Here is a 54809-nt window from a genome sequence, read left to right on the forward strand (position 1 = left end):
CGAAGCCGTAGACGGTGACCCCTTCCTCGCGGATGCGCGAGGCCAGACGCGTGAAGTCGCTGTCGCTCGAGACGATGCAGAACCCCTGGAACCGGCGCGTGTACAGCAGGTCCATCGCATCGATGATCAGCGCGCTGTCGGTCGCATTCTTGCCGGTCGTGTTGTCGAACTGCTGCATCGGCTGGATGACGTGCTCGCTCGCGGCATCCTTCCACCCGCGCAACTGCGACTTGGTCCAGTCGCCGTAGACGCGCTTGACCGAGGCGGTGCCGTAGGTCGCGATCTCGGCGAGCACACCGCCGATCCGCGATGGCGAGACGTTGTCGGCATCGACGAGGACGGCGAGGAGGTCGCTCTGCTGAGGCATACCCCCAGCATGTCATTGACGAGGCGGCGCAGCACTGTCAAGCCGCTGCCGGCGCTCTCCCGGCAGCCGTAGCGTGAGGTCTGATGACACGCGAAGCCCGGCCCCCGCTGCACCGTCCGACCGTCTCGGTCGTGATCCCGGTGAAGGACGACGCCGTGATGCTGCGGCGGTGTCTGCGCGCTCTCGCCGAGCAGTCCGACCTACCCGACGAGATCGTCGTCGTCGACAACGGCTCGCGCGATGATTCCGCCGACGTCGCCCGCGCCGCCGGTGCCCGCGTCGTCGAATGCGCCGCCGCCGGCATCCCCGCCGCCGCGGCGACGGGCTACGACCACGCGCTCGGCGATCTCGTGCTGCGCCTGGACGCCGACTCGCTGCCGTCGCCCACCTGGATCGCCGGCCTCTGCCGCGACTTCGCCCGCCGCCCCGATGTCGCCGTGCTCACGGGAGGCGCCCGTTTCATCGACGGACCGCGGATGCTGCGCCGCCCCCTCGCGGCGACCTACCTCGGTCTCTACGCGCTGCTGGGGTTCGCCGCGCTCGGCCACCTGCCGCTGTTCGGCTCCAACCTCGCCTTCCGGCGCACCGCATGGCGGAGCGTCAGTACAGAGGTGCACCGCGGCGACGCCGAGGTGCACGACGACTTCGACCTGGCGTTCCACCTGGGCGGACGGCACCGCATCGCGTACTCGCGACGCGCCGACATGGGGATCTCGATGCGGCCCTTCGACGACGGGCGCGCCTTCCGTACCCGGGTCGCCCGCGGCTTCCACACCGTCGTCGCGCACTGGCCCGACGAGCTGCCGCACCGCCGCGTCGCCCGCCGACTGCGGCGCACCAGACGCCGCCGCATGACCCGCGCCGCGGAGGCTCGACGATGACGCGCGCATCGCGCGGGAGCGCCGTCGCCCGCCTCTTCGACCCCGGCGAGATGCATCCGCACGACCTTCACGTCGCGACCTGGAACATCCGCCGACGCATCGACGGTCCGACGTGGCCGCCGAATGACCGCTGGACGGTGCGCGGTCGGCGACTGGCCACCGTGCTGCACGCCGACCCGCCCGCGATCCTCGGCACGCAGGAGGCGATGCCCGACCAGGCCGACCTCGTGCGCGCCTCGCTCGGCACGTCCTACCGCTTCGTCGGTCATGGCCGGAACGCCGACGGCCGCGGCGAGGGATGCCCGATCTTCTTCGACACCGAGCGTCTCGAACTGACCGGCCACGCTCAGCTCGCACTGTCGGAGACGCCCGCCGTCGCCGGATCGGCATCATGGGGCAATCCGGTGCCCCGGGTCGTCGTCCGGGCTTCGTTCCTCGATCGCGTCACGGGCAGCGTGCTGACCGTGTTCAACACGCACCTCGACGTCTTCTCGGCGCGATCGCGCCTGCGCTCGGCCTGGCTGCTGCACGACCTCGCCGCAAAGACGCCGGGTCCGGTCGTCGTCATGGGCGATCTGAACGCCGGGCCCGGCTCGGCGCCGGTGGCGGCGCTCCTCAGCGGAGACCTGGTCGACGCGTGGCACGCCGCCGAGATGCGCACGACTGCGCTCTGGGACACCTACGGCGGCTACCACCCGCCGCGCGTCCGCAAGGGGCCGATCGACTGGATCGCCGTCGACCGGGGCACCCGCGTCACCCGCGCCGCGATCGACACCCGGATGATCGACGGCGCGGCGCCGTCCGACCACCTCGGCGCGCATGTGCTCCTCCGGCTGGGAGAGGACGCCTCATGAGCCGCCCCGTCATGATCGAGAACTTCCTCCGCCCGCCTCGAACGATGAGCGCCGTGGTCGCGGACGCGGTGCGGCTCTGCGGGCTGCTCAGCATCGTCGTCGCCGCACTGTGGTTCGAGCTCACGGATGCCGGCATCCTCGCCTTCGCGCTTCCCGCGCTCGTCGCACCGCGTTTCGTCGGGGTCCGCCCCTCGTTCGACATCGCGTGCGGCGTCACGGTGCTCATCGCTGCGTGGAGCAACGTCGTCGATCTGTACCGCAGCGTCCCGTCGTGGGACATCCCGGTGCACCTCGTGTGCACGGGCGTGCTCGCGGCCCTCGCCTACATCGCGGCGGCTCGCGTCGGGATCGTGCCGCTCCCCGGCGCTGCGGGCTTCCGGCGGCGTACCGGCCTCATCGTCACGACGGCGTTCGGTCTCGCCTTCGCGGCGCTCTGGGAGATCGTGGAGTGGGTCGGGAAGGCCTTCGTCGACTCCATCCTCGTGACCTACGACGACACGATCGGCGACATGGCCGTGGGCGGGGTCGGTGCGCTGATCGCCGGCATCCTCGTGGCGCGCGTGCGGCTGACGGCCGAGCGTCCGCGCGGCACGGGCGGCGACGTCGACCGCGAGGATGCCGCCGGCGTCACACCCTCCCGGTGAGGATGAGGTTCCAGTACACCCACGGCAGCACGCGCCGGTCGAAGAACCACGACAGCGCGCTCTCGCGATACATCCGCCGGAAGAACGGGATCGTCGGCATGAGCTCGCCGGACGGACCGAACTCGGCCCATACGACGCTCGACCGCGACACCGTCATCGGGCACACGCCGTAGCCGTCGTACCGCGCGCGGGGCTCGCCTCCTCCGGCGACGGCCGCGAGGTTCTTCGCGAGCACCATGGTCTGCTTGCGAAGCGCTCCCCCGCTCTTCGAGTTCGTCGTCCCGGCGGCGTCGCCGATGGCCCACACGTTGCCGAAGCGAGTGTGGCGCAGCGTCTCGGGGTCGACGTCGACGAACCCGTCGGCGTCGCCGGCTGCTGCCAGCCCGGACTCCCGGATCCAGTCGGGAGCCGACTGCGGCGGTACGACGTTGACGAGATCGAACCGGATGCGTTCGATGCCGGAGGGCGAGGCGATCACGACCTCGGACGCCGCGGCATCCAGCTCGATCAACGCGCTCTCGGTGCGCAGCTCGATGCCGTAACGGTCGATCGCCCGCTGGATCTCGCGATCGAAGGCCGGGATGCCGAACACGGTGGTCTCGGGCACGACGAGGACCACCCGGATGTCGTCGAGCACACCCGTGCGCTGCCAGTAGTCGCACGCCTGGTACATCGGCTTCTGCGAGGCGCCCGCGCACGAGGCGGGACCCGCGGGCTGCGTGAAGACGACGGTGCCTCGCCGGAGGTCGCGCAGGCGCAACGAGGTGCGGGCCGCGAGATCGCCCTCGTAGTGAGTGGTCACGTCGCCCGTGCCGATCGATTCGGCCAGACCCGGCACGCTCGCCCAGTCCTTCTGCATCCCGGGGCTCAGCACGAGATGGTCGTAGCCGACCTCTCCGCCCGAGGCCAGGCGCACCGTCGACCGGTGCGGATCGACCGAGGTCACGGCATCCTGGATCCATCGGACACCGTCGGGGATGACACTGCCCTGCGGCCGAACCGTCTCGCTGATGCGCGCGGTGCCGCCGGCGACGTGCGAGAACAGCGGCTGGTACTCGTGGGTGCCCTTCGGCTCGATCAGCGCGATGTCATCGACACCCTGCCGTTGCAGTCGGGCTGCGGCCGAGACGCCGCCGTTGCCGCCGCCCACCACCACGACCCGGTGATGCACGGGGTGCCGTCGTGTCGCTCGAGGATCAGATGCTGGGTCTGCCGTCGCCATGCGACCACGCTAGGTGCCGCGCCCGGAACGGCGAGGGTGCTTGCGTCGCGCGACGGCGGGGTCTAGGCGTGGTGCGGATGCCGCCGAGAACGCACCCGCGACGCGAGCACGCTCACTGCATGGTGCGTGCTCGGAGCGGAGGAGCGTTCTCGGCGAGAGCAGGGCCGGGCTAGAGGGTCTCGGTGATGTAGATCAGGATGAAGATCGCGAGGATGCCGACGGCGAGGATCGCCATCGCGAGAGCCAGGCGCCGGTTGCGCACGGGCGCGTCGGCCGATGACCGGGCGGCGACGACCATCATCGCCCAGCCGATCACGGCGAAGAGGATGCCGATGGCGGGCAGCGCCGTCTGCAGCTGGAACGCCAGCACGTAGAGGACGATCGCTACCGCGGCCAGGACGCCCGCGGGCACGAGCCACCGCGAGGCCGATCCGTGTCGGAAGCTGGCCTGATTGGTCAGATCGGTGGGATCGGGCCGGGGGTGGCGGTCCGGCATCTGCTCTGGTCCGTGGGGCTCGTTGCGCTTGTCGACCATGTCGTCCTCCCGTTCGGCCCCACGGTACGTGCCCCCGCACGCCCCGCCCGACCCCCTTGCGCATCTCCCGCCGAGCACGCACCATCCCGGCGACAGTGCACGGTGTGCGGTGCGTGCTCGGCGCGACGGTGCGTGCTCGGCGCCGGCAGGTCAGCCGGCGAGGGCGACCATCTCGGCGCTGCGATCCCAGAGCTCGCGGGCGAGATCGGGGTCGGTCGCGTTGCGGTGCGACCGGGTCGGGCGGTCGTTCTCGTAGTACGCGCCGGGCACCCAATCGCGATTCGGGACTCCGTCGGCGAGGAAGACCAGGCGCGCGCCGCCCTCGTCGGTCGTGGTGAGCAGCCGCCGCGCGAGCGGGTTGTGGTAGACCCATCGGAGCGGACCGGGCACGTTCGCGGCGAACTGCGTCGCGACGACGCCGGGGTGGAAGGCGGCCGCCGAGATGCCCTGATCGCCGAAGCGGGTCTGCAGTTCGCGCGTGAACAGGATGTCGGCGAGCTTGGCGTTGCCGTAGGCGATGCGCCCGGAGTAGTGCTTCGCCGCGTTCAGGTCGGTCACGTCGAACCGCGAGAACAGGCGAGCCGCCACGCTGGCCGTCTGGATGACGGATGCTTCGCTCTCGATGAGCCGCTCCAGCAACAGGTTCGTCAGCAGGAAGCCCGCGAGGTGATTGACCTGGAAGGTCTGCTCGTAGCCGTCGACGGTGAGGGCGCGCGGACCGAAGATGCCGCCGGCGTTGTTGGCGAGCACGTCGATGCGCGGATAGGCCTCGAGCAGTTGGTCGGCCAGATGCCGCACCTGAGCGAGCTCGGCGTAGTCGGCCAGGTGGTACGGCGCGTCGAGCTCGCTCGCGAGAGCCCGGGTCTTCTCCGGCGAGCGTCCGACGAGCACGACGCGGTGCCCTTCTCGCGCGAGACGCCGCGCGGCGGCCGCCCCGATTCCGTCGCTGGCTCCCGTGATGACGATCGTGCGCATGCCCGCAGTCTCGCAGGCTGCGGGCGCCTGGCGGGAGTGCTGGCGCATCCGACCCCGGTGTGTCAACGACTTCTCGCCCGGCACCGCCGGGCGACAGTATCGCGGCAACCGAAGCACAACGGAAGGAGCCGGGATGGCTCAGGAACTGTCGAAGGGCGACCGCGTGAGCTGGGACACCTCTCAGGGGCGGACGCAGGGGAAGATCGTCGAGAAGAAGGAGAAGGACTTCCAGTTCGCGGGTCAGAAGTTCACGGCATCCGCCGACGAGCCGGCCTTCATCGTCGAATCGGAGAAGAGCGGCGATCAGGCGGCGCACAAGCGTTCGGCGCTGCGCAAGCTCAGCAGCTGAGCGGCAGCCACCCCGCATCCGCTCACGCATACGTTGAGAGGCCCCTCCGCCGAACGGAGGGGCCTCTCGTCGTATGCGTGAGCGCCGGGGTCAGTTCTCGATGTCGCCGCGCCAGGCACCGGTCTCGGTGCCGCGCGACTCGATGAACTCCTTGAAGCGCGTGAGGTCCTTCTTCACGGCGTGGTCGTCGATGCCGATGGCGGCACCGACCGATTCGACGAAGCCCTCGGGCTTCCAGTCCAGCTGGACCGTGACGCGCGTCTCGTTGTCGCTGAGCTTGTGGAAGGTCACGACGCCGGCGTGCTCGTCCTTGCCGCCGACGCTGTTCCAGGCGACGCGCTCGTCGGGGTGCTGTTCGGTGATCTTGGCGGTGAACTCGCGCTCGGCCCCGCCGATCTTCACCTTCCAGTGGGTCGTGCCGTCGTCGAGCTGGGTGACCGACTCGACGAAGCTCAGGAAGTGCGGGAACGACTCGAACTGCGTCCACTGGTTGTAGGCGACGGAGACGGGAACGTCGACGTCGATGGTCTCGATGATGCGAGCCATGGGCGGCTCCTTTCGTTTCGATTGCGGGGCTGCCTTTATGCTTCGCCGTCGCCGGCGCCGTCGCGACCGACTTGCGACCTCGGCGGTCGGCTGGTAGGCCCGGCGGTCGGGGTCAGTCGAGCCCGCGCACCGGCACGCCGAGCCACTCGGCGAGGTCGCGGATCTCCGCCTCGACCATCTCGCGCTCTTCGCTCTCCCAGGGCACGAGCTCGTGCAGCGCCGCGACGACGAGGTTCTCCTTCGCTTTGTCGAGGGCCGCGTCGAGAAGACCGATGAACCGGTCACCGCACAGGATCGGATGCGCGAAGTAGCCGTACACGCGCTGCGCCTTCGGCACGAACTGCTCGAGCTTGTAGGTGAAGTCGAACGCCTCGATCAGTCGCGGCCGGTCGAACAGCATCCCGTCGTACGGGTTGAGGATCGCCACCCTCCCGCCGGGGTCGTCGTCGATGGCCTCGAGCGCCCGCGGGTCGACCCGCCACTTCCACGCGCTCCCCTCGACGACGGCCGGCTCGCCGGCCAGCCCCACCCCCGACCACGACGACTTCTGCCGCGCGAGTCCCGCTCCCTGCAGCCGTCGCTCGTCGAGCATCGCGCCGGCCTCGTCGTAGGTCAGGTCGTCGGGCTCGGGGCCGCGTGCCCGCTCGGCGACGTCCCAGCGGCGCAGTCGGCCGGCACGCCCGACGACCGCGACCTCGCCGAGTCGTTCGAGCAGATCGAGCATCCGCGGCACCTGGTTGTCGCTGTACCAGCCGCTGTCGTTGCCGGCGGGCACAGCAGCCGTGTCGGGGATGTCGGCAGCCAGCAGCGGTCCGTCAGCGCGCAGGCGCGCCAGCACGTCGGCCCGGAAAGCGCTGTTGGCCTCGAGCCACGCCGCGGTGCTCTCGCGCACGGGACGCATCCGCATCCGCACCCGCATCGCCGGAAGCATGCTCGCGGGGTGGAACGAGCCGGCGTACTCGAAGAGCTGCCGGTCGTCTTCGACGGCTTTCGTCAGCTGCCCGGGCTCGTAGCCCCAGCCGATCCTCGTCCACGGGATCGCCTGCTCGCTGGGCGCGATGACGGCCGTCGGATCGATCTTGATCGCCCCGATCTGCTCGGCCACCTCGACGACGTCGCCGGGCCGGTCGGCCTCGAGCAGCTGCGCCCGCACGATGATGCGACGGGCTTGCTCACGGGTGAGCCGGTGCGGTTCCATGCCACGACGCTACCGCCGACCTCCGACGCGCCCGCGACCTCCGTCAGAAGCGGGCGACCCACTCGGGAACGGTCACCGTCGCCGGCCCGAGCACGACGTCGTCGAACAGGCGCAGGTCGTCATGGGCATCGAGGTTCAGCAGAGCGGTGCGAGCCCCGGCTTCCGCCGCAACCGCGACGAGGGATGCCGCGGGCGTGACCGCCCCCGACGTGCCGATCACCCAGAACTGCTCGCACAGCGCCACCGCGTCGAAGATGTCGTCGAGCCCGTACACCGCCTCGCCGAACCAGACCACGTCGGGGCGGAGCGCCCGGGCCCCGCATGAGGGACAGCGCGGCCCTCCGGCGAGGTCGCCGTGCCACGGCATCCGCTCTCCGCACGCCTCGCAGAGCGCCGACCCGAGCTCGCCGTGGATGTGGCTGACGCGCGTCGACCCGGCCCGCTCGTGCAGGTCGTCGATGTTCTGCGTGACGATGAGCACATCGCCCGGCCGCCGTGCTTCGAGGCCGGCGAGGGCGAGATGCGCCGCGTTGGGCTCCGCGGCGGCCACCGCGCGACGACGCTCGTCGTAGAACGCGTGGACGAGAGCCGGGTCGGCCGCATAGCCCTCGGGAGTCGCGACATCCTCGATGCGGTGGTCCTCCCAGAGCCCGTCGACGGCGCGGAACGTGCGGATGCCCGACTCGGCGGAGATGCCGGCCCCGGTGAGGACGACGATCCGCGCCACGGTCAGCGCCGCGCCGACAGGTCGGGGGCGAGGGCCTCGCGCTCATCGAAGACGAAGCACTCGCCGTTCCAGTGCGCGCCGCCCTCGTGCTCGAAGTAGCCGAGGATCCCGCCTTCGAGCTGGTAGGCGTCGACCCCCTCCTCGCGCAGGACGATCGCGGCCTTCTCGCAGCGGATGCCGCCCGTGCAGAAGCTGACGACCGTTTTGCCCTCGAGCTGATCGCGGTGCGCGGACGCGGCATCCGGGAACTGCGTGAAGCGCTCGATCCGCCAGTCGACGGCTCCCGCGAACGTGCCGTAGTCGACCTCGAAGGCGTTCCGGGTGTCGAGAAGAACGACCTCGCGCCCGGCGTCGTCGTGGCCCTGGTCGAGCCAGCGCCGCAGGTCATCGGGCGACACGCTGGGCGCGCGCTCGGCGGCGGGCCGGATGGCGGGACGGTCCATGCGGATGATCTCGCGTTTCACCTTCACCAGCATCCGGCCGAACGGCTGGTCGCCCGACCAGCTCTCCTTCGCCGTCAGCGCCGCGAAGCGCTCGTCGGCGCGCAGGTCGTCGAGGAAGCCCCGAACAGCGGTCTCGGCACCGGCGAGGAAGAGGTTGATGCCCTCCTCGGCCAGCAGGATCGTGCCCTTGAGTCCCGCTCCCAGGGCACGCTCGCGCAGCACGTCACGCAACTCGGCGGGGTCGGCGATGTGCGTGAACAGGTACGCCGAGACGTTGAGAACGGATGCCACGCCTCCAGCCTACGAAACCCGCGGCCGGGCGCGGATCGGGCGCAGTCCCCGGCATCCGCCACAGAACGATCTGCGCGGGATGCTGAGAACTGCGCCCGAAGCCGAACCCCGATCGGGGCCGAGGTCAGTTCACCTCGGAGGGGTGCGCGCTCACACGGCCCGACCCGTCGCCCGGGTCGAGGGCCGAGATCGCGTCGACCTGAGCCGTCGTGAGCTCGAAGTCGAACAGCGACGCGTTCTCGACCATGCGCTCGCGGCTGACCGTCTTGGGGAAGACGATGAAGCCACGCTGCAGGTGCCAGCGAAGCACGACCTGAGCGGGGCTCTTCCCGTGCGCGGCAGCCGCCTCGGCGACCGGCTCGGCGCCGAAGAGATCGTACTTGCCCTGGCCGAGGGGACCCCACGACTCGATGCGCACGCCCTTGTCGGTCGCCCAGTCGACGACCTCCTTCTGCTGGTAGGCCGGGTGCAGCTCGATCTGGTTCACAGCGGGGAGCACGCCGGTCTCGGCGTGGATCTTCTCGAGGTGCTCGACGAGGTGGTTCGAGACGCCGATCGAGCGGGTGTGGCCCGCGTCGCGCAGCTCGATGAGCTTCTGCCACGCATTGACGTAGTTGCCGTTGGCGGGAGCCGGCCAGTGCACGAGGTACAGGTCGACGTGATCGAGTCCGAGCTTCTCGAGGCTCTCCGAGAGGGCCTTGCGGGGCTCGTCCCCGCCCTGACGGTCGTTCCAGAGCTTCGTGGTGATGAACAGCTCGTCACGCGGGATGCCGCTGGCCGCGATGGCCCGGCCGACGCCCTCCTCGTTGCCGTAGATCGCAGCGGTGTCGATGTGGCGGTAGCCCGCCTCGAAGGCCTCGGAGACGAGACGCTCGGTCTCGGCCGGGTCGACCTTGAAGACGCCGTAGCCGAGCTGCGGGATCTCGAAGCCGGAGTTGAGGGACACGTTCGGAACGTGGATCTGATCTGCCATGCCTCCACCCTACGAGCGTGCTCCGACTGCGTCGTCGGGATTGACGCGGGGCGCCCCGAGGGGCAAGGAGGTACTCAGCCCGCGAGCGCGTGCAGCGCATCGCCGGTGAGGCGCTGCGTCGTCCACTCCGACATCGGCTCGGCACCGATCGAGCGGTAGAACGCGATAGAGGGGGCGTTCCAGTCGAGGACGGTCCACTCGAGCCGCGAGTATCCGCGCTCGACGCAGACTTCGGCGAGCGACGCGATCAGCGCCTTGCCGTAGCCGCTGCCCCGCTGCGATTCGTCGACGAAGAGGTCTTCGAGCCAGATGCCGTGGCGCCCCGTCCAGGTCGAATAGGTGAGGAACCAGATCGCGATCCCCACGATGTCGCCCTCGCGCTCGACCACGTGGCAGAAGGCGCGAGGCTCTGTCCCGAACAGCGTCTCGGTCAGCATCTCGGCGGTGTTCTCGACGGCATCCGGCTCACGCTCGTAGACGGCGAGGGCGTGGATGCAGGCCAGGATGCCGGTCTCGTCACCGGGGCGGGCGGCGCGCAGCACGGCGCCGCCGGGAAGGTCGCGCGGGGTCATCCCGTCAGCGTATCGAGGGCGTCAGCCGACGAGCGGACCGCCGTGCCGCCAGTACCCGAGGAACGAGATGCGCTCCCTCGGGATGCCGACCTCGGTGGTGAGGAAGCGACGGATGCCGGTGACGACGCCCGATTCGCCGGCGAGCCACACCGCGAACCCCGGATCGGCGGCCGCGGTGGCGCCGTGTGTTTCGGCCCACGACCGCACAGCGAGGGCGAGGCCGTCGTCGCCGGCGCGGTGCTCGACACGCGTCACGAGCGCGCGATCGGCGAGCGCGTCGGTGACGAGGTCGTCGGCGGCGTCCGCCACGCCCGCGATCACGTGCGGCTGCGTCTCCTCGGGCAGCGAGTCGACGATGTTCCGCAGGGCGGGGAAGGCCGTCTCGTCGCCCACGAGGAGGAACCGGCTCGCCTCGCCGGGCGTCCAGTGGATGCCGTATCCCGTCCACCCCATCCGCACGTCGGGTCCCGTGATGACGAGGGGGTCGCCGGGTCGGGCGGCCAGGGCCCATGCCGAGGCGGGCCCGATGGGCTCGTGCAGGAAGAAGTCGACGTCGATCTCCCGCTGGGCGACGCGGATCGCCGACGGCGTATAGGTGCGCAGCACGTTGCGGTCGTCCTCGTCGAGCGCCTTCCACCGCGCATACCAGTCGGAGGGGTGCGGGGTCGGCTCGTCGAGCAGGCCGAACTCGGCGAGGCCCGGGTGCGGGCGCCCCGACATCGGCAACACGATCTTGATGCGCTGGTCGAGGCCCCACGGTGCGAAGTTCGCCAGTGCCTCGCCGCGAAGGGTGATGCGGATGAAGCCGGGGCTGAGCCGGGCCACGGCGGCGACCTCGACGACGAAGGCACTGTAGGCCCAGAGACGCTCGCCGCTCACGGCGTCTCCTCCCCCGTCACAGCCCCGGGCCGACGTGCGCGGAGCGGCACGACGAGCGGACCGCCCGTGACCGGATCGTCGACGACGATGTTCGCGAGGCCGAAGACCTCCTCCACCCGCTGGCTCGTGATCACCTCCGCCGGTGGTCCCTCCGCGAGGATGCGCCCGTCGCGCATCGCGACGATGCGGCTCGCATACCGGGCGGCATGGTTCAGATCGTGGAGCACCGCGACGATCGTCCGGCCCCGCTCGTTCAGCTCGGCGAACAGCTCCATCAGCTCGACCTGGTGGGCCACGTCGAGGAACGTCGTCGGCTCGTCGAGCAGCAGCAGGTCGGTCTGCTGTGCCAGGACCATCGCGACCCACACCCGCTGCCGCTGGCCCCCCGACAATGCCTCGACGGGGCGCGAGGCGAGCTGCGTCGTGCCGGTCGCCGCCAGCGCCTCGTCGACGGCCACGTCGTCGGCGGCGGACCACTGCCGGAACACGGTCTGGTACGGGTAGCGCCCGCGTCCGACCAGCTCGCGCACCGTGATGCCCTCCGGGGCGATCGCCGACTGCGGCAGCAGGCCCAGCCGCCGAGCGACCTCCTTCGCGGGCATCTCCGTGATCGCGCGGCCGTCGAGCACGATGCTCCCCGCGCGAGGGGCGAGCAGACGCGACAGGCCGCGCAGAAGCGTGGACTTGCCGCAGGCATTGGGACCGATGATGACGGTGAACGACCCGGGCTCGATCCGCACCGACAGATCGCGGACGATATCCGCACCGTCGTAGGCGAGGGTCACGGACTCGGCGGCGAGCGATGTCGCCGGGGGGAACGGGTCAGGCACGGCGGCGGACCTCCAGCACGATCATGAGGACGAGGTAGGCGCCGCCGAGCGAGACGGTGACGACGCCGACGGGAAGCGGTGCGGGCAGCAGATGCTGCGCGATGAGGTCGGAGGCGATCAGCAGCACGGCCCCCATGAGGGCCGAGAGTCCGAGCGACAGGTGGGGCGTGCGCGCGATGAGGCGCGCCACCTGCGGCGCCGCCAGAGCGACGAAGGCGATCGGACCGCCGACGGTCGTCGCCGCCGCGACCAGCACGACCCCGACCAGCAGGGCGAGCGTGCGGACGAGATGCGGCCGGGCGCCTGTCGCCGCCGCGAGGTCGTCGCCGAGCTCGAGCTGACGCAGCCGCGGCACGAGCGCGAAGGATGCGACGACGAACGGCGCTGCGCACGCCAGTGCGCCGGCCACCGCCGGAGCCGTGACGCCGTTGAGACTGCCTGCGCCCCAGGCGGAGGCGAACATCGCCGTCTCGAGCTCGATCTGCAGCAGCATCCAGGTGTTGAGCGACGCGAGCATCGCCGAGACGCCGATGCCGACGACGATGAGGCGGAACCCCTGCAGGCCGCCGCGCCAGGCGAGCGCCCAGATCGCCACGGCGGTGGCGAGGGCACCGATCAACGAGCCGCCCACGAGCACCGGCCAGCTCGACGACACCAGGACCAGCGCGGCGAGCATGCCCGTGAAGGCACCGCTGGAAAGCCCCAGGATGTCGGGACTCGCCAGCGGATTGCGCGTGACGGTCTGGAACAGCGCCCCGGCGATCCCGAGGATCGCCCCCACCCCGAGCGCCGCCAGTGCCCGTGGCAGCCGCCATTCGCGGACCACGGTCTGCACGAGCGCATCGTCACTCGCGCCCGCCAGCGCCGCGACGACATCGCCCGGCGCGACGGGGAAGGTGCCGGCGCCGAGGGCGACGACCAGCAGCACCGCCGCGACGACGAGGGCAGCGATCCCGACGACCACGCTGCGCAGGCGCAGCACCACGTGCAGGCCGCCGACTCGCGGGCTCAGCATCCGCGGCCCGCCGCTCACAGGGCGCTCGCCCGGCGTCGGCGCGCGAGCGCGATGAGGATGGGAGCCCCGACGAACGCCGTGACGATGCCGACCGGCAGTTCCGCGGGCGCGATGAGCACGCGCCCCACGACATCCGCCGCCAGCACGACGACGGGTGCCAGCAGTGCGCTGACGGCGAGGATCACCCGATGATCGGCACCGAACAGCCAGCGGGCGATGTGCGGCACCATGAGCCCGACGAACGAGATCGGTCCCGCGAGTGCTGTCGCCGCGCCTGCCAGCAGGGTCACCGCGATGATCACGCCGATCCGGATACCGGCGAGGTTCGCACCCTGCGCGCGAGCCACGTCGTCGCCCAGCGCGACGGCGTTGAGTCCCGCGCCGAGAACGAGGGCGAGCACGAGCCCGACGGCGATGAAGGGAGCGACCGCCACGATCGTGTCCCAGCCGCGACCCAGCAGCGACCCGGCGTTCCAGCTGCGCATCGCGTCGAACGCATCGGGGTCGCTCAGCACGATGCCCGTCGTGATGCCCGACAGCACCGCGCCGAGGGCGACGCCCGCGAGCGTGAGCCGGATCGGGCCCGCGGCTCCGCGTCCGCCCGAACCGATGACATAGACGGCGACGGTGACGGCGAGCGCTCCGATGAACGCGAACCACACCGTCCCCGACGCCGCGCGCACGCCGAGCACCGCCATCCCGAGCGCCACGGCGAGGGCCGCACCGGCGTTGACGCCGAGGATGCCGGGATCGGCGAGCGGATTACGCGTGAAGGCCTGCATCAGCGCACCGGCGACTCCGAGCGCCACGCCCGCGAGAAGTCCCACGACCGTCCGCGGGATCCGGAGCTCGGCCACGACGAACGTCGCCTCGGGTGAGCCCTCGCCCCGCAGCACCGCGGCGACGGTGCCCGGCGACAGCGGATTCGCCCCGACGGCGAGGGACGCCGCGACGACGAGCACCAGGGCCAGGGCGATCGCGGCGCCCGCCGCGGCGCGTCCGGCTCTCGAGGTCACCGCCCGTCGAGGAAGCGCTCGATGTCGGTCAGCACGCTCTGAGCGCCGCGGGGGCCGACGCCGGCCACCCAGGTGCTCGTGTCGACGAGGGTCACCGACGGGAAGGCATCCGCGTTCTGGGTGATCGCCGCCGGGATCGCCGACGCGTCGGTCGTGTCGGATGCCGTGACGAACACCGCGTCGGCGCGGGCGTCGAGGATGTTCTCGGGCGAGATGTCGGCCTGCAGGCCGTCGGCCCAGTCGTGCTCGGGCGTCGCGTAGCCGACGCACTCGAGCAGGCTGCCCGCGAACGACACGGGTCCGTACAGACTGAGGGTCGTCTCGTCGCGCGGCCGGATGACCTGTGCCGTCTTGCCTGCGAGGTCGTGCGCAGCCCCGATCTCGGTGCAGCGGTCGTCGACGGCCGCGATCTGCGCGGCGACCTCGTCCTCGCGTCCGAGCGCCTGGCCGATCAGCTCGGCGTTGTCACGCCACGGATCGGCCTGTGTCGCGATGAAGACCGTCGGAGCGATCGCCGACAGCTGGTCGTACAGCTTCGAGTGGCGCGCCTCGGTTCCGAGGATGAGGTCGGGCTTGAGCGCGGCGATCGCCTCGAGGTCGGGCTCGGGCACCGTGCCGACCGGTTCGACTCCGTCGACCTCGAGGTACGCCGGGATTCCCGCGACGTTGCTCGCGACCGCGGCCCCCACCGGCGTGATGCCGACGGAGACCGCGGTGTCGAGTTCGAGGGGCTCGAGGGTCACGACGCGCTGGGGCTGCTCGGGGACCTCGGTGACGCCGCGGGCATGCTCGACGGCGCGAGGGGCGACGCTGGCCTCCGAAGAGGTGTCGGCCGCGGAGGGCTGCGCCGCGCATCCGGCGACGACGAGGGCCGCGGCGGCCGAGATGGCGACGGCGCTCAGGGCGCGCCGAACAGGACGAGACAGCATGTGGGGCCTTTCCTCGGGTCGATCTCGCGGCGAGCGCGATGAGGCAAGGCAACCCTAACAAAGACGGTCAGTCGGCTGTGAGCGCCGCCTCGATCGGGGTGTCGCCGCCCGTGAACTCGATCATCCGCCCGACCGTCGCGGGCTCGGACAGGACGGCGGCGATGACCGCCGCCACATCGCCACGCGGAACGGACTCCTTGCCCGAACCACCGACGGTGATGCTGCCGGTCGGCTCGTCGAGCGTCAGAGCGCTCGGCGCGACGATCGTCCAGTCCAGTCCGCTCTCGCGCAGGTGGGCGTCGGCCTCCGCCTTCGCCTCGGCGTAGGCGTAGAAGGAGTCGTCCTCGGGCACGCCGTGATCCGGCCCCGCGCCGAAGTACGACACCATGACGTAGCGGCGGATGCCGGCCGCCGCGGCGGCGTCGATCGAGCGGATGGCCGCGTCGCGGTCGACCGCCCAGGTGCGGGCGGCATCCCCTCCCCCGGCTCCCGCGGCCCAGACGACCGCGTCGTTGCCGCTGAGCAGGTTCGTCAGCTGCTCGACGTCGAACGACTCGACGTCGGCGACGAGCGGCGTGGCGCCGGTCGCGGCGACATCCGCCTCGTGGTCGCGGTTGCGGATGACGGCCGTGACGGTGTCGCCGCGCTCGGCGAGGATCGGCTCCAGGCGCAGCGCGACCTTGCCGTGGCCTCCGATGATCAGGATGCGGGACATGGGTGTTCCTTTCGTCGGGGGATGTGGATCGGATGCGGCTGCGGCGGCCCCGTCGGCCGGCGCGTCAGCCGCGGAAGTCGTCGGGGTCGATGTCGTCGAGGAACTCGCGGAACTCCGCGACGCGCTGCTCGGCCGCCTCGGGAGTCTCGGCTCCCTCCGGCGCTTCGCTCACGGTGTCGGGGATGCCCGCCTCGGCGAGCACGTCATCGGCGACGAAGATCGGCGCCCCGGCGCGCGAGGCGAGTGCGATCGCGTCGGAGGGACGGGCATCGACGACCCGCGATCCGGTGAGGGCCGTGACCGTCACCTCCGCATAGAACGTGCCGTCGTCGATGCGGGTGACCTCGACCCGGTCGACGGTCGCATCGGTCGCGTCGAGCAGGCGGATCATGAGGTCGTGCGCGAGCGGCCGCGGCGGCGAGACCCCTTCGACAGCGACGAGGATCGATGTCGCCTCCTGCGAACCGATCCAGACCGGCAGCACCCGATCCGACAGGGCATCGACGGGCTTGAGCAGGATGACGTGCTGTTGAGCGGGATCGAGCGCGACCCCGAGAACGCGGACCTGGACCATGACACCTCCCGGGGTCGGTTTCGCCCAGCCTATGCACGAGGGAATGCGAACGGGGCCGCGGGCGTTGCGGCTTGACATGCAGCGTTTCGGCACTCTTTCGTTCGGTCACTACGGTCCCCTCGGCGGCGGTCGCGAGCTCACCGCCGGTGCCTCGCTGCGTCAGGCGATCGACCTCGCGCAGGGAATGGACGACCTCGGCGCCGTGGGCGCCTACTTCCGCGTGCACCACTTCGCACGGCAGCAGGCGTCGCCGATGCCGCTGCTGGCCGCGATCGCCGCGACGACGAAGAACATCGAGATCGGCACCGGCGTCATCGACATGCGATACGAGAACCCGCTGTATCTCGCCGAGGAGGCGGCGGCGGTCGACCTCATCTCCGACGGACGGCTCGCCCTCGGCGTCAGCCGCGGGTCACCCGAGACCGTCGTCCGCGGGTACGAGGCGTTCGGGTACACCGGCTCGCAGGATCCCCGCGGCGCCGACATCGCTCGCGATCACTTCGACACCTTCCTCCGCGCCATCGAGGGCGAGGGGCTCGCCGAGCGCGACCCGAATAGCCCGTTCGGAGGCGGGAACGGCAAGCAGCGGATCGAGCCGCACTCCCCCGGCCTGCGCTCGCGCATCTGGTGGGGCGCCGGAACGACCGAGACCGCGGAGTGGGCCGGCCGCATGGGCGTGAACCTGATGTCGTCGACACTCCTCACCGAGGCCGACGGCACGCCGTTCGACATCCTCCAGGCCCGACAGCTCGACGCGTTCCGCGCCGCGTGGCGCGAAGCCGGGCATCCCGGTGAGCCCCGCACGTCGGTCAGCCGATCGGTCTTCCCGATCACGACCGCCGAAGACGAGCTGTACTTCGGCGGCAGCAACGACCAGGACGGCATCGGCTACATCGACGGCATGCGCTCGACCTTCGGCAAGACCTACGCCGCGGCGCCCGACGTGCTCGTCGAGCAGTTGATGCAGGATGCCGCGGTCATGAGCGCCGACACCCTCATGCTGACGATCCCCTCGCAGCTGGGCGTCGAGTTCAACCTGCGCATCGTCGAGTCGTTCGCGAAGTACGTCGCTCCCGCCCTCGGCTGGAAGTCGGGCGCTCTGCAGCCGCGATGATCGCGGCGGAACACGGCTCGGGCGTCCCGCTCATCGCGGTGCACGGGTTCGGAGTCGATCACCGCATCTTGCTTCCCTTGGAGGACTGGGTAGCCGATCGCCCATGGCGGCGCATCTATCTCGACCTGCCCTGGGCGGAGGGCGCGACCGATCAGGGTGTCAGCACGCCTCGGGAGGTCGCCGACGCTGTCCGCGACGAGGTTGAAACCATCGCCGCGGGCGGGCCCTTCGCCATCGTCGGCAACTCGTTCGGCGCGATGGTCGCCCGTCACGTGGCGCATGCGCTTCGGCCTCAGTGCCGCGGGCTGGCGACCCTCGCCGGCGTGTTCGAGCTCGACCATGACAAGAGGCGACTGCCTCCGCGCGAGATCGTCATGGCGAACGCGTCCGTGCTCTCCCGAGCGGGTTCGTTTCGGGACGACTTCGCGGAGATGGCGGTGCTGCAGACCGCCGAAGCGCTGACCGCGTTCGAGAGGTTCGTGCTGCCCGGCATCCGGGGAGCCGACGCGGAGGTCCTCGAACGGATCAGCTCGTCGTACTCGGCTGGATACGCTCCCGAACGCACCGACCTCCCGTTCACGGCGCCGAGCCTGCACGTCTTCGGGCGTCAAGACCACGTCGTCGGTTTCGAGGACGGGCTCGGTACCGCCGGCCATTACGTCCGCGGCACCTTCGTCGTCGTCGACGGGGCGGGACACAACGTCCATCTCGAGCACCCGGACGCTGTCGCCCCGCTCGTTCGCGACTGGCTTCTGCGAGCGGAACACCACGCCCTCTGACTGCAGGCGCTCGCGCCCCGTCCGACTAGCGTGGATGGGGTGCACGATGAAGAGACACACAGCCTCGCGACTTCCCGGACCGCCCCTCGGGTGGACACCATCGAACTCGTCCGTATCGACCCGGCGGGAGCCGACCGCGAGGAACTGATCGCGTTCATGACCGGCGAGGTGTTCCCGTTCCACGTCGGAATCCGACCGACGCGCGCTCAGGTCGAGGAGGGCATCGCCGCGGGGCGGTTCCGCGACGACGACAACGACTCGTTCTGGATCGACCATGTCGAACACGGCCGCATCGGATTCTTCCGCCTCGAGGAGATCAGCGACGGCGCACCGCTGTTCGATCTCCGGCTGGCGTCGGTGTGGCGGGGCCGCGGCCTCGCGAAAGACGTGCTGGCGACGGCGGCAGACCACGTTTTCACGACCATGCCCGAGGTCGACCGCTTCGAGGGGCAGACCCGCGAAGACAACCGTGCGATGCGCCGGATCTTCGATGCGTGCGGCTGGGTGCAGGAGGCCTACTACCGCGAGGGGTGGCCCGTCGAGGGTTCCGAGCCGCTGGGGTCGGTGGCGTACAGCATCCTCCGCCGCGACTGGGAGACCGGCGAGGTCACGCCCCTGCGCTGGTCTTAGCTCGCGCCGAGTACGCACCATCGCGCCGAGAACGCACCGTGCGGGGTATGTTCTCGCGGCGACGGTGCGTTCTCGGTGATGTGCAGGGCGCCGCACCCGGACAATGGACGGATGACGCAACGCCGCCCCACGATCATCCACCGCGGCGGCGTCTCGCTCGCGGTGACCGAGACCGGAGGGACCGGCCCTGCGGTCCTGCTGCTGCACGGGCTGGCAGGCAGCTCGCGCGAGCTCATGCCCACGGCGGATGCGCTCACCGACGGGCACCGGGTGCTCCTGCTCGACCAGCGCGGTCACGGCCGCAGCACGCGGCGACCCGACGACCTCTCCCGCGACGCCTTCGTTGCGGATGTCGTCGCCGTGCTCGAGCGCTTCGCGCCGGGTGAGCGAGTGGCACTGGTCGGGCAGTCGATGGGCGCGCACACCGCGTTGCTCACCGCGAGCCGGCATCCCGACCTGGTCAGTCGGCTGATCCTGCTGGAGGGGCATCCGGCCGTGAGCACCGATCCACAGGATGCCGCCGACCTCGGCGCCTTCTTCGCCTCGTGGCCGATCCCGTTCGCCGATGCGGCCGCCGCGCGGGCCTTCCTCGGTGACTCGCCGCTCACCGAGGCCTGGGTCGCGGACCTTGAGCAGACGCCCTCGGGGTTGCGGCCCCGCTTCGACGCCGACGTCATGCAGGCCGTGATCGCCGCGGTGCACGAACCACGGTGGGCGGAGTGGGAGGACCTCGCGGTGCCGACGACGGCGGTGTTCGCCCATCGCGGCATGTTCTCCCCCGAGCAGCAGGCCGAGCTCGCCGCGCGGCGCCCGGGCACCCGCATCCTGCCGCTCCCCGACGGCAGCCACGACGCGCACCTCGATGCGTTCCCGTCGTGGCTCGCCGCGCTCCGGGACGCACTCGCCTGACGGATCCCGTGCGAGAACGCACCATCGCGCCGAAAGCACACCGTCGCGGGTGCGTTCTCGCGACGAGGGTGCGTGCTCGCGGCTCGCACGGGCCCGCAAGAGTACAACCACGGCGGGAGTGGGCGAAAGAGCCGCGGTGATCCCGACCGCGCAGTCATAACCTGTCGTCCGCCCCGGGTGCCCGACCGGCGCCTGTTCCTGCACAGAAAGAAGAAGCACCATGCTCTGGACGATCCTCGGCCTCATCCTCGTCGGACTGATCGCCGGCTTCATCGCGCGCGCCGTCATCCCCGGCAAGCAGAACATCGGCATCCTGATGACCATCGTGCTCGGCATCGTCGGCTCGTTCGTCGGCGGATTCCTCGGATTCCTCATCTTCAACCACAGCCCCGAGGGCGGCTTCCTGCAGCCGTCCGGCATCATCGGCTCGATCATCGGTGCCATCATCGTGCTCGGCATCTACGTCGCCGTCTCGCGCCGCGGCTCGACTCGTACGCGCTGACACAGCTGCACACAGGCACCGCGCCAACTCCTCAGATCCGAGCCTCAACGCCCCTCACGGGGCCCGAGACACCGCCTCACGTCGGATTCTGAGGAGTTGGCGCTTCGTCTCGTCACCGGGCCGGAATATCAGCCCGACCCCACCGCTTGAACCCACCATGAGCACGATCGGAAACAGCGACCTCTCCGTCTTCCCCCTCGCCCTCGGCGGCAACGTCTTCGGCTGGACCGCCGACCGCGACGCGTCGTTCGCGATCCTCGACGCGTTCGTCGAAGGCGGCGGCAACTTCATCGACACCGCCGATTCCTACAGCGCCTGGGCGCCCGGCCACAGCGGGGGCGAGAGCGAGACGATCATCGGCGAATGGCTCGCAGCACGCAGCCGCCCCGAGGTCGTCGTGGCGACGAAGGTCAGCCAGCATCCGGACTTCCGCGGGCTCTCCGCCTCGAACGTCCGCGCCGCCGCCGAGGCTTCGCTGAAGCGCCTGGGCGTCGACGCGATCGACCTCTACTACGCACACTTCGACGACGAGGAGACCCCTCTCGAAGAGACGGTCGGCGCGTTCGGCCAGCTCATCGCCGACGGCCTGGTTCGCCACATCGCCGTGTCGAACTACACCGCGGAGCGCATCGAGGAGTGGCTGCGCATCGCCGACGAGACCGGCGTCGCCCGCCCCGTCGCCATCCAGCCGCACTACAACCTCGTGCACCGCAACGAGGTCGAAGAGACCATCGTGCCGATCGCCGAGCGCGAGAACCTCAGCCTCATCCCCTACTTCGCCCTCGCGAAGGGCTTCCTGACCGGCAAGTACCGGTCGACGGATGCCTCGGCCCACAACACCCCGCGCGCCGAGGGCGCCGCCGTGTACGCGACGCCGCAGGGCCTGCAGATCATCGACACCCTCGAGCGCGTCGGCGCCGCACACGACGTCTCGATCGCCTCGGCCGCGCTCGCGTGGCTGCGTTCGCAGCCGACCGTGGTCGCGCCGATCGCGAGCGCCTCGCGCCTCGAGCAGGTGCAGGGCCTGCTCGACGGCGGGCGCGTCGAGCTCACGGCCGACGAGATCGCCGAGCTCACCCGCGTGTCGACCTGGACCCCGGAGGCCTGAGCCGCGGCATCCGCAAATCGGACAACCACGCGAACCTCGGAGCCCCGCGCAGGCAGGCTCCGAGGTTCGTCGTTTTCTCCGAGGTTTGCGCCACACACACCTAGGACGCGCCAGCAAACCCACAAAATTCACGGTGTGGTAAGACCACAGACGGTTTTCCGTGTTTAATGAGTCCTATGAGCACCGCGACCGTCGGATACAGCGCCATCTCGAGCTACTCCCGCGTGGAGATCCTGCACCTCATCCAGGAGCAGCCCCGCCGGACGATCCTCGAACTGCAAGAGGCCACCGACCTGCACCCGAACACCATCCGCGAGCACCTGGCCCGACTGATCTCCGACGGCTTCATCGTCGCCGAGAAGGAGCACCGCACCACCCGCGGACGCCCCCGCGTGCTCTACAGCGCCGCCGACGGAGACGCGACCCGCAGCGCCATCCAGCGCCGCAAGGTGCGGGATGCCGCGCAGCGCGGCGACCTCATGCGCCGCGTCCTCACCGTCGACGTCCCCGACGTGCTCGAGACCCGCGCACTGCACCAGCTCGACGCCCTCGTCGAGGAGCTCGAGGACGAAGGCTTCGACCCGATCATCGACGACTCCGCGCTGACGGTCGACCTGACCCCCTGCGCACACGCCACGGCGCAGGCCGATCATCGCGAGGTGCTCTGCAGCGTTCACCGGAGCCTGCTGCAGGGCGTGCTCACCGAGGCGGGCGGACCCCTCGCCGTCGACGGCATGCGGTCCTCGTGCGACCCGTCGGTGTGCATCATCCAGCTGCTGCACGCCGCGACCGCCCACGACTGAGCCCGGCGGAGTCGACACCCGGACCTCGTCCGGCCTCAGCCCCGGGCGGCCGCGATCACCAGCGCCGCGGTCGAGCGGGCCAGCTGGGTGTCGTGACCGCGCTCGCGCAGCCGCATCGCCAGGTCGCCGCTGACGACGAGGAGCAGCCGCTCCGCGAGCTCGGCCGCGGCGACCCCGGCGATCGGACGAGCGAGCTCGGTCAGCCGCGCCCGCATGCCCTCCGTGTCGGCGCGAACGGCGGATGCCACCTCCGGCGGCGGATCGGCGTATTCGGCGGCCGCGCCGAGGAAGGCGCACCAGCGCGACCCGCGCGGCTCGTCGCGGAACGCCGCGAGCGCGTCGAACACCGCGAGCAGCCGCTCCTCGTCGTCGGCGCCGCGCTCGACGGCGGCGTCCCACGTTTCGATCCAAGCCCGCTGCCGCCGCTCGAGCGCCGCCGCGAGCAGCGCCTCCTTGCTCGCGTACCCCCGGTAGAGCGTCGCCGCCGACACGCCCGCGCGGGCCAGCACGGCGTCGATCGGAGTCGCGGCGATGCCCTGAGTGAAGAAGAGATCCTCGGCGGCATCGAGGATCCGCTCCTGCGTCCGCGGCCGCATTCCCATGCCAGCACTCTATGCTCGGTAAAGTGAAACGGTCGTTTTTGTTTCGGCAGTGGGGTCTCGTCGCCTCCGGAGTCGCGCTGATCGCGGCGACCTACGGCCTCGTGCGCCTCGCCTTCGGACTCCACCTGCCCGAGATGAGCGCCGACCTCGGCATCGACACCGCCGCGGCCGGCCTCGTCTCGGCGGCGGGGTCGATCGTCTACGCCCTCGCCGCGCTCGTCGGCTTCCTCGCCGCCGAGCGACATCCACGCCTCCTCGTCGTCGCGGCGATCCTCACGGCGGGCGGCGGTGCCGTCGGGATCGCGGCGGCGACGGATGCGGCGACCTTCGCCCCCGCTGCGGCGATCTCCTCCGCCGGCGCTGGGCTCGCCTCGCCCGCCCTCGTGCGCCTGGTGGCAGGTACGTTCGCCGATCGCGAGTCGAGCACGCCGCAGGCGATCGTCAACGCCGGGACCGGCCCGGGCCTCGTCATCGCAGGTTTCATCGCCCTCGCCCTCACCCCCGACTGGCGCCTGTGCTGGCTGATCGCGGCAGTCGCGACCGTGGCGGCGGGGATCGCCGTCCTCATCGCCGATCGCCGACGGAACAGCGCTCCGGGAGACGATGGCGCGAGCCGGCCTCCCCTTCTTCCGCCGGGAGCGTGGTGGACGGCGCATCGCTCGGCGATCGCGGCATCCGTCCTTCTCGGAATCGGCGCGTCGGCGATCTGGAACTACGGCCGCACCGTTTTGGTCGACGCGGGCGGGTCGCAGACGCAGTCGGTGCTGGCGTGGATCGTGCTCGGATGCGGCGGCGCCGCCGTCATCGCGACATCGCGGCTCGTGTCCGGCCTGCACCCCCGGGCACTCTGGCTGATCGGCGCGGGGCTCATCGCCGGGTCGACACTCGCGGTGGGCGCCGCCCCGACGAACACGGCGCTCGCCCTCGGTGCGTGCGCCGTGTTCGGGTGGGCGTACGTCACCGCTTCAGGAGCGCTCATCGGGTGGACGACGCGGATCGATGCCCTACACGCGGCCGCCGGCACAGCACTGCTGTTCGTGACCTTCATGGCCGGACAGGCCATCGGCGCGGCAGCGATCGGCGCACTGCTCCCCCGCGGCGGACCGGCGCTCGTCTTCGCCGCAGCCGCCGCGACGTGCCTAACCGGTGGTGCGGTCCTGATCTCACCGCGCCACCGCGAAGCGACCCCACCCCGCGCCTGAGCGGCGATCTCGGCCTACCCGCCGATCGCGTTCATCCCGCGGGCGGGCTGCAGGAAGCCCGGGTCGTCGATCGCGTGACCGGCCTTCTTGCCGGCGATGCAGTTTCGGAGCACACGATCGATCCGCTCGGCTCGCGCCTCGGGCGGCGTCTCGGAGCGCAGCACCGGCAGCAGGTCGTACTCGTCGATCGAGAAGAGGCAGTTGCGCAGCTGGCCGTCGGCGGTCAGCCGCATCCGGTCGCACGCGCCGCAGAACGGGGCGGTCACCGATGCGATGACGCCGACCGTGTGCGGGCCGCCGTCGAGCCGCCAACGCTCCGCGGGCGCGCCGCCACGCCCCGGGACGGGCTCGAGGCTCCAGCGCGCCGCGAGCGCTTCGAGGATCTCCTCGCGCGTGACCATGCTCGACCGGTCCCACGTGTGGCCGGCATCCAGCGGCATCTGCTCGATGAATCGCATCTGCGCGTCGTGCGCCACGGCGAAGGCCACAAGGTCGGCGAGCTCGTCGTCGTTGACACCGCGCATCGCGACCGCGTTGATCTTCAGCGGCCGGAGCCCGGACGCCTGGGCCGCGCGCACCCCGTCGAGCACCTCGTCGAGGCGGTCACGACGGGTGAGGTTTCGGAACCGCTCCCGGTCGAGGGTGTCGAGCGAGATGTTCAGGCGAGCGAGCCCCGCGGCGACGAGGTCGGGCAGCACCTCGGGCAACCGGATGCCGTTCGTGGTCATGGCGATCTCGATCGGGCCGTCGGGCGACGCGATGGCCGCGAGCCGCCGCACGATCTCGACGATGTCGGTGCGCAGCAGCGGTTCCCCGCCGGTGAGACGGAAGGTCGTGATGCCCGCGGCTGCGGCGACGGTCGCGACCTCGACGATCTCATCCAGGGTGAGGATGCTCTGCCGCGCGAGCCATTCGTTGCCCTGCTCGGGCATGCAGTACGTGCAGCGCAGCGAGCAGCGGTCGGTCAGCGAGATGCGCAGGTCGCGGTGAACCCGGGCGAATCTGTCGACGAGCGGCTCCCCCATGGGTCGAGCGTAAGCGGCTCCGGAGCATCCGAGGGCCGGCCGCGACCGATCGGAGCCGCGTTTTGTGGTCTGACAGCACCTTGCTTAGTGGTCTGACCACGCGTAGCATTATTCCCGGCCGCCCCTGAGACCGGGGAAAACCACACTCGATACCTTCAGCCTGTCGAAACCCTCGCCTCCCGAAAGGCACGCCCCGATGGACTTCCTCGATCCGCTCCTGCTGGCACGCTGGCAGTTCGGTCTGACGACGCTGTACCACTACCTCTTCGTGCCGCTGACCCTCGGGATGGCTCTCGTGGTGGCGATCTTCCAGACGGTGTGGCACCGCACCGGCAACGTGAAGTGGCTGCACCTGACCCGCCTGTTCGGCAAGATCTTCCTCATCAACTTCGCCATGGGCGTCGTGACCGGCATCGTCCAGGAGTTCCAGTTCGGCATGAACTGGTCGGCCTACTCCCGTTTCGTCGGCGACATCTTCGGCGCACCGCTGGCCTTCGAGGGTCTCCTCGCCTTCTTCTTCGAGGCGACCTTCATCGGCTTGTGGATCTTCGGCTGGGACAAGCTGCCCAAGGCGCTGCACTTGTTCTCGATCTGGATGGTCGTGCTCGGGTCGACCCTGTCGGCCTACTTCATCCTCGCCGCCAACGCGTTCATGCAGAACCCGGTCGGATACCAGATCGCCGCCGACGGCGGCCGGGCCGAACTGATCGACTTCGGCGCGGTCCTGACCAACCCGATCGTGCTGGCCGCTTTCCCGCACACGATCTTCGCCGCCTGGATGTTCGCCGCTGCCGTGGTCATCGCGGTCGCCGCCTGGCACCTCTCGCGCGCGCAGCACGTCGAGACGATGCGTCCCGCCCTCCGCTTCGGCATGTGGGGCATGATCGTCTCGTTCGTCGGGGTCGCACTCTCGGGAGATCAGCTGAGCCTCGTGATGGTGGCGACGCAGCCCATGAAGATGGCCGCGGCCGAAGCCATGTTCAACAGTGCCTGCGGGGCTGACGCGTCCTTCTCGATCTTCTCCATCGGAACCCCCGACGGCACCGAAGAGGTCTGGTCGCTGCGCGTGCCGTACCTGCTGTCGTTCCTGTCGACCCATAGCTTCGACGGGTGCGTCGAAGGCCTCAATGACCTGCAGGCGCAGTACACCGAGACCTTCGGGGCGGGCGTCGACTACCGCCCCATCGTGTGGGTCACCTACTGGTCGTTCCGCTGGATGATCGGCCTCGGGGGCATCGCTACCCTCATCTCGGTCGCCGGCCTCTGGGTCACGCGCAAGAAGGCTCAGCGCCCCGTCGCCCGGTGGATGTGGAAGGTCGCCATCTGGTCCGCTCCCCTCCCCCTTCTCGGCAGCCTCGTCGGCTGGGTCTTCACCGAGATGGGCCGCCAGCCCTGGATCGTCTTCAGCCTCATGCTGACCGAGGACGGCGTCTCACCGAACGTGCCCGGTTGGACGGTCCTCATCTCGCTGATCGCGTTCACCGCGGTGTACGCCTCGCTCGCCGTCGTCGAGTTCGGCCTCATCCGCAAGGCCGCGCAGAAGGGCCCCGACCCGCTGCCCGAGCCGGGCTCGCCCGAAGCCGAAAACCCCTCGGCGTCCCACACCCAGACCACCGTCTACTGAGGAGCACGACATGGATCTCGCATACGTCTGGTTCTTCATCGTCGGAGTGCTCTTCGTGGGCTACTTCGTCCTCGACGGGTTCGACTTCGGTGTCGGGATGTCGCTGCCCTTCCTCGGGAAGGACAACGTCTCGCGGCGCCAGATCATCAACACCATCGGCCCGGTCTGGGACCTCAACGAGACCTGGGTGATCGTGGCGGGCGCGTGCCTGTTCGCAGCGTTCCCGGAGTGGTACGCGACCCTGTTCAGCGGGTTCTACCTGCCGCTGCTCCTGATCCTCATCGCCCTGATCCTGCGCGGGGTCTCGTTCGAGTACCGCCACCAGCGCGATGACGCCACCTGGCGCAAGCGCTTCGATCTCATGATCGTGGTGGGCTCGGCACTCCCCGCCTTCCTCTGGGGCGTCGCGGTCGCCAACATCGTGCAGGGCGTTCCGATCGACGCAGACAAGGAGTTCACCGGCACCCTGTTCACGCTGCTGAACCCCTACGGCCTGCTCGGCGGCGTCGTCACGCTGCTGCTGTTCTTCACCCACGGGGTCTACTTCGTCGCCCTCAAGACCGACGGGGACGTGCGCGCGCAGGCCCGTCGCCTCGCGACGAAGTCGGGACTGCTGACCCTGGTCGCCGCGGCCGTCTTCCTCGCCTGGACCGTGCTGTCGTCGATGCAGGCGCAGGCGCCGCTGCTGCCGCTCGTGTTCGTGACGGCCGCCCTGGCCGCCGTCATGCTGATCGGAGCCATCCTCGCCAATGCCCGGGGTCGCGAGGGGTGGGCCTTCGCGGGAGGCGCCGGCACCGTGATGTTCGCCGTGCTGACCCTCTGGCTCTCGCTCTTCCCGAACGTGATGCCGTCGTCGACCGACCCCGCGTGGAACCTGACGATCGAGAACGCGTCGTCGACCGACTACACGCTGACGATCATGACCTGGGCAGCCGTGATCTTCCTGCCCCTCGTGCTGCTCTACCAGGGCTGGACGTACTGGGTCTTCCGCAAGCGCGTCACGCGGGCCCGTATCGAAGAGGCCGAGCTCGTCGCCCACTGACCGGATGACGGGATGCCTCGGATCCGCGCGATCGCGCCGGGCCCGAGGCATCCCGGTCCCGGGGTAAGGCAGGATCGAAGGGTGAGCATGGACGACCCCGAGGCGCCCGCGCGCTCGAGCGGGCGGCCCGTCGATCCGCGGCTGCTGCGCTATGCCCGCGCCTCGCGCGTCTTCTTCGTCGCGATCGGGGCGATCGGCCTCGCCCAGACCATCGTGATCGTCGGCTTCGCGTGGCTGACCACGCAGGCCATCGTCGGCGCCATCGGCGGGATGCCGATCGCCGACCTCATGCGTACCCTCGCCGCTCTCGGGGCCGTCGTCGCCGCACGCGCCGGGCTCCTCTGGCTGCGCGAAGCCGTCTCTGCTCGCGCCGCTGCCCGGGTGCGCAGCGAGTTGCGCGGCGCACTCACCTCCGCCGTCGGTCGCCTCGGCCCCGGATGGCTCGCGAGCCGCAACTCCGCTCAACTCGCCGTCACGGCAGGCCGCGGCCTCGACGCGCTCGACGCCTACTTCGGCCGTTACCTGCCGCAGCTCGTCCTGACGGTCATCGCGACCCCGGTGCTCATCGCCGTCATCTGGTGGAGCGACTGGATCTCCGGGCTCACGGTCCTGCTGACGATGCCGCTGATCCCGCTGTTCATGGTGCTGATCGGCCTGGCGACCCGCGCCGTCCAGCGCGCGCAGTGGCAGACGCTCCGCCAGCTCGCCGCCCGCTTCGCCGACACCGTCCGGGGCCTGTCGACGCTCACCGTGTTCGGGCGGCAGCACCGGGCCGCGACGTCGATCGAACGCGTGACGGAGAACTACCGCATCGAGACGATGCGCGTCCTGCGGGTGTCGTTCCTGTCGGGCTTCGCGTTGGAGTTCCTCGCGTCGATCTCCGTCGCGATCGTGGCGGTGTCGATCGGCTTCCGGCTCATCGACGGCTCGCTCGGCCTATCGGTTGGGCTCTTCGTGCTGCTGCTCGCCCCCGAGGCGTATCTTCCGCTCCGTCAGGTCGGCGTGCAGTTCCACGCCGCCGCAGAGGGGGTCGCCGCCACCGACGACGTCTTCGAGGTCCTCGACGCCGCGAGGGCGCTGCCGCAGCAGGCTGCCGCGATCCCGGCGCCGACGGATGCCGCGACGACCGCGGCGGCGGAGCGCGGCGTCCTCCGCGCCCGTGAGCTTCGGGTGCAGCGCGGCGACTCGCTGCTCGCACCGGTGTCGTTCACGGCGAGGCCGGGCACGATCACGCTCCTGTCGGGGCCGAGCGGCGCCGGCAAGTCCAGCGTCTTCGCCGCACTGCGCGGCGTGGCCCCCTTCGAGGGCGAGCTGACGCTCGACGGAGCGCAGGTTCCGCCGCCGGCGTCGTGGCTCGCCTGGGCCGGACAGGATCCGGGCCTCATCGCCGGCACTGTCGCCGAGAACGTCACTCTCGGCGCTTCGGCAGACCGCACCGCGGGGGCCGCGGACGAGCGTGCCATCTCGCGCGCGCTGGTGGCTGCCGGCGCCGCCGACCTCGACCCGACGCTCGAGCTCGGTGTCCGCGGCGCGGGCCTCTCCGGCGGTCAGGCGCAGCGGGTCGCGGTCGCGCGCGCCCTCTTCCGGCACGAGAGCGTCGGCGCGCCGGTGATCGCCCTCGACGAGCCGAGCGCGGCTCTCGACGCCGAGACCGAGGCCGCCCTGTGGCAGAGCCTGCGCCGCGTCGCGGATGACGGCGCGACCGTCCTGCTCGTCTCGCACCGGGAGACGGCCCGCTCCATCGCCGACGTGCTGGTGGACGTGCGACCCCGATCCGAGGTGACGGCATGACGACGACCACCGACGTGCTCCGGGGCGCGATGCCGCCACCGAGCCGGTTCTGGCGCGCGCTCGCGACCGGCTTCGCGACGGAGGCCTCGGCCGTCGCGCTCCTCGCGTGCAGCGCATGGCTCATCGTCCGCGCGAGCGAGCAGCCCGCGGTGATGTACGTGATGGCCGCCGTGGTCGGGGTACGGGCGTTCGCGATCTCGCGGGCCGTCTTCCGCTACCTCGAGCGCCTCACGTCGCACGACGCGGCGCTGCGCCAGCTCGCCACGACGCGCACCGACCTCGTCCGGCGTCTCATTCCGCTGGCGCCCGACGGGCTCGGCCGCATCCGCCGGGGATCCGCCCTGTCCGCCCTCGTCGACGATGTCGATGACCTGCAGAATCTGCCGCTGCGGGTCGTCGAGCCGCTCGTGGCATCGGCCACGGTCGCCCTCGCCGCCGTGATCTTCGTCATGACCGTCTCGTGGCCCGCCGGGCTCACCCTGCTCGGCTGCCTCATCGTCGCCGCGGCGGCGGCCACCGGCTGGGGCTGGGTTGCAGGCGCCCGCGCGGAGCGCACGATCGCGCCGCTCCGCGCCCGGCTCGCCGACGCCGTCGCCGACCACCTCGGCAGCCTCGACGTCCTGCTGGCGTACGGAGCCGAGGCGCAGAGCCGGCGCCGTATCGAGGCAGCCGACGCCGACCTCCGCCGCGCCGTCGTCCGCCGCGCCGGCGCGCAGGCCGGCAGTGCGGCCATCGTCTCCCTCGCCGCCGGCGCCGCGTCGATCCTCGCGGTCATGGTCACCGCTCCGGATGTCGCCGCCCTCGGCGGTCCGTGGTTGGCCGTCGCCGTCCTCGTGCCGATGGCCGTGTTCGAGGTCTTCCAGACGGTTCCGCTCGCAGCGGCATCCTGGCGTCAGGTGCGCGCGTCGGCAGAACGCATCGCCGAGACCGTGCCGAGCGGCGTCCCCGCCGGCCTCGTTGACAGCAGCGTCGCTCCCACGGGTGTCGCGCCCGCGCTCGGCGACGGCCTGCACCTCCGCGACGTGTCGGTGACGTGGCCCGGCGCCGAGCGTCCCGCTCTTACGGGCGTCGACCTCGATGTCCGCCCGGGCGAGCGCCTGCTCGTCGTCGGCTCGAGCGGTGCGGGCAAGTCGACGCTCGCCCATGCCCTCGTCCGGTTCCTCGACGTCGACGGGAGCTACCGCGTCGGACGCACCGACGTGCGGGACCTCTCCCCCGACGACGTGCGTCTGACGGTCGGACTGTGCGAGCAGCAGCCGATGCTCTTCGACGAGGACATCCGCCAGAACCTCCTGTTCGCCCGCGACACCGCGACCGACGCCGAGCTGGAGGCCGTGCTCGAGCGCGTCGGGCTGGGCGGCTGGCTGCGCGAGCGCGGCGGTCTCGACGCTCGCGTCGGCGAGCACGGCGCCCTCGTCTCGGGCGGCCAGGCGCAGCGCATCGCGCTCGCTCGTGCACTGCTGCACGGCTTCCCCGTGCTCGTGCTCGACGAGCCGACGGCCGGGGTCGACCCCGCGGCATCCGACGCGCTGATGCGCGATCTGCTCTCGGCCGTCGACGAGGAACGTGCCGTCGTGCTCATCTCGCACGTGCGGGTGCCGAGCTCGCTCGTCGACCGCACGGTCCGCATCTCCGACGGGCGTCTGGTCACGGGCTGACGCGCGCCCCCACCCCGCGAGGTCCCAGTTCGGCCGGGAAACCTGCCGACAAACCCGGCCCGTGTGGGACTTCGCTCGCCGTGGCCCGCCGCGACCGCCCCTGCGCAACCCGAGGTCCCCATTGAGCCGGAAATCCAGCCGGCAAACCCGGCCCAACTGGGACCTCGGCGGCGCCGCGCGACCGGGCCTCAGCGCCCGAGATCGATGCCGAAGGCCTGTGCGCCGGGCGAGGAGGGCAGGCGCTCGAAGCCCAGGCGGTCGTAGAAGGCGAGCGCGCCGGCGTTGGCGGCCGACGCGACCAAGTGCAGACGGGTGATGCCCGACGCCCGCAGCTGCTCCGACACCCGGTCGATCAGCCGTCGCCCCCACCCCTGTCCCTGCGCCCCGGGCAGCAGGTCGATGTGCAGGTGCGCCGGATACGCCTCGGCGAGCGGCTCGGCTCCGAGACGTCGGCCGTAGGCGTACCGCAGCGTGCCCGCCTGCCGCGAGGTGTCGTCGGGCGCGGGCTCGGGCCAGCGACCGGCGAACCGCGGCCACCACTCGGCGCGGAACCACTCCTCGAAGGCATCGGTATCGGGCGTCGCGACGACATAACCGATCGCGCGGTCGTCGTCATCGGCCACGACGAAGGAGAGATCCGGATGCCGCTCGGCGTAGGGCAGCACGTAGATCGCTCCCCAGATGTCGTCGTCGTCGAAGATCCCCGCGGCATCGGAGCCGTGGTCGGCGGTTCGCAGACAGATCTCGCTCAGCGCGGCGTCATCGCCGGGCCGGACGGCACGCATGTGGGGCATGCCCCCATCGTGCCACTCAGCCCCACGTGATCGCGGCGGTCGGCAGTGAGAGCGTCACCGATGCACCCGCACGAAGGTCCGCGGCCAGATCCACCGGGATGTCGACCGCCAGCGGCGGATCGGCGACGAGCACCCGCACCCCGCCGACGGTGGGTTCGAGCCGGACCACGGGGGCCCGCCACGCGACACGGCCGTCGTCCGACGACGCGGCCTCCGGCCGCACGAGCCCGTCGCCGGCCCCGATCTCCTCGAGCCGGACGTCGCCCGGACGGAACAGCGCGGCGACCGATCCGCCGCCCTCACCGGGCCGCGCGATCGCGAGGGCACCGGCCCGCCAGACCGCTCCGTCGCCATGACCGACCACGTCCCCGACGACGCGGTTCACTCCCGCGATCGCCGCACCGAACACCGTCGCCGGGCTCCGCAGCACCTCTCGGACCGAGCCGCTCTGCGTCACGGTTCCCTCCTCGAGCACGACGAGCCGATCGGCCACCGCCGCGGCATCGAGGGCGTCGTGGCTGACGATGACGGCCGTCGTCCCGGCGGCCCGCAGCTGCTCGCCGAGCATCGTCCGCAGCGACGCGGCGGTCGCCGGGTCGAGCGCCGTGAACGGTTCGTCGAGCAGGACGACGCGGGGCCGCGCGGCGAGCGCGCGGGCGAGGGCGACCCGTTGCTGCTGACCGCCGGACAGCTCTCGGGGGTACCGGCCGCCGACGCCGGCGAGACCGACGCGTTCGAGCCAGTCGTCGGCGGTGACGCGCGCCCGGCGCGCCGGCTCGCCGCGAGAGCGGAGCCCGAAGGCGACGTTCTCGCGCACCGAGAGGTGCGGGAAGAGCCCCGGGTCCTGTCGCAGCAGCACGATGCCGCGACGCTGCGGCGCCACGCGGCGGCCGGGACCGGCGACCTCGTCGTCGTCGACACGGATCGACCCCTCGTCGAGCGGGACGAGGCCGGCGATCGCCTCGAGCACCGTCGTCTTGCCCGCGCCGCTCGGCCCCATGACCGCGACGACCTCGCCCGGTTCGGCGACGAGCTCGGCGGCCACGGTGATGCCCGGCCGCTGCACCCGGACGCGGGCGGTGAGCCGCGCGCTCATCGGGCGCCGCCCGGCCGCCAGGCGCGCACGAGCAGGAGCGCCGCGATCGCGGTGATCAGCAGCAGGAGCGACAGCGCGACAGCCGTTCCCTGCGACACCCCCGCACCGTTGAACGCCGTGTAGATCGCCAGCGGCATCGTCTGCGTGACGCCGGGCGCGTTGCCCGCGAAGAGGGCGGTGGCGCCGAACTCGCCGAGGGCGCGCGCGAAGCACAGCACGGTTCCTGCGATGAGGCCGGGGGCGGCGAGCGGCAGGGTGACCCGGAACAGGATGCGCCACCGTCCCGCACCGAGAGCGGCGGCGGTCTGCTCGTAACCGGCTCCCGTGGCCCGCAGGGCGCCTTCGAGCGCGAGGACGAGGAAGGGCAGGGCGACGAAGGTCTGCGCGATGACGACGGCCGTGGTCGTGAAGGGGATGCGGATGCCGGCTTCGCCGAGCATCGCGCCCAGCCAGCCGGTCCGCCCGAACAGGAACAGCAGTGCGACGCCGCCGACCATGGGCGGCAGCACGAGCGGGACCGTCACGACGGCGCGCAGCACCGCCGCACCGCGGGCGCCTGCTCGGGCGATCGTCAGGGCGAGCGGAACGCCGAGCACGATGCACGCAGCGGTGGCCGCGAGCGCGGTCTGCAGCGAGAGCGCGAGCGCCGCGCCGGCCTCGGGCGAGGTGACGTCGGCCCACACCGTCGCGGGGTCGACGCGCCCCACCAGCGCGACGAGCGGGACCACGAGCAGCGCGAGCCCGACGACGGCCGGCACGAGCAGGACGCGCGGCACATACCCCGGCGCGTCGCGGCGCATCGACCGGTGACCGCCTGCCCGGCCGCCGCTCACGGCGCCCCGAACCCGAGACGGCGCAGCACCGCCTGGCCGTCCGCAGACAGCACGTAGGCGACGAACTGCTCGGCGGCCTCGGGCGCACGGGCGCCGGCCAGCGCGGCGATCGGATAGCGGTTGACCACCTCGTCGGCGCCGGGAGTGTCGACGATCTCGACGTCGTCGGTCAGGGCGGCATCCGTGACGTAGACGAGCCCCGCATCGGCTTCGCCGCCGGCGACCTTCGTCAATACGGCCGTGACGTTCTGCTCGTAGCTGTCGACGCTCGCCGTGACACCGGCGTCGCTGAGAAGCGTCTCCGACGCCGCCCCGCACGGCACCGCCTGTGCGCACAGCACGACGGTGCGGTCGGCGTCCGCGAGGTCGGCGAGGCCGGCGACCGCGCCGGGGTTGCCGGCGGGCACGACGAGGGTGAGGCGGTTCGTCGCGAAGATCTGCGGGTCGGCCGCGAGCCCGGCCGCGACGACCTTCTGCATGTTCGCCTCGTCGGCCGAGGCGAACACGTCGGCGGGGGCGCCCTCGGTCAGCTGCGTCGCGAGCGTCGACGACCCGTCGTAGCTGATGGGCGAGATGGCGACCGTCGGATGCCGCTGCTCGAACCGCACAGCCAGCTCGTCGAAGCCCGCCTTCAGCGACGCCGCGGCGAACACGGTGACCTCGCCTGAGATGTCGGGGGCCGCGGACCCGGACTCCGACTCCGCGACGCCGGGCGCGGCATCCGTCCCCGCGTCGGGGCCGCCGCCCGCGGCGCATCCGGCCAGGAGGAGCAGGGCGGCGGCGAGGGCGGCGAGGCTCGTTCGTCGGGTGCGCACGGCTCAGTCCTTCGGGGTCTCGACGACGACGGTGGTGGCCTTGACGACGGCGACGGCGAGAGACCCGGGCTCGAGCTCCAGCTCGCGCGCCGCCTCGGCCGACATCAGCGACACGATCCGGTGCGGTCCGGACTGCACGTCGACCTGCGCCATCACGCCGTCGATCTGCACGCGGGTGACGAGGCCGACGAATCGGTTGCGGGCGCTCGAAAGCCGGTCCGACGGGTCGGCTGCGGCCGAAGCCAGCTCGACCGCGTGGGCGGCGAGCGCGTCGCCCGGCACCCGCGCGGGGCTTTCATCGGTGACCGGGAGGACGCCGTGGTCGATCCAGCGGCGCACGGTGTCGTCACTGACGCCGAGCAGGCGCGCCGCCTCCGAGATTCGGTATGCCGTCATGCGCTGAACTTACCCGCATCTGCGGACCGACGGGGCCGAATCCGCCGCATTCACGGATGCGTGTGACGCCTCGCCTCCCGTCCGCCCGGGTTGCCCCCTCGCGCGTCTAGCCTGATCCCATGACCGTCCCGCCTCTTGTCGCCGCCACCGGGCCCCTGTCGGATCGCGAGCGCGAGCGCACCGCGAGGCACGCCGTCCTCGCGGGCCTCGGCGACCAGGGGCAGCGGCGACTCGCGGCCTCCCACGTCGCCGTCGTCGGCGCAGGAGGCCTCGGCTCGCCGGTGATCCTCGCCCTCGCAGCTGCCGGAGTCGGGACGATCACCGTCATCGACGACGACGAGGTCGAGTACGCCAACCTCCAGCGCCAGGTCATCCACCGGGTCGACGACGTCGGTTCGCCGAAGGTCGCCTCCGCCGTGCGCGCCGCCGCCGCGCTCTCCCCCGAGACCCGGATCGAGACGCGTCGGGAGCGGCTGGATGCCGCCAACGCGTCGCGGCTGCTGGCGGGGAGCGACCTCGTCATCGACGGCACCGACACGTTCGAGACCCGCACCGTCGTGGCCGCCGCGTGCGCTTCGCTCGGGCTGCCGCTCGTCTGGGGCGTGATCCAGGAGTTCCACGCGCAGGTCACCGTCTTCTGGACCGCGCCGCCCGAAGGCGTACCGGCGATCGGCCTCGACGATCTCTACCCGGCCGGCAGCGCCGACGACCTGCCGACGTGCGCCGAGGTCGGCGTGCTCGGCTCGCTCTGCATGACGGTGGGCGGGATGCTCGCGACCGAGGCGATCAAGCTCATCACCGGAGTGGGCGAGCCGCTCCTGGGCCGGCTCGTCGTCGTCGACGCCCTCACCGGCACCCAGAGCGAGGTGCCGCTGCGCGCGGCGTCGAGTGCGCTATCGCAGGCCCCCGTTCCGCCGACCCCACCCGAGCGGACGTGGACGGCGGCGCCCGAGGTCGATCTCGAGCAGCTCCGAGCGCAGCAGTCCGCCGGTGCGGTGGTGCTCGATGTACGCGAGCCCCACGAGACGGCGACCGGCGTGCTTCCCGGATCGGTGGTGTTGCCGCTGGGAGAACTGCTCGCGGCCCCTGACCGCGTCGACGCCGAGCGGGTCGTGGTCGTGTGCGCGCACGGCATCCGAGCCCATCGCGCGGCCGATGTCCTCCGGGGCCGCGGTGTCGCGGCATCCGTGCTCGCGGGCGGACTCGCGCGGTGGCAGTCGTGAGCGGCGGGCTGCGCACCGTCGAGGAGCAGCTCGCCGACGTCCTCGCCGCCGTCCGCCCGCTGCCGACCCGCACGGTCGGGCTCGCCGATGCCGCCGGCTGCGTCCTTCGCGAGGCCGCCGTCGCCCGCGGGGGCATCCCCGACTTCGACAACTCGGCGATGGACGGTTTCGCCGTGCGCTTCGACGACGTCGCGGGCGCGTCGCCCGAGCACCCCGTCGATCTGGCGGTCGTCGCCGACCTGCCGGCCGGCTCCGCCGACGATCCGTCCCTGAGCCCCGGGCAGGCCGCGCGCATCATGACGGGCGCCCCGGTGCCGACGGACGCCGACACGATCGTGCCGTTCGAAGACACCGCGGGGGGCCTCGACGATTCGCTGACGACCGCGCGCGTGCTCGCGGCCCCCGCCCGGCGGGGCGTGTTCCTCCGGCGCGCGCACGACGACATCCGCCCCGGCGATACGGTGCTGGACTCCGGTGTGCCGCTCGGCCCTCGGCAGCTCGCCGCCCTCGCTGCCGCCGACATAGCGCGGGTCACGGTCTCGGAGGCACCGCACGTCGTCGTCATCTCGACCGGCAGCGAACTGGTCGAGCCCGGTCTTTCCCGCTCCCGCGGGCAGATTCCCGAGTCCAACGGTCTGCTGCTCGAGACGCTCGTCCGTCAGGCGGGCGGCGACGTCGTCCGCCGTGTGCACGTCGACGACGGCGGCAGCGCGTTCCGTCGCGAGATCGCCGCAGCGACGACCGGAGGATCCCGCGCGGATGTCGTCATCACCTCGGGAGGGGTGAGCGCGGGCGCTTACGAGGTCGTCAAGACCGAGCTCGGCGACGCGCTGCGCTTCTCGCGGGTGGCGATGCAGCCGGGCAAGCCGCAGGCCTTCGGGGTCCTGCCGTCGGGAACCCTCGTCTTCGGCCTGCCGGGCAATCCGGTGAGCGCGGCGGTGTCATTCGACGTGTTCGTGCGCCCCGCCCTGCTCGCCCTCCAGGGCCGCTCAGACCTCCACCGGCCCGCGTTGCATCTTCCCGCTGCCGAATCCTGGCACACACCGCCGGGGCGCCGGCAGTACCTTCCCGCGGTCATCGACCGCAGCGATCCCGCACGGTGGCGCGTGCGCCCGGCGACACCGGGCGGCTCGGGCTCGCACCTGGCGGGCGCCCTCGCCCTCGCCGAGGCGTACGCGGTCGTCCCGGCCGAGACGGCCGTCGTCGAGCCCGGCGACCTCGTCGAGGTCCTGCTGCTGGAAGGATGAGGGCATGAGCTTCACTCACCTCGACGACGCCGGTCACGCTCGCATGGTCGACGTCACCGCGAAGCAGCCGACCGTCCGCGCTGCGACGGCTCGCGGGTTCGTCCGCTGCTCGCCCGAGGTCGTCGCATCCCTCCGCGACGGCACGGTGCCGAAGGGCGACGTCCTCGCCGTCGCGCGCATCGCCGGCATCCAGGCAGCCAAGCGCACGCCGGAGCTTCTCCCCCTCGCCCATGTGATCGGGGTGCACGGGGTCGTCGTCGACCTCGACATCACCGACGCGGGCATCGAGATCGAGGCGACCGCGCGCACCGCCGACCGCACCGGCGTCGAGATGGAGGCGCTCACCTCGGTCTCGGTCGCCGCCCTCGCCGTCGTCGACATGGTGAAGGGCATCGATAAGGCGACCTCGATCGAGAACATCCGCATCACCGCGAAGTCCGGCGGCCGCAGCGGCGACTGGCAGCGCCCCGGCGAGGGCGCCTGATGGCGCGCGTCCGCTACTTCGCCGCGGCTGCCGAGCGCGCGGGACGGAGCGAGGAGGTTCGCTCCGAGAACAGCCTCGGCGCTCTGCGCGACGCACTGTCGCGGGAGCATCCCGGGCTGGCGGCGATCCTGCCGAAATGCGCCGTCCTGGTCGACGGCGCACGCGCCGCCGACTCCAGCGAGATCGGCCCCGACGTCACCGTCGACATCCTCCCGCCCTTCGCCGGCGGCTGAGTCACCCGCCGTCTGAGAGGATCAGCCGCCGATCCCCTTCCACGCCGTCGTGCCGTCCGCCTCGATCTGCTGCTTCCAGATCGGCAGCTCGCGCTTGATCGCCTCGATCAGCTCGCGGCACACCTCGAATGCGTCGCCCCGGTGCGCCGTGCCCACCGCGATGACGACGGCGGCATCCCCCACCGCGAGGTCGCCGATGCGGTGACTGACCGCCACGATGCCGTCGCGGTCGCCGAGCACGGCCGCAGCGATGGCCCGCAGTGTCGTCTCGGCGTCGGGGTGAGCCTCGTAGTGCAGCGCCGAGACCGCGCCAGCGGCATCCGGGTCGTGATCGCGCACGGTCCCGACGAAGCTCGTCACGGCCCCGATAGCGGGGGAATCGACGGCCGCGAGATGCTGGGAGACGTCGAGGGGCTCCGCGGTGATGCGGGCGATGCGGATCTCGCCCATCAGTGATCGTGCCCGTCGAGCTGAGCGACGACGTGCCCGGCGATCCCCGTCACCACGTCGATACCGGATGCCACGGCGCGTGGCGACCCCGGCAGGTTCACGATGAGCGTTCGCCCGGCCACCCCTGCTCGCCCGCGTGAGAGGACGGCCGTGGGCGTCTCGGCTACACCGCGCCGGCGCAGCTCTTCGGCCACGCCGGGCAGCTCGCGCTCGATGACCTCGCCGGTGCCTTCGGGAGTCTCGTCGCGCGGCGCCACGCCGGTTCCGCCGGTCGTCACGATCAGACGCGCTCCGCCTGCGATCGCGGCCCGCAGCGCCCCGGCCACCGAGGCAGCACCGTCGGCGACGACGGCGGCGTCGGCGCAGTCCCATCCCGCGGCGCGCAAGGCCTCGACGGCGACGGGACCGGCCGCATCCGGACGCTCACCCCGGGCCGAGCGATCGGACACGGTGATGACGGCGGCGGAACGGCTCACGACCCCACCCTAGGGGCGTCCGCACCCGCTCGCGCGGTGTCGTCGTCGGCGTGGGTGTTCTCGACGGCGATCCGCCCTTCCTCGACCTTTCCTTCTGCCATCTCGGTGATGCGCGTCGCCATCGCGGTGAAGATGAGCCCGTGGAACGGCAGCACGCCGAGCCAGTACAGTCGCCCGGCCAGACCGCGCGGGAAGAAGATCGCGCGCTGCTCGTACCGGGCACCGCCCTCGCGCGGCGCGACCTTCAGCTCGAGCCAGGCCTCCCCCGGCACCCGCATCTCGGCACGCAGACGCAGCAGGCGCCCCTCCTCGACGGCCTCGACACGCCAGAAGTCGATCGCATCCCCCACCCGCACCTTGCCCCGGCTGCGGCGCCCGCGCGCGAGGCCGATGCCGCCGACCAGGCGGTCCATCCAGCCGCGGATCTCCCACAGCGCGCGCGCCGAGTACCAGCCGTTCGTGCCGCCGATGCCTGCGATGACCTCCCAGAGCCGCTCGGGCGAGGCGCTCGTGTCGGCGGAGCGCTCGTCGGTGAAGACGGTCCGGCCCGCCCACTCGGGGTCGCTCGGCAGCGGATCGCTCGGCGCGCCGAGCACGTCGGCGTCCTGCCAGCTCGTCTCGACCTCGTCGGCATCCACCCGGCCGAGCGCCAGCCGCACGCTCGTCCGGTACGACGTCAGGCCTCCCTCGGGCTGCGGGATGATGTCGTCGATGTCGTGGTCGTCCATGACGCACTCGTTCTGGAGCGACGCGATGAGCGGGCGTGCGATGGCGCGCGGCACGGGCGTCACGAGGTTCACCCAGTGCGAGGCGAGCCCGGGTGTGAGCACCGGCAGGGCCGCGATCGCCCGCTGCCGCAGGCCCGCCTCGAGGGCGTATCCGTTCATCATCTGCCCGTAGCGCAGCACGTCGGGACCGCCGATGTCGACGGCGCGGTTCAGCTCGGGATCCACGCGCGCCGCGCCGAGCAGGTAGTGCAGCACGTCGCGGACCGCGATCGGCTGGATGCGGTTTCGCACCCACTTGGGCGCCGGCATGTACGGCAGCACGTCGGTGAGGTGACGCACCATCTCGAACGACGCCGACCCCGACCCGATGACGACGCCCGCCTGCAGCACGAGGGTCGGCACGCCGGACTCCAGCAGGATCTCGCCGACCTCCACGCGCGAGCGCAGGTGCGGCGACAACTCGGCATCGGAGGGGTGGAGGCCGCCGAGATAGACGATGCGCTTCACGGATGCCGCCGCCGCGGCATCGGCGACCGTGCGGGCGGCCCGTTCGTCGGCCTCCTCGAAGCCTGCCCCCGCCCCCATCGAGTGGATCAGGTAGTAGACGACGTCCACGTCGGACACGGCCTCGGCGACGGCATCCGCGTCGTCGGCCGAGCCGCCCACGATCTCGACGGCGTCGCCCCACGGAAAGCTCGCGACGCGTTCGGGCGTGCGCGCCAGCACGCGCACGCGGTATCCCGCCGCGACGAGACGTGGCACGAGCCGTCCGCCGATGTATCCGGTGGCGCCGAGGACGAGGGCTCGCGGCGCCGATCCGTCCGGTCGGGGCTGCGCCTGCAGCTCGGGCTCGTGTCCGGTAGGTGCGGTCAGCTCGGTCATGATCAGACGGTAGGCGCGGACCGGTCCCGACCGACACGACTTGACATGCGACGGATCGCCCGTTGCCGCCCGGGCACTGTGCCCGCGTCGCCTCACGCGCGCGCGATAGGCGGCGATGCGCCGGATCGCAACGCCCCCGCGCGAGATTGCGCCCGCCCCGGCACCGGGGTCTACGCTCCCGTGAGCGAAGGACAGTCGTCTGGCGACCCGAGCCCGGCGACGCTGCCGGAGGAGAACCGAATATGTCACGCACGCGCACGAAGCGGCCCGCCCGCCGACGTCTCGAGGTCGACGACGTCATCGTCGTCGAACGCAAGAAGGTCCGAACCGCGATCTCGGGCACCGTCGTCGGCAACTTCATGGAATGGTTCGACTTCGGCATCTACGGCTACCTCGCCGTGACGCTCACCGTCGTCTTCGCCGAGGACATCCCCGACCCGTGGGGCCTGCTGGTGACCCTCCTCGGCTTCGCCGTGTCGTTCCTCGTGCGTCCCCTGGGCGGGATCGTGCTCGGCCCCCTCGGCGACCGGATCGGGCGACAGAAGGTCCTGTTCCTGACGATGGCGATGATGGCGACCGCGACCGCGCTCATCGGCCTGCTGCCGACCTCGGCGCAGATCGGCATCTGGGCGGTCGTGCCCCTGTATGTGCTGAAGATGGTGCAGGGCTTCTCGACCGGCGGCGAGTACGCCGGAGCCTCGACGTACGTGACCGAGTTCTCACCCGACCGCTCGCGGGGCTTCTGGGCCTCGTGGCTCGACGTCGGCTCGTACGTCGGCTTCGCCGCCGGCGCCACGGTCGTCGCGCTGACGACCCTCATCACGCAGGGACTCTGGGGCCCCGACGCGATGGTCGACGGCGGCTGGCGCATCCCGTTCCTCGTCGCCATCCCGCTCGGCATCGTCGCCATCTGGTTCCGCCTGCGCATCCCGGAGACCCCGGCGTTCGAGCAGGAGTCAGAGTCGGCCGCGGCGCCCAGCAAGGACGACCCGATGGCTCGTCACGGCATCGGCGGCATCCTGCGCCACCACTGGCGGACGATCCTCGTCGCCGTGGCGATCGTCGCGGCGACCAACACGGCCGGCTACGCGCTGACCAGCTACATGCCGACCTACCTCGAGAAGGAGGTCGGACTCTCGAACCTCTCCGCCGCGGTGGCGACGGTTCCCGTGCTCGTGGTGATGTCGGCGACCCTGCCCTTCGTCGGCCGGCTCAGCGACCGCTTCGGCCGGCGGCGCATCTACGCATTCGCGATCGGAGCGTCGCTCGTCCTGACGGTGCCGGCGTTCGCGATCATGCAGATCGGCGAGCTGTGGGCGGTCTTCATCGCGCTGGGCATCATCGCGGTGCCGGTGGCGCTGTTCGTCGCGATCTCGGCGAGCGCCCTGCCGGCACTGTTCCCCACCGCCACCCGCTTCGGCGCGATGGGCATCGCTTACAACCTGGCCGTGTCGCTCTTCGGCGGCACGACCCCGCTGTTCAGCCAGGCGCTCATCGAGTGGACGGGCAACACGTACATGCCGGCGTTCTACATCATGTTCTTCTCGGCTCTCGCCGCCGTCGCACTCTTCGCGATGCGCGAGACGGCCCAGCGGCCCCTCCTCGGCTCCGTGCCGACGGTCGAGACGATCGCCGAGGCCGAGGCTCTCGTCGCCGGGCAGGACGACGATCCGCGCATCGACACCTCGACGATGCCGCTCGACATCGTCCGCCCCTGAGGCGCCGTCGGCCCGGGCGCGTCCTCAGCGCCGCCCGGTGCCGAAGATGCCCCGGATGACGCCGGTCAGCACCTCCTGGGCCGCACGCGAGCCGAGGATCTGCTCCGCCGGCGTCTTCCGGCGCGACCGCGTGTTCGAGGTCATGCTGCGCAGCATCCGGTCGTATTCGCGACGCTCTTTCGCCTCGTCGGCCGCGGCCTGCTTGCGGATGGCTGCGAGCTGCTTCGCGTAGGCGGCGTCGGCCTTGGCGCGCAGCTTCGCGGCGTCCTGCTCGGCCTTGCGGCGCGCGGCCTCGGCCTCGGCCGCGTCGAGCGCCGCCTGGGCCGCGTTCATGCGGGCTGTGAGGATCTCGCGCGCCGACTCGCGGTCGATCGCCTCGGCGTAGCGCGGCCGGATCTCGGATGCCGACACGCGGGCCTCGACCTCCGCTGCCGTCGCCGGCGACATCGCGGCCTGCGGCGCGCGGAGCCGCGTCCAGGCGACGGGCGTGGGCGCGCCCTTCTCGTTCATCACCGTGACGATCGCCTCGCCGGTGCCGAGCTCCTGGAGGACCCGCTCGAGGTCGTAGCCCGAGCGCGGGTAGGTGCGCACGCTCGCGCGCAGGGCGGTGACGTCGTCGGGCGTGAAGGCCCGCAGCGCGTGCTGCACGCGCGAGCCCAGCTGCGCCAGAACGTCGGACGGCACGTCCTTGGGCGTCTGCGTGACGAAGAAGACGCCGACGCCCTTCGAGCGGATCAGGCGGACGGTCTGGACGACGGCGGCGAGGAAGTCCTTCGACGCGTCGCGAAACAGCAGATGCGCCTCGTCGAAGAAGAACACGAGCCCCGGTTTGTCGGCATCGCCGACCTCGGGGAGCACCTCGAACAGCTCGGCCAGCAGGTACATGAGGAACGTCGAGTAGAGCACCGGCCGGTCGGCCACACCGGGTACCTCCAGCAGGGTGATGACGCCCTCGCCCGCGTCGGTGGTGCGCAGAAGGTCGCGGACGTCGAACTCCGGTTCGCCGAAGAAGACGTCGGCCCCGGCATCGGCGAAGGTGATGAGCTCGCGGAGGATGACACCGGCCGTGGCTTTCGAGAGTCCGCCGAGCTCGGCGAGCTCGGCTTTGCCGTCATCGCTCGTGAGGTAGGTCAGCACCGCGCGCAGGTCGGCGAGGTCGACGAGCGCCAGGCCGTTGGCGTCGGCGTAGTGGAAGACGAGACCGAGGCTCGACTCCTGCGTCGCGTTGAGCCCGAGAACGCGGCTCAGCAGCAGCGGACCGAAGCCCGAGACGCTCGCGCGCACGGGCGTTCCCGCTGCGCGGTCGCCGAGCGCGAGGAACTCCGTCGCGAAAGAGCGCGGCGTCCACTCCTGCCCGATGGCGCCCGTCCGGAAGAGCAGCTTCTCGCTCGTCTCCCCCGGCTCGGCCAGTCCCGACAGGTCGCCCTTGACGTCGGCGGCGAACACCGGCACACCGTTCGCCGCGAGCTGCTCCGCGAGAACCTGCAGGGTGCGCGTCTTGCCCGTGCCGGTGGCGCCGGCCACGAGACCGTGACGGTTCGTCATCGCGAGCGGGATGCGGACCGGCGCATCGCGCAGCGGCTCGCCGTTCAGGAGAGCCCCGAGCTCGAGGGCGGGCCCATCGAACGCGTAGCCCCGGCGGATGTCGCCGACCTCGGATCCGTCGAGAGGACCCGCCGCATCGGCGGGCTCGGGTTCCCCCGCCGACTCCGACGGCTCGGGTGGCGGGACCGCAGCCGCCGGCTCGGCTTTCCCGTCCGGACCCGACGACTCGGGTCGCCCGGCCGCAGCACGGGCGGCATCCGCTTCGGCGGCGGCCAGGGCGGCGCGCGCCCGTGCGGCGACGAGGGCTGCCTCGGCGGCCTCCGCCTCGGCGCGCAGCCGGGCGAGATCGGCCGCAGCGACCGCGGCAGCGGAAGGAACGGCCGGATCGTCGGGCGAGACGCTCATGGCGGTGAGCCTAGCCCCGCCGCTCCTGAACCGCGCGTCGCTCCCGTTCGAGCTGCTCGGTGAACATCGCGGCCACCACGAGGGCAACGCCCGCCCCCACCAGCATCCCCCCGACCGTGTCGGAGAGCCAGTGCGCGTGCACGACCGTGCGGCTGAGCGCCATCAGCACCGTCCACACGACCCCGATGATCGCGACCCAGATGCGCGGAAAGAGGATGACGGCGACGACGCCGATCGTGGCCGCATTGGCTGTATGCCCGGACGGGAATGAGCCGGCATCCGTCGTGACGAGGATGTCTTCGGGTCGCGACCTGTCCACGAGGTTCTTGATCAGCTGCACTACGAGCGCGCTCAACGCCGATGCCACCAGGAAGTAACCCGCAGCCCAGGGCCGGCGCAGCACGATCAGCGCCACGGCGACCGCGATCGGGATCGCGAACACCCCCACCCACGTCCCGCCGATCCGGTTCATCACGAGCCCGAACACGAGTCCGACCGCCCCCGGATCGGCCGGCAGCGTCTCGTTCCACCACCGATCGACGGCGAAGGGCTGGCCCAGCTGCGTGAACAGCCACCACCCCAGCAGCGCTCCCGCCACCATCAGGACGATTCCGATGGCGGCACGGCGCGGCCAGAGTCGGCGGGGGTCGGTCGGCGGGACGTCGTTCATCGGTCCATTGTGTCGGCGGTGGCCGATTCGGCTCCGCCCCTTGCGCCGGAAGCGCCGATCAGGGAGAGAGCTGCGGAACGCTGCGCGGGCGCACGACGAGCCACAGCGAGAGGACCGCCACCACGGCGCACCCCGCCATCACCGAGGCCATCGTCGTGGCAGTGATGCCCGAGCCGCCCGAGATCCACGCCGCGAGCGGCGAGATGAAGCCGGCGACGCCGAAGTTGACGGCGCCGATCAGCGATGCCGCGGTTCCGGCGGCGCGGCCGTGACGGTCGAGAGCGAGCACCTGCACGCAGGGGAAGGTGAAGCCGCACGCCGTGATGAAGAAGAACAGCGGCACGACCGTGCCCCACAGGCCCAGCCCCAGCTGGTCGGTGACGATGATGGCGACCCCCGCGATGACGAGCACGGCGGTCGAGACCGCCATGACCCACTGCGGGCCGAAGCGGGCGGCGAGCCGCGACGCCGTCTGCACGCCCAGGACGACGCCGAGCGAGTTGACGGCGAACAGGACGCCGTACTGCTGCGGATCGAAGCCGTAGGTCTGCTGGAAGAGGAACGACGACGACGACAGGTACGAGAACAGTCCGCTGAAGGTCATGCCGCCGATGATCAGCACGCCGATGAAGATGCGATCGCTCAGGACGCTGCGGTAGCGCTGCCACACCGTGGCGGAACCGCTGTCGCGGCGGCGCGCCTTGGGCAGGGTCTCGGGCACGAGGAAGAGCGAGGCGATCAGCATCACCGCGCCGTACGCGGCGAGCACGACGAAGATGCCGCGCCAGGGCATGACCGTCAGCAGGCCCGAGCCGACGAGCGGGGCGGCGACCGGGGCGACACCGGAGACCAGGGCGAGTCGGCTCAGCATCACCACGAGCCGGCGTCCGCCGAACAGGTCGCGGACGATCGCCATCGCGACGACACCGCCCGCGGCCGCGCCGATGCCCATGAAGACCCGAGCCGCACTCAGCAGCTCGAGGGACGGGGCGATGGCGGCGGCCGTGCTCGAGAGCACGTGGAGCGCGGTCACGCACAGCAGCGGGACGCGGCGCCCCAGCTTGTCGCTGAGCGGGCCGACGATGAGCTGCCCCAGCGCGAAGCCGACCATCGTTCCGGTGAGCGTGAGCTGAATCGCCGCCGCCGTCGTCTGGAAGTCGGCTTCCAGCGCGGGGAAGGCGGGAAGGTAGAGATCGATCGTGAAGGGCCCGAGCGCCGTCAGCGCGCCGAGCAGGATGATGTAGGTGACGCGGCGCGAGGTCGGGATCGCGTCACCCGGATGCAGCATGATGGGCGCCGTGGCGGGGTTCGAGCCCAGCGTGCGGATCGCCCCGGTGGCGGAGGAGGAATGATGGGGAGGAGTTTCGGGCACGTCTTCTTCGTTTCGTGGCAGCAGCGTTTTCGAGCGACCTTCTATCGTAACCCGCGCCCGATTCGCGTCGTTCGCGCCTCTCAGCCGATTCACCATTCACGCGCATAGGCTGGCTCCGCGCCGCGCGCGCTCCGACACTCCCCTTGCCCCCGAACCGAGGTCACAGCAATGACTCCGTCCGCCGACAAGCGAACGAGCGGCAATCCTGCCGCCCAGGCCCAGATCAACCTCACCGTCAAGCAGCAGCGCGAGCAGCAGAAGCAGGCCAAGCTCGCCGAGTACCAGAAGCAGCTGGCGAAGCGACGTCGCAGCAAGCTGACCTGGTGGGTCGTCGGCTCGACCGCCGCGGTCGCCGTGGTGGGTCTCATCGCCGCGTCGGTGGTCCTCGCGCCTCGGCCCGTCACGTACGAGGCGGGCAACAGCACGGGTCGCGAGATCCCCGGCGTCGAGACGTTCCAGAACATCACGACGCACGTCGAGGGCACCGTCGAGTACCCGCAGAACCCGCCGGCCGGCGGCGAGCACAACCCGTACTGGCTCAACTGCGGCGTCTACACCGAGCCGCAGGCGAACGAGAACGCCGTCCACTCGATGGAGCACGGCGCCGTCTGGATCACGTACGACCCGGCCCAGGTCTCGGATGCCGACATCGAGACCCTCGAGGGCTACATGCCGAGCACGTACGCGCTGCTGACGCCCTACCCCGACATGGACACCCCCATCGCCGTGAGCGCCTGGAACGCGCAGCTGAAGGTCGACTCGGCCGATGACGAGCGCATCCGCGACTTCTTCACCGAGTACTGGCGCAGCCAGAACGTCCCCGAGCCGAACGCGATCTGCTCGGGCGCGATCGACGGGCCCGGCAAGGCGTGACCGACGACCTCGCGGTGGAGACCGAGTCGCAGGGCTCGGTCCCGCCGCCCACCGGCCTGCGCTGGTGGGCGGTGCTCCTCATCGTCCTCGCGGTCGCGGGGGCGGCGTTCGCCGTCGGGCGCTTCTCCGCCTTCGGCACCTCCCCGTCGGTTCCCGGCAACTCCTCCCCCGAGGCCGGCTTCGCCCGCGACATGCAGGTGCACCACACGCAGGCGATCGAGATGGCGATGACGATCTATCGCAAGACCGAGGACGAGGGCATCCGCACGCTCGCGTTCGACATCGCCACGGCCCAGGCCGGCCAGCGCGGAGAGTTCTACGACTGGCTCGTCCAGTGGGGGCTGCCGCAGGCATCCACCGCTCCCCTCATGCAGTGGATGGTCGGGCACCCCGCTCACAACCACGGTACTCAGGCGCAGCAGCCGAGCGACGAAGAGCTCCGCGCCGAGATGGGCATGGCCACGCCCGCTCAGCTGGCGCAGCTGGATGCCGAGACCGGCGTCGCCGCCGACTGCACGTTCCTCGGCCTCATGATCCGCCACCACCAGGGGGCCATCCCCATGGCCCAGGCCCTCGTCGACCTCGGCAGCGACCCGCGGGCCGTTCAGGTCGCCGGCGGCGTCATCGAGACGCAGAGCGCCGAGATCGACCTGATGCGCTCGATCCAGCAAAGACTGGGGTGCGATGGCTGACAGCCCCCGCACCCCAGCGGCATCCGCTCCTCCCGATCAGCCCTTCGTCGCACCTGCCAGCAGGCCGCGCACGAAGAAGCGCTGCAGCGCGAAGAACACGATCAGCGGCACGATGATCGAGATGAAGGTTCCCGCCGACTGCAGGAACCAGCGGTTGCCCCACGTGCCCGACAGCGAGTTGAGCGCCTGCGTGATCGGCAGAGCTCCCGGCGACGCGAAGATCGTCGCGACCAGCAGGTCGTTCCACACCCACAGGAACTGGAAGATCGCGAACGACGCGATCGCCGGAGCTGCCAGCGGGACGATGATGCGGAAGAAGACCTGCCCGTGGCCGGCGCCGTCGACCCGCGCCGCCTCGATGATCTCTCCCGGGATCTCGGCGATGAAGTTGTGCAGCATGAACGTCGCCAGCGGCAGGGCGAAGATCGCGTGGGCGATCCAGACGCGGGCGAAGCTGTATTGCACCTCGTTGAGACCGAACCCGGGGAAGATCGGCACGTCGTTGATGGTCAGCCCCTCCGAGAAGAGGCTGAGCAGCGGCACGAGCGCCATCTGCAGCGGCACGATCTGCAGCGCGAAGACGAACACGAACAGCGCGCTGCGGCCCTTGAAGTCGATCCACGCGAACGCGTAGGCGGCAAGGGCGGCCATCACGATCGGGAACACCGTCGCGGGGATGGTGATCGCGAGCGAGTTGATGAACGCCGAGGCGAGCGTCGTCGACGTTCCTCCGGCCGTCAGCGCCTCGGCGTAGTTGTCGAGGGTGAACTCCGGGTTGGCGAAGACGGTCCACCAGCCGGTGGACTGGGTGTCGGCACCGGGCCGGAACGAGGTCACGAACAGGCCGAACGTCGGGATCGTCCAGAAGACGGCGATGATGACGGCCGCGATGGTCGCGCCCTTCGACGTCAGCTTCTTGTGGGCGATCGCCTCGTTGCGGCGTGTGTCGCGCGCCACCTGGCGCTTGGTGCGGGTGTCGACGGGCGCGGCCGGGGCTGCAACGGTCATCAGCGGATCTCCCTCTGCTTGGCCATCGATCGGGCGTTGTAGATGATCAGCGGCAGGACGAACAGGAACAGCACGACGGCGAGCGCGGACGAGTGCCCGTAGCTCTGGAACCGCTGCTGCTGGTTGACCATCTCGAAGCCGAGCACGGTCGTCTCATCGCGGCCGCCGGTCATGACCGCCACGATGTCGTACACCTTCAGCGATGCGATCGTGATGGTCGTGAGCACCACGATCAGCGACGAGCGGATGCCGGGCACCGTGACATTGCGGAACCGCTGCCAGGCGTTCGTCCCGTCCAGCTGCGCCGCCTCGAGCTGCTCGGTCGGCACCGCCTTGATCGCGGCGGAGAGGATCACCATGGCGAATCCGGTCTGGGTCCAGATGAAGACCACCAGGAGCATGAGGGTGTTGATGACCGGCTTGATGGCGAGCCACTGGATCGGATCGCCGCCGAACGCCGTGACGATCGCGTTGAGCAGGCCGACCTGCTCCCCCTGCCGCGCGTCGTACATGAACTTCCAGATGATGCCGGCACCGACGAACGAGATCGCGACCGGCATGAACACGAGGACCTTGAGCACCTTCTCGCCGCGGGCGCGGTCGATGAACACCGCGTAGGCGAGTCCGATGGCGACCGAGATCGTCGGAGCGAGGAGCGCCCACAGGATCGTGTTGACGACCGAGGCCGTGCCCGTCGGGTTCGTGAACACCCAGAAGTAGTTCTCGAGGCCCACGAACTGCTCGCCCGACTTGTCGTAGAACGACTTGAAGATCGTGGCGATGGCCGGGTAGATCAGTCCGAGCGCCAGCATGATGCTGGCCGGGGCCATGAAGAGGATGAGCTGGAACAGGTAGCCCGCGCCCTGACGCGACCGGAAGTCCGCGAAGAAGAGCAGCGCACCGACGAGCAGCGCGATCGCGACGACGTAGAGGACGGCGTTGGCGTAGGGGCGCAGCAGCAGGAACGCGAGCACCGGGATGACCAGGCACGCGACGAGCCGCATGATGAAGTAGCCGCGACCCGGCCGGGGCGCGTACTCGATGAGCACCAAGATGATGCCCACGACGAGCCCGAAGACGGCCAGGATCACGGGGATCTGGATGAGCGGGTTCATCGCGCCCAGCCAGAGGAAGAAGCTGTTGAGTGAGAACCCGATCGTGATGCGCGCCGATTCCTCGCTCGATCCGGTGAAGATCAGCAGCAGCAGGATGGCGACGATCAGGGCGAAGCCGACGGCGACGACGATCCGGGTGATCGACCTCCCCTTCGGATCGGTGGCATGGGTGGTGGTGGGAGGTTCGGTGTCGACAGGTCTGTCGACGGTCGTCTGCGACATGTGGATCCCCTTCTGAGTACAGCGGCGTACCCGGGCGGTACGGACGGGAGGAGCGGGGCCGGGCTTGTGCAGCCCGACCCCGCTCGGCTCAACCGATCGTCAGGCGACGATCAGTTCTCGTAACCGGCCTGGATGTCGGACAGGACCGTCTCGGTGTCCTTGCCGTCGATCCAGTCGACCATGCCCTTCCAGAACGAGCCCGAGCCCACCGTGGACGGCATCAGGTCGGATGCGTCGAAGCGGAAGACCGTGGTCTCGTCCTGCAGCGTCGTCATGGCTTCCTGGAGGAACTCGCTCGAGGCGAGCGAGGGGTCGGCGTTCTTGTTCGCCGAGATCACGCCGCCGAGCTTGACGCGCGCGTCAGCGAACTCGGGAGAGGCCATGAACTCGAGAACCTTCTGCGTCGACTCGTCGTCCGAGAACGCCGCGACGAACTCGCCGCCGCCCTCGACCTGGAGCTCGCCCTCGGTGTACCCCGGGGTCAGGAAGGCGTAGACGTCACCGTCGGGAGCGACCTCGGGGGTCGCGCCGTCGGCGGTCTGCACGTCGAGGAAGTTCGCCGACAGGAACGAGGCCTGGTGCGTGAGCGCGCAGTCGCCGCTCGCGACGGCCGCGGCGACGTCGCCGAACGCGGTCGAGTTGATGCTCTTCACGTCGCCGTAGCCCGCGTTGACGTACTCGGGGTTGAGCAGGATCTCGCCCACCGCGTCGAACGCCGACTTGATCTGAGGATCGGTGAACTTCACGTCACCGGCGACCCACTGGTCGTAGACCTCGGGACCGGCCTGACGCAGGACGAGGTCCTCGACCCAGTCCGTTCCCGGCCAGCCGGAGGCGGCGTCGGAGGCGAAGCCGGCGCACCAGGCGGGCCCGCCGGTCGTCTCGACGATCTTGTCGGTGAGGGCGATCATCTCGTCCCACGTCTTGGGCACTTCGACGCCCCACTCGGCGAACTGCTTGGGCGAGTACCAGACGTAGCCCTTCAGGTTCGCGAGCATCGGTGCCGCGTAGAAGGTGTCGTCGAACGTTCCGTACTTCTTCCAGTCCGGCGACCAGTTCTCGTCGACCGCGCTCTCGACGGCCTCGGATGCGGGCAGCACCTTGCCGGTCTCGACGAGCGTCTTCAGCAGACCGGGCTGCGGGACGATCGCGATGTCGGGGGCGTCGCCACCGGTCACCTTGGTGACGATGTTGCCCTCGAAGGACTTGTCGCCGGTGTACTCGACCTTGATGCCGGTGTCCTCGGTGAACTGTGCGAACGACTCGTTGAGCGCGTCAGCCTCACCACCGGTGATTCCGCCCGAGATGCGGACGGTCGTCTTCGCGTCGCCGCCGCCGTCGCCGCCGCCTTCGCCGCCACCTTCGGCGCACCCAGCCAGCACCAGTGCTGCCGCGCCCATGAGAGCGACGGGGGCAAGAAGACGGTATCGCTGTGACAATGCCATGTACTTCTCCTCTATCGGGATCATCGTTCACCCAGAGGAGCCTTGTCCGCATCCATTGGGGAACCGATTCCAGGACAACCTACTGTCCCGCGGAGTCCGGCACAACCAGCGGAATATCACGGAATGACAACCATCACCTGTGGTAATGCACCGATTCGTGGGAGCGCTCACACGCGACGGGCCTGGAACCGGTTCCCGGTCGCGCGGGAAAGCGCTACGCTCTGGTGGGAGTCCCCCGGCAGGTCTCCCCGAACGGACGAGGAGGTCCCATGAGCACCATCGCCGACGTCGCCACCCGAGCAGGCGTGTCCAAGGCGACGGCGAGCCGAGCCCTCTCCGGCCGGGGATACGTGTCGGAGGAGACCCGCCAGCGGGTCGCCGCGGCGGCCCAGGAGCTGTCGTACGTCGCCCATTCCTCTGCCATGAGCCTCGCGACCGGTCGCACCCAGACGGTCGGCGTCGTCATGCCGCATGTCAGCCGCTGGTTCTTCGGGGAAGTCCTTGAGGGCATCCAGGCGGCACTTCTCGAGCACGGCCTCGACCTCACCCTGTACGACGCCCGACCGGGAACCGAGACCCGGCGGCGGGTGTTCGAGGACTTCCTGGCACGTCGACGCTTCGACGGTGTCATCGCGGTAGGCCTCGAACCGGCCGAGAGCGAGCTCGACGCACTGCTGGCGCTGGGCAAGCCCGTCGTCAGCGTCATCGGCACCGAGGGCGACACGAGCCTCGTCACGCTCGACGACGCGCACGCCACCGCTCTCGCGACGGCGCACCTCGTCGAGCTCGGGCACCGCCGCATCGCGTTCCTCGGCGGCACCGATGCGACCCGCTGGCCGCACGTCGAGTCCGAGCGCTACGCCGGCTATGAGTCGGAGATGCGCCGCGCCGGCCTCGCGGCGGAGATCTCCCGCGTGCCCGCGGAGCTCTCGATGCCCGCGGGCTACGCCGCCGCCGTCGACCTCCTGAGCGACCCGGCATCCCGGCCCACCGGCATCGTGGCGGCCTGCGACGACGTCGCGATCGGCGCGATCATCGCGGCCCGCCGCCTCGGCATCCTCGTCCCCTCCGCCCTGAGCGTGGTCGGCATCGACGACCACGTGAACGCCGAGATGTTCGCCCTGACGACGCTGCGACAGGTGCCCCACGAGCAGGGCCGGGCCGCCGTCGAGCTGCTCCTGCGCCACATCGAGGACCCCGAAGCCGACACGGTGACCATGCGCATCAAGCCGCGGATGGTGGTGCGGGGGACGACGGCGGGAGCCCCCGGACACAGCTCCGTCGCCGTCCGGGACTCGACCCTCTCCCGCCGCGACTGAGTTCGGCGCGTCGGGCCCGGCACGACCGGGAGATACGACGACGGCCCCGGATGCAGCATCCGGGGCCGTCGTGCTGCTCTCGAGTGAGAGCGGGGAATTACTTGAGGGTGACCGTCGCGCCGGCCTCTTCGAGAGCGGCCTTCGCCTTCTCGGCGGTCTCCTTGTTCGCGCCCTCGAGGACGGCCTTGGGAGCACCGTCGACGACAGCCTTGGCCTCGCCCAGGCCCAGCGAGGTGAGCTCGCGGACCGTCTTGATGACCTGGATCTTCTTGTCGCCGGCAGCCTCGAGGATGACGTCGAACGAGTCCTTCTCCTCCTCGGCCTCAGCGGCACCAGCGCCACCAGCGGCGCCGGCGACGGCGACGGGGGCAGCAGCGGTGACGTCGAACTTCTCCTCGAACGCCTTCACGAACTCGCTGAGCTCGACGAGGGTCAGGCCGGCGAACTGCTCGAGCAGCTCCTCGGTGGAAAGCTTCGCCATGATGTATCTCCTAGATAGATGGGGTTGGTGTAAGAGCTCGCCTGTCGCTCACGCGGCGTCGGCGGTCTCCAGCTTTTCGCGAAGCGCGTCGATGGTGGCGGCAGCCTTGCCCATCGTCGCCTTCATCATGCCCGCGGCCTTGGCCAGCAGAACCTCGCGGCTCTCGAGCGAGGCGTACTTGTTGACCTCGTCGGCGGTGAGGGCGTTGCCCTCGAAGATGCCGCCCTTGATGACGAGGAGCGGGTTGGCCTTGGCGAAGTCACGCAGAGCCTTGGCGGTGGCGACGAAGTCGCCGTGCACGAACGCCACGGCCGAGGGACCCTTGAGGTCCTCGTCGAGCGACGTGATCCCCGCGTTGTTCGCGGCGATCTTGGTCAGCGTGTTCTTCACCACGGCGTAGTTCGCGTCCTGACGGATGCTGTTGCGCAGCTGCTTGAGCTGGGCCACCGTCAGACCGCGGTACTCGGTCAGCAGAACGGCAGTCGAGTCCTCGAATGACTTCGTGAGCTCGGCGACCGATGCGTCCTTCTGCACCATGGTCACTCCTTGATGTGTGCCTGACGCCCCGCGGTGGCGGAGCGCCGGCCTCGACCAGCCCCGGACATGACAAAAGCTCCGGCGCAGAGGCACGGAGCTCGGTTCCCGAAGGAGAAGTTCAGTGTCACCTGCGCGGGCCCCTGCAGTGCAGAGCTTCGATCACGAGTGCGCTCACGCGCACACCGATGACCAGCGGTCTTTGGCTTACCCCCCACCATACCCCCACACCCCCCATCCCCCAAATCCCCCCCGCCCCGCGCCGAGTGCACGGCATCCCGCCCACTGCACGGCACCGCAACGCAGGGTACCCGTGCACTCGGCGCGAGCTCGTTCACTCGGCGCCGGCCGCGGGTTCTGCACATGTGGGGGGTGGGGTGGGGGTGTCCACACATGGGTGGGGGGAATGGGGGTGGTGGGGGGTGGGGG

General features: G+C 71.0%; 59 protein-coding genes (1 of these 59 running past the window's edge). 24 read left to right on the forward strand and 35 right to left on the reverse strand.

Going from position 1 to position 54809, the window contains the following annotated elements:
* On the reverse strand, nt 1-367 hold the beginning of the coding sequence (locus MTS1_RS16675; protein WP_023951923.1) for an NYN domain-containing protein. It extends 1418 nt beyond the left edge of the window; only the first 367 of its 1785 coding nucleotides appear in the window; it begins with the start codon at nt 365-367; the stop codon falls past the left edge of the window.
* Nucleotides 368-450: 83 nt separating this feature from the next.
* Here MTS1_RS16675 and MTS1_RS04810 point away from each other — a divergent pair, with 83 nt between their 5' ends.
* From MTS1_RS04810 to MTS1_RS04820, 3 genes are read left to right on the forward strand one after another with little or no spacing between them, the layout of a single operon-like run.
* A complete protein-coding gene (locus tag MTS1_RS04810) occupies nt 451-1248 on the forward strand; it encodes a glycosyltransferase family 2 protein (protein WP_023951925.1) in 798 nt (265 codons plus the stop codon).
* Entirely contained in the window at nt 1245-2102 is an 858-nt protein-coding gene (locus MTS1_RS04815; RefSeq protein WP_023951927.1) for an endonuclease/exonuclease/phosphatase family protein, read from the forward strand. Before MTS1_RS04810 ends, MTS1_RS04815 begins: the two co-directional genes overlap by 4 nt.
* Nucleotides 2099-2746, forward strand: coding sequence for a hypothetical protein (locus tag MTS1_RS04820; protein ID WP_023951930.1), 648 nt, complete (start codon nt 2099-2101; stop codon nt 2744-2746). Before MTS1_RS04815 ends, MTS1_RS04820 begins: the two co-directional genes overlap by 4 nt.
* Here the strand turns inward: MTS1_RS04820 and MTS1_RS04825 are convergent.
* The 3 genes from MTS1_RS04825 to MTS1_RS04835 all read right to left on the reverse strand — a co-directional run bounded on the left by MTS1_RS04825 (nt 2730) and on the right by MTS1_RS04835 (nt 5478).
* Entirely contained in the window at nt 2730-3968 is a 1239-nt protein-coding gene (locus MTS1_RS04825) for an NAD(P)/FAD-dependent oxidoreductase (RefSeq protein ID WP_052007586.1), read from the reverse strand. The two genes, MTS1_RS04820 and MTS1_RS04825, sit on opposite strands and share 17 nt — an antisense overlap.
* A gap of 169 nt (nt 3969-4137) precedes the next feature.
* Nucleotides 4138-4503, reverse strand: coding sequence for a hypothetical protein (locus tag MTS1_RS04830; RefSeq protein ID WP_023951932.1), 366 nt, complete (start codon nt 4501-4503; stop codon nt 4138-4140).
* Between the two features lie 150 nt (nt 4504-4653).
* Complete coding sequence (locus MTS1_RS04835; RefSeq protein WP_036304640.1) at nt 4654-5478, reverse strand: SDR family NAD(P)-dependent oxidoreductase; 825 nt, start codon at nt 5476-5478, stop codon at nt 4654-4656.
* 133 nt (nt 5479-5611) lie between these two features.
* Here MTS1_RS04835 and MTS1_RS04840 point away from each other — a divergent pair, with 133 nt between their 5' ends.
* Nucleotides 5612-5827: a DUF2945 domain-containing protein gene (locus MTS1_RS04840; RefSeq protein WP_023951934.1), complete on the forward strand. Its 216-nt coding sequence runs from the start codon at nt 5612-5614 to the stop codon at nt 5825-5827.
* Between the two features lie 90 nt (nt 5828-5917).
* Here the strand turns inward: MTS1_RS04840 and MTS1_RS04845 are convergent, their stop codons facing one another.
* The 13 genes from MTS1_RS04845 to MTS1_RS04905 all read right to left on the reverse strand — a co-directional run bounded on the left by MTS1_RS04845 (nt 5918) and on the right by MTS1_RS04905 (nt 16535).
* Nucleotides 5918-6373, reverse strand: a complete 456-nt coding sequence (locus tag MTS1_RS04845) for an SRPBCC family protein (protein ID WP_023951935.1) — start codon at nt 6371-6373, stop codon at nt 5918-5920.
* A 112-nt stretch (nt 6374-6485) separates the two neighbouring features.
* Complete coding sequence (locus tag MTS1_RS04850; protein WP_023951936.1) at nt 6486-7571, reverse strand: DNA glycosylase AlkZ-like family protein; 1086 nt, start codon at nt 7569-7571, stop codon at nt 6486-6488.
* 43 nt (nt 7572-7614) lie between these two features.
* The gene (locus tag MTS1_RS04855) at nt 7615-8298 is read right to left on the reverse strand and encodes an NAD-dependent deacylase (RefSeq protein WP_023951937.1); all 684 of its coding nucleotides are present in this window, start codon (nt 8296-8298) and stop codon (nt 7615-7617) included.
* 2 nt (nt 8299-8300) lie between these two features.
* Nucleotides 8301-9032: a sulfurtransferase gene (locus MTS1_RS04860; RefSeq protein ID WP_023951939.1), complete on the reverse strand. Its 732-nt coding sequence runs from the start codon at nt 9030-9032 to the stop codon at nt 8301-8303.
* A gap of 124 nt (nt 9033-9156) precedes the next feature.
* Entirely contained in the window at nt 9157-10005 is an 849-nt protein-coding gene (locus MTS1_RS04865; protein ID WP_023951941.1) for an aldo/keto reductase, read from the reverse strand.
* A gap of 74 nt (nt 10006-10079) precedes the next feature.
* Complete coding sequence (locus tag MTS1_RS04870) at nt 10080-10577, reverse strand: GNAT family N-acetyltransferase (protein WP_023951943.1); 498 nt, start codon at nt 10575-10577, stop codon at nt 10080-10082.
* Nucleotides 10578-10598: 21 nt separating this feature from the next.
* On the reverse strand, nt 10599-11456 hold the full coding sequence (locus tag MTS1_RS04875; protein ID WP_023951945.1) for a siderophore-interacting protein: 858 nt from the start codon (nt 11454-11456) through the stop codon (nt 10599-10601).
* Nucleotides 11453-12286 carry an ABC transporter ATP-binding protein gene (locus tag MTS1_RS04880; RefSeq protein ID WP_023951947.1) on the reverse strand — a complete coding sequence of 278 codons (834 nt, stop codon included), beginning with the start codon at nt 12284-12286 and terminating at the stop codon, nt 11453-11455. Before MTS1_RS04880 ends, MTS1_RS04875 begins: the two co-directional genes overlap by 4 nt.
* Nucleotides 12279-13301: an iron chelate uptake ABC transporter family permease subunit gene (locus MTS1_RS04885; RefSeq protein WP_023951949.1), complete on the reverse strand. Its 1023-nt coding sequence runs from the start codon at nt 13299-13301 to the stop codon at nt 12279-12281. The genes MTS1_RS04880 and MTS1_RS04885 overlap by 8 nt, the downstream gene beginning before the upstream one ends.
* Nucleotides 13302-13315: 14 nt before the next feature.
* Nucleotides 13316-14317 (reverse strand): iron ABC transporter permease, encoded by a 1002-nt coding sequence (locus MTS1_RS04890; RefSeq protein ID WP_023951951.1) that lies wholly within the window; start codon nt 14315-14317, stop codon nt 13316-13318.
* Entirely contained in the window at nt 14314-15246 is a 933-nt protein-coding gene (locus tag MTS1_RS04895) for an iron-siderophore ABC transporter substrate-binding protein (RefSeq protein ID WP_023951953.1), read from the reverse strand. The genes MTS1_RS04890 and MTS1_RS04895 overlap by 4 nt, the downstream gene beginning before the upstream one ends.
* Nucleotides 15247-15313: 67 nt before the next feature.
* Nucleotides 15314-15961, reverse strand: coding sequence for an SDR family oxidoreductase (locus tag MTS1_RS04900; protein ID WP_023951955.1), 648 nt, complete (start codon nt 15959-15961; stop codon nt 15314-15316).
* A 64-nt stretch (nt 15962-16025) separates the two neighbouring features.
* Complete coding sequence (locus MTS1_RS04905) at nt 16026-16535, reverse strand: bifunctional nuclease family protein (protein ID WP_023951957.1); 510 nt, start codon at nt 16533-16535, stop codon at nt 16026-16028.
* 76 nt (nt 16536-16611) lie between these two features.
* Between MTS1_RS04905 and MTS1_RS04910 the strand changes: the two genes are divergently transcribed.
* From MTS1_RS04910 to MTS1_RS04940, 7 genes are all read left to right on the forward strand, one after another.
* Nucleotides 16612-17649, forward strand: coding sequence for an LLM class flavin-dependent oxidoreductase (locus MTS1_RS04910; protein WP_023951959.1), 1038 nt, complete (start codon nt 16612-16614; stop codon nt 17647-17649).
* Complete coding sequence (locus tag MTS1_RS04915) at nt 17646-18428, forward strand: alpha/beta fold hydrolase (RefSeq protein WP_023951961.1); 783 nt, start codon at nt 17646-17648, stop codon at nt 18426-18428. Before MTS1_RS04910 ends, MTS1_RS04915 begins: the two co-directional genes overlap by 4 nt.
* Nucleotides 18429-18518: 90 nt before the next feature.
* A complete protein-coding gene (locus tag MTS1_RS04920; protein WP_233494894.1) occupies nt 18519-19058 on the forward strand; it encodes a GNAT family N-acetyltransferase in 540 nt (179 codons plus the stop codon).
* 111 nt (nt 19059-19169) lie between these two features.
* Entirely contained in the window at nt 19170-19967 is a 798-nt protein-coding gene (locus MTS1_RS04925) for an alpha/beta fold hydrolase (RefSeq protein ID WP_023951965.1), read from the forward strand.
* A gap of 220 nt (nt 19968-20187) precedes the next feature.
* Complete coding sequence (locus MTS1_RS04930) at nt 20188-20469, forward strand: GlsB/YeaQ/YmgE family stress response membrane protein (protein WP_023951967.1); 282 nt, start codon at nt 20188-20190, stop codon at nt 20467-20469.
* Between the two features lie 157 nt (nt 20470-20626).
* A complete protein-coding gene (locus MTS1_RS04935; protein ID WP_023951969.1) occupies nt 20627-21577 on the forward strand; it encodes an aldo/keto reductase in 951 nt (316 codons plus the stop codon).
* Between the two features lie 176 nt (nt 21578-21753).
* A complete protein-coding gene (locus MTS1_RS04940) occupies nt 21754-22380 on the forward strand; it encodes a metalloregulator ArsR/SmtB family transcription factor (RefSeq protein ID WP_023951971.1) in 627 nt (208 codons plus the stop codon).
* A gap of 35 nt (nt 22381-22415) precedes the next feature.
* Here the strand turns inward: MTS1_RS04940 and MTS1_RS04945 are convergent, their stop codons facing one another.
* Complete coding sequence (locus tag MTS1_RS04945) at nt 22416-22982, reverse strand: TetR/AcrR family transcriptional regulator (RefSeq protein WP_036304642.1); 567 nt, start codon at nt 22980-22982, stop codon at nt 22416-22418.
* 23 nt (nt 22983-23005) lie between these two features.
* Here MTS1_RS04945 and MTS1_RS04950 point away from each other — a divergent pair, with 23 nt between their 5' ends.
* A complete protein-coding gene (locus MTS1_RS04950; protein ID WP_158497457.1) occupies nt 23006-24184 on the forward strand; it encodes an MFS transporter in 1179 nt (392 codons plus the stop codon).
* A 14-nt stretch (nt 24185-24198) separates the two neighbouring features.
* Here MTS1_RS04950 and moaA read toward each other — a convergent pair whose 3' ends face one another.
* Complete coding sequence (gene moaA, locus MTS1_RS04955; protein WP_023951975.1) at nt 24199-25209, reverse strand: GTP 3',8-cyclase MoaA; 1011 nt, start codon at nt 25207-25209, stop codon at nt 24199-24201.
* 196 nt (nt 25210-25405) lie between these two features.
* Here moaA and MTS1_RS04960 point away from each other — a divergent pair, with 196 nt between their 5' ends.
* From MTS1_RS04960 to cydC, 4 genes are all read left to right on the forward strand, one after another.
* The gene (locus MTS1_RS04960) at nt 25406-26833 is read left to right on the forward strand and encodes a cytochrome ubiquinol oxidase subunit I (RefSeq protein ID WP_023951977.1); all 1428 of its coding nucleotides are present in this window, start codon (nt 25406-25408) and stop codon (nt 26831-26833) included.
* A gap of 10 nt (nt 26834-26843) precedes the next feature.
* On the forward strand, nt 26844-27875 hold the full coding sequence (gene cydB / locus MTS1_RS04965; RefSeq protein ID WP_023951978.1) for a cytochrome d ubiquinol oxidase subunit II: 1032 nt from the start codon (nt 26844-26846) through the stop codon (nt 27873-27875).
* Nucleotides 27876-27962: 87 nt separating this feature from the next.
* The gene (gene cydD / locus MTS1_RS04970; protein WP_023951979.1) at nt 27963-29666 is read left to right on the forward strand and encodes a thiol reductant ABC exporter subunit CydD; all 1704 of its coding nucleotides are present in this window, start codon (nt 27963-27965) and stop codon (nt 29664-29666) included.
* On the forward strand, nt 29663-31324 hold the full coding sequence (gene cydC / locus MTS1_RS04975) for a thiol reductant ABC exporter subunit CydC (protein WP_023951981.1): 1662 nt from the start codon (nt 29663-29665) through the stop codon (nt 31322-31324). Before cydD ends, cydC begins: the two co-directional genes overlap by 4 nt.
* A gap of 188 nt (nt 31325-31512) precedes the next feature.
* On the opposite strand, the gene MTS1_RS04980 is transcribed toward cydC, so the two are convergent.
* Genes MTS1_RS04980 through MTS1_RS05000 form a run of 5 tightly spaced genes read right to left on the reverse strand, consistent with a single transcriptional unit; the run spans nt 31513 to nt 35258 of the window.
* A complete protein-coding gene (locus tag MTS1_RS04980; protein WP_023951983.1) occupies nt 31513-32118 on the reverse strand; it encodes a GNAT family N-acetyltransferase in 606 nt (201 codons plus the stop codon).
* Between the two features lie 16 nt (nt 32119-32134).
* Nucleotides 32135-33214: an ABC transporter ATP-binding protein gene (locus MTS1_RS04985; RefSeq protein ID WP_023951985.1), complete on the reverse strand. Its 1080-nt coding sequence runs from the start codon at nt 33212-33214 to the stop codon at nt 32135-32137.
* Nucleotides 33211-34014 carry an ABC transporter permease gene (locus MTS1_RS04990; protein ID WP_023951987.1) on the reverse strand — a complete coding sequence of 268 codons (804 nt, stop codon included), beginning with the start codon at nt 34012-34014 and terminating at the stop codon, nt 33211-33213. The genes MTS1_RS04985 and MTS1_RS04990 overlap by 4 nt, the downstream gene beginning before the upstream one ends.
* Nucleotides 34015-34043: 29 nt before the next feature.
* Nucleotides 34044-34862 carry a molybdate ABC transporter substrate-binding protein gene (gene modA / locus MTS1_RS04995; protein WP_023951989.1) on the reverse strand — a complete coding sequence of 273 codons (819 nt, stop codon included), beginning with the start codon at nt 34860-34862 and terminating at the stop codon, nt 34044-34046.
* 3 nt (nt 34863-34865) lie between these two features.
* Nucleotides 34866-35258: a molybdopterin-binding protein gene (locus tag MTS1_RS05000; protein WP_023951991.1), complete on the reverse strand. Its 393-nt coding sequence runs from the start codon at nt 35256-35258 to the stop codon at nt 34866-34868.
* A gap of 119 nt (nt 35259-35377) precedes the next feature.
* On the opposite strand from MTS1_RS05000, the gene MTS1_RS05005 reads away from it, so the two are divergent.
* The 4 genes from MTS1_RS05005 to MTS1_RS05020 are packed head-to-tail and all read left to right on the forward strand — an operon-like array spanning nt 35378 to nt 38445.
* Entirely contained in the window at nt 35378-36481 is a 1104-nt protein-coding gene (locus MTS1_RS05005; protein ID WP_036304643.1) for a ThiF family adenylyltransferase, read from the forward strand.
* Nucleotides 36469-37728 (forward strand): gephyrin-like molybdotransferase Glp, encoded by a 1260-nt coding sequence (gene glp / locus MTS1_RS05010; RefSeq protein WP_370576210.1) that lies wholly within the window; start codon nt 36469-36471, stop codon nt 37726-37728. Before MTS1_RS05005 ends, glp begins: the two co-directional genes overlap by 13 nt.
* Before the next feature lie 4 nt (nt 37729-37732).
* Entirely contained in the window at nt 37733-38212 is a 480-nt protein-coding gene (moaC, locus tag MTS1_RS05015) for a cyclic pyranopterin monophosphate synthase MoaC (RefSeq protein ID WP_023951999.1), read from the forward strand.
* Nucleotides 38212-38445 (forward strand): MoaD/ThiS family protein, encoded by a 234-nt coding sequence (locus MTS1_RS05020; RefSeq protein WP_023952001.1) that lies wholly within the window; start codon nt 38212-38214, stop codon nt 38443-38445. The genes moaC and MTS1_RS05020 overlap by 1 nt, the downstream gene beginning before the upstream one ends.
* Before the next feature lie 21 nt (nt 38446-38466).
* On the opposite strand, the gene MTS1_RS05025 is transcribed toward MTS1_RS05020, so the two are convergent.
* From MTS1_RS05025 to MTS1_RS05035, 3 genes are read right to left on the reverse strand one after another with little or no spacing between them, the layout of a single operon-like run.
* Entirely contained in the window at nt 38467-38895 is a 429-nt protein-coding gene (locus tag MTS1_RS05025; protein WP_023952003.1) for a molybdenum cofactor biosynthesis protein MoaE, read from the reverse strand.
* Entirely contained in the window at nt 38895-39371 is a 477-nt protein-coding gene (locus MTS1_RS05030; RefSeq protein ID WP_023952005.1) for a molybdenum cofactor biosynthesis protein B, read from the reverse strand. The genes MTS1_RS05025 and MTS1_RS05030 overlap by 1 nt, the downstream gene beginning before the upstream one ends.
* A complete protein-coding gene (locus MTS1_RS05035) occupies nt 39368-40981 on the reverse strand; it encodes an SDR family oxidoreductase (protein WP_023952008.1) in 1614 nt (537 codons plus the stop codon). The genes MTS1_RS05030 and MTS1_RS05035 overlap by 4 nt, the downstream gene beginning before the upstream one ends.
* Nucleotides 40982-41223: 242 nt before the next feature.
* On the opposite strand from MTS1_RS05035, the gene MTS1_RS05040 reads away from it, so the two are divergent.
* Nucleotides 41224-42699: an MFS transporter gene (locus MTS1_RS05040; protein WP_023952009.1), complete on the forward strand. Its 1476-nt coding sequence runs from the start codon at nt 41224-41226 to the stop codon at nt 42697-42699.
* A 24-nt stretch (nt 42700-42723) separates the two neighbouring features.
* Here MTS1_RS05040 and MTS1_RS05045 read toward each other — a convergent pair whose 3' ends face one another.
* The 3 genes from MTS1_RS05045 to MTS1_RS05055 are packed head-to-tail and all read right to left on the reverse strand — an operon-like array spanning nt 42724 to nt 46607.
* Nucleotides 42724-44649, reverse strand: a complete 1926-nt coding sequence (locus MTS1_RS05045) for a helicase HerA-like domain-containing protein (RefSeq protein ID WP_023952011.1) — start codon at nt 44647-44649, stop codon at nt 42724-42726.
* A 10-nt stretch (nt 44650-44659) separates the two neighbouring features.
* Complete coding sequence (locus MTS1_RS05050; protein WP_023952013.1) at nt 44660-45319, reverse strand: phosphatase PAP2 family protein; 660 nt, start codon at nt 45317-45319, stop codon at nt 44660-44662.
* 58 nt (nt 45320-45377) lie between these two features.
* Nucleotides 45378-46607 (reverse strand): multidrug effflux MFS transporter, encoded by a 1230-nt coding sequence (locus tag MTS1_RS05055; protein ID WP_036304644.1) that lies wholly within the window; start codon nt 46605-46607, stop codon nt 45378-45380.
* A 252-nt stretch (nt 46608-46859) separates the two neighbouring features.
* On the opposite strand from MTS1_RS05055, the gene MTS1_RS05060 reads away from it, so the two are divergent.
* Nucleotides 46860-47564: a DUF3105 domain-containing protein gene (locus tag MTS1_RS05060; protein ID WP_023952017.1), complete on the forward strand. Its 705-nt coding sequence runs from the start codon at nt 46860-46862 to the stop codon at nt 47562-47564.
* Nucleotides 47561-48256, forward strand: coding sequence for a DUF305 domain-containing protein (locus MTS1_RS05065; RefSeq protein WP_023952019.1), 696 nt, complete (start codon nt 47561-47563; stop codon nt 48254-48256). The genes MTS1_RS05060 and MTS1_RS05065 overlap by 4 nt, the downstream gene beginning before the upstream one ends.
* A gap of 36 nt (nt 48257-48292) precedes the next feature.
* Here MTS1_RS05065 and MTS1_RS05070 read toward each other — a convergent pair whose 3' ends face one another.
* From MTS1_RS05070 to MTS1_RS05080, 3 genes are all read right to left on the reverse strand, one after another.
* Nucleotides 48293-49264, reverse strand: coding sequence for a carbohydrate ABC transporter permease (locus tag MTS1_RS05070; RefSeq protein WP_023952021.1), 972 nt, complete (start codon nt 49262-49264; stop codon nt 48293-48295).
* Nucleotides 49264-50601, reverse strand: coding sequence for a carbohydrate ABC transporter permease (locus tag MTS1_RS05075; protein ID WP_023952023.1), 1338 nt, complete (start codon nt 50599-50601; stop codon nt 49264-49266). Before MTS1_RS05075 ends, MTS1_RS05070 begins: the two co-directional genes overlap by 1 nt.
* Before the next feature lie 110 nt (nt 50602-50711).
* Nucleotides 50712-52046 (reverse strand): ABC transporter substrate-binding protein, encoded by a 1335-nt coding sequence (locus MTS1_RS05080; RefSeq protein WP_023952025.1) that lies wholly within the window; start codon nt 52044-52046, stop codon nt 50712-50714.
* A 269-nt stretch (nt 52047-52315) separates the two neighbouring features.
* On the opposite strand from MTS1_RS05080, the gene MTS1_RS05085 reads away from it, so the two are divergent.
* Nucleotides 52316-53365: a LacI family DNA-binding transcriptional regulator gene (locus MTS1_RS05085; RefSeq protein WP_023952027.1), complete on the forward strand. Its 1050-nt coding sequence runs from the start codon at nt 52316-52318 to the stop codon at nt 53363-53365.
* A gap of 97 nt (nt 53366-53462) precedes the next feature.
* Here the strand turns inward: MTS1_RS05085 and rplL are convergent, their stop codons facing one another.
* Both rplL and rplJ read right to left on the reverse strand, forming a co-directional pair.
* Nucleotides 53463-53846: a 50S ribosomal protein L7/L12 gene (gene rplL / locus MTS1_RS05090; RefSeq protein ID WP_023952029.1), complete on the reverse strand. Its 384-nt coding sequence runs from the start codon at nt 53844-53846 to the stop codon at nt 53463-53465.
* A gap of 48 nt (nt 53847-53894) precedes the next feature.
* Nucleotides 53895-54383 (reverse strand): 50S ribosomal protein L10, encoded by a 489-nt coding sequence (gene rplJ, locus MTS1_RS05095; RefSeq protein ID WP_023952031.1) that lies wholly within the window; start codon nt 54381-54383, stop codon nt 53895-53897.
* Nucleotides 54384-54809 lie beyond the last annotated feature (426 nt).

The sequence above is a fragment of the Microbacterium sp. TS-1 genome (assembly GCF_000509385.1).
In the GTDB taxonomy this organism is placed as follows: Bacteria; Actinomycetota; Actinomycetes; order Actinomycetales; family Microbacteriaceae; genus Microbacterium; species Microbacterium arborescens.

Bases quoted from the DNA above. Each gene is read 5' to 3' on its own strand.
- MTS1_RS04845 (WP_023951935.1), bottom strand. From the start codon at position 6,373: ATGGCTCGCATCATCGAGACCATCGACGTCGACGTTCCCGTCTCCGTC.
- MTS1_RS04985 (WP_023951985.1), bottom strand. From the start codon at position 33,214: ATGAGCGCGCGGCTCACCGCCCGCGTCCGGGTGCAGCGGCCGGGCATC.
- MTS1_RS04925 (WP_023951965.1), top strand. From the start codon at position 19,170: ATGACGCAACGCCGCCCCACGATCATCCACCGCGGCGGCGTCTCGCTC.
- MTS1_RS04900 (WP_023951955.1), bottom strand. From the start codon at position 15,961: ATGTCCCGCATCCTGATCATCGGAGGCCACGGCAAGGTCGCGCTGCGC.
- MTS1_RS04980 (WP_023951983.1), bottom strand. From the start codon at position 32,118: ATGCCCCACATGCGTGCCGTCCGGCCCGGCGATGACGCCGCGCTGAGC.
- MTS1_RS04960 (WP_023951977.1), top strand. From the start codon at position 25,406: ATGGACTTCCTCGATCCGCTCCTGCTGGCACGCTGGCAGTTCGGTCTG.
- MTS1_RS04930 (WP_023951967.1), top strand. From the start codon at position 20,188: ATGCTCTGGACGATCCTCGGCCTCATCCTCGTCGGACTGATCGCCGGC.
- MTS1_RS04820 (WP_023951930.1), top strand. From the start codon at position 2,099: ATGAGCCGCCCCGTCATGATCGAGAACTTCCTCCGCCCGCCTCGAACG.
- cydB (WP_023951978.1), top strand. From the start codon at position 26,844: ATGGATCTCGCATACGTCTGGTTCTTCATCGTCGGAGTGCTCTTCGTG.
- MTS1_RS04905 (WP_023951957.1), bottom strand. From the start codon at position 16,535: ATGGTCCAGGTCCGCGTTCTCGGGGTCGCGCTCGATCCCGCTCAACAG.
- MTS1_RS05045 (WP_023952011.1), bottom strand. From the start codon at position 44,649: ATGAGCGTCTCGCCCGACGATCCGGCCGTTCCTTCCGCTGCCGCGGTC.
- MTS1_RS04940 (WP_023951971.1), top strand. From the start codon at position 21,754: ATGAGCACCGCGACCGTCGGATACAGCGCCATCTCGAGCTACTCCCGC.
- MTS1_RS04870 (WP_023951943.1), bottom strand. From the start codon at position 10,577: ATGACCCCGCGCGACCTTCCCGGCGGCGCCGTGCTGCGCGCCGCCCGC.
- MTS1_RS05085 (WP_023952027.1), top strand. From the start codon at position 52,316: ATGAGCACCATCGCCGACGTCGCCACCCGAGCAGGCGTGTCCAAGGCG.
- MTS1_RS04815 (WP_023951927.1), top strand. From the start codon at position 1,245: ATGACGCGCGCATCGCGCGGGAGCGCCGTCGCCCGCCTCTTCGACCCC.
- MTS1_RS05020 (WP_023952001.1), top strand. From the start codon at position 38,212: ATGGCGCGCGTCCGCTACTTCGCCGCGGCTGCCGAGCGCGCGGGACGG.
- MTS1_RS05050 (WP_023952013.1), bottom strand. From the start codon at position 45,319: ATGAACGACGTCCCGCCGACCGACCCCCGCCGACTCTGGCCGCGCCGT.
- MTS1_RS04895 (WP_023951953.1), bottom strand. From the start codon at position 15,246: ATGCTGTCTCGTCCTGTTCGGCGCGCCCTGAGCGCCGTCGCCATCTCG.
- cydD (WP_023951979.1), top strand. From the start codon at position 27,963: ATGGACGACCCCGAGGCGCCCGCGCGCTCGAGCGGGCGGCCCGTCGAT.
- MTS1_RS05075 (WP_023952023.1), bottom strand. From the start codon at position 50,601: ATGTCGCAGACGACCGTCGACAGACCTGTCGACACCGAACCTCCCACC.
- MTS1_RS05040 (WP_023952009.1), top strand. From the start codon at position 41,224: ATGTCACGCACGCGCACGAAGCGGCCCGCCCGCCGACGTCTCGAGGTC.
- moaC (WP_023951999.1), top strand. From the start codon at position 37,733: ATGAGCTTCACTCACCTCGACGACGCCGGTCACGCTCGCATGGTCGAC.
- MTS1_RS05035 (WP_023952008.1), bottom strand. From the start codon at position 40,981: ATGACCGAGCTGACCGCACCTACCGGACACGAGCCCGAGCTGCAGGCG.
- cydC (WP_023951981.1), top strand. From the start codon at position 29,663: ATGACGACGACCACCGACGTGCTCCGGGGCGCGATGCCGCCACCGAGC.
- MTS1_RS04865 (WP_023951941.1), bottom strand. From the start codon at position 10,005: ATGGCAGATCAGATCCACGTTCCGAACGTGTCCCTCAACTCCGGCTTC.
- MTS1_RS04990 (WP_023951987.1), bottom strand. From the start codon at position 34,014: ATGCGCCGCGACGCGCCGGGGTATGTGCCGCGCGTCCTGCTCGTGCCG.
- MTS1_RS04935 (WP_023951969.1), top strand. From the start codon at position 20,627: ATGAGCACGATCGGAAACAGCGACCTCTCCGTCTTCCCCCTCGCCCTC.
- MTS1_RS05080 (WP_023952025.1), bottom strand. From the start codon at position 52,046: ATGGCATTGTCACAGCGATACCGTCTTCTTGCCCCCGTCGCTCTCATG.
- MTS1_RS05025 (WP_023952003.1), bottom strand. From the start codon at position 38,895: ATGGGCGAGATCCGCATCGCCCGCATCACCGCGGAGCCCCTCGACGTC.
- MTS1_RS05070 (WP_023952021.1), bottom strand. From the start codon at position 49,264: ATGACCGTTGCAGCCCCGGCCGCGCCCGTCGACACCCGCACCAAGCGC.
- MTS1_RS04915 (WP_023951961.1), top strand. From the start codon at position 17,646: ATGATCGCGGCGGAACACGGCTCGGGCGTCCCGCTCATCGCGGTGCAC.
- MTS1_RS04810 (WP_023951925.1), top strand. From the start codon at position 451: ATGACACGCGAAGCCCGGCCCCCGCTGCACCGTCCGACCGTCTCGGTC.
- MTS1_RS04945 (WP_036304642.1), bottom strand. From the start codon at position 22,982: ATGGGAATGCGGCCGCGGACGCAGGAGCGGATCCTCGATGCCGCCGAG.
- MTS1_RS05005 (WP_036304643.1), top strand. From the start codon at position 35,378: ATGACCGTCCCGCCTCTTGTCGCCGCCACCGGGCCCCTGTCGGATCGC.
- MTS1_RS05055 (WP_036304644.1), bottom strand. From the start codon at position 46,607: ATGCTGCATCCGGGTGACGCGATCCCGACCTCGCGCCGCGTCACCTAC.
- MTS1_RS04835 (WP_036304640.1), bottom strand. From the start codon at position 5,478: ATGCGCACGATCGTCATCACGGGAGCCAGCGACGGAATCGGGGCGGCC.
- MTS1_RS04830 (WP_023951932.1), bottom strand. From the start codon at position 4,503: ATGGTCGACAAGCGCAACGAGCCCCACGGACCAGAGCAGATGCCGGAC.
- MTS1_RS04825 (WP_052007586.1), bottom strand. From the start codon at position 3,968: ATGGCGACGGCAGACCCAGCATCTGATCCTCGAGCGACACGACGGCAC.
- MTS1_RS04850 (WP_023951936.1), bottom strand. From the start codon at position 7,571: ATGGAACCGCACCGGCTCACCCGTGAGCAAGCCCGTCGCATCATCGTG.
- MTS1_RS05000 (WP_023951991.1), bottom strand. From the start codon at position 35,258: ATGACGGCATACCGAATCTCGGAGGCGGCGCGCCTGCTCGGCGTCAGT.
- MTS1_RS04885 (WP_023951949.1), bottom strand. From the start codon at position 13,301: ATGCTGAGCCCGCGAGTCGGCGGCCTGCACGTGGTGCTGCGCCTGCGC.
- MTS1_RS05060 (WP_023952017.1), top strand. From the start codon at position 46,860: ATGACTCCGTCCGCCGACAAGCGAACGAGCGGCAATCCTGCCGCCCAG.
- MTS1_RS04910 (WP_023951959.1), top strand. From the start codon at position 16,612: ATGCAGCGTTTCGGCACTCTTTCGTTCGGTCACTACGGTCCCCTCGGC.
- rplL (WP_023952029.1), bottom strand. From the start codon at position 53,846: ATGGCGAAGCTTTCCACCGAGGAGCTGCTCGAGCAGTTCGCCGGCCTG.
- moaA (WP_023951975.1), bottom strand. From the start codon at position 25,209: ATGGGGGAGCCGCTCGTCGACAGATTCGCCCGGGTTCACCGCGACCTG.
- rplJ (WP_023952031.1), bottom strand. From the start codon at position 54,383: ATGGTGCAGAAGGACGCATCGGTCGCCGAGCTCACGAAGTCATTCGAG.
- MTS1_RS04840 (WP_023951934.1), top strand. From the start codon at position 5,612: ATGGCTCAGGAACTGTCGAAGGGCGACCGCGTGAGCTGGGACACCTCT.